This window comes from Acidobacteriota bacterium (assembly GCA_030949985.1).
GTDB lineage: Bacteria > Acidobacteriota > Polarisedimenticolia > J045 > J045 > JALTMS01.
The window spans coordinates 1-57,671 of record JAUZRX010000025.1 but is presented as its reverse complement, the minus strand read 5'-3'; the positions used below and the strand labels follow the sequence as shown (position 1 = coordinate 57,671).

Here is a 57,671-nt window from a genome sequence, read left to right as displayed (position 1 = left end):
TCCAGGCTCGAGGGGACGTGGTCGATGATGTACTCCGGGTCGATCAGTCCCTCCTCGTCGTTGCGGGCCACCAGCTCGGCCTGGGCGAAGATCGCCCGGGCCCCGGCGTGGTTGACGAGCGAGGCGACGAAGGGAAGCTGGCTGCCCGGGGACTGGCCGAGCTGGGCTCCGCTGACGCAGAAGGGAATCGCACCGAGGTAGAACAGGGCCAGGAAGCTGGCGAGCACGTCGGGGTCGTTGGTCGGGCAGACGATCACCCGGTCGCCGCGCTGGATGCCGGCGGCCGCCAGCCACGAGGCGTGGGCCAGGATCTTGCGGTGCAGATCCCGCCAGGTGAAGACCGTCGACCGGCCCCGCGCGTCGACCAGGGTCAGGCGGTGTTCCGGCGACGCCAGCTGCATGCGGTCGACCAGGTCGACCATCGTGCGACGCATGTGGCCTGTCCTCCCGTCAAGCTCCCGGCCCCGGTCCTATTCCAGGGGGGGGATATCCTGGGTCAGGCGACCCTCGACCCGAGAGAAGATCTCTTCCAGGCTGGGACCCGTGATGGTCAGCCCGTGGTTTTTCAGGCCCACCACCGCACGGCCCGGATCGGCTTCGGCGCGGACCAGTTCGAGCACGTCGTCGGCCAGTTGCTCGGTGCCGCAGGGCCAGCTCTGCAGCGTGGCGGCGACTCCGTCCATCCACGCGTGGACGTGCACGATGGCGCCGACCTGGGGCAGCGCGTCGTAGATCTTGAAGTGCTCGATCGCATCCACCGAGACGCGAGAGGTGGGGTCCGTCCCCGGAGGCACCGAAAGCAGGATCTCCTGGCTGGCCGGATCGTAGCCCTTGACCAGGAAGATGTCGCGGCCGATTTTTTCGAGCGCGCCCTTGTTCACACCGCGGCCCGTCATCCAGAAGCTGTGCGCGTCGCGACGCACGGAAAGGTTGCCGTAGGAGAGTTGCTTGAGGCCGAAGAGCTTCATCGCCAGGCGCAGATCGCGCTCGGAGAGCAGGCTCTTGATGTCGAAGGGGCTCGGCAGCAGGTTCAACTCGTCCATCGTGCGCCCGTAGGCGCGCAGGGCGTCGGTCTTGTCGTCGCCTTCCCAGAGCTCTTCGGGCAGATCCTCGTCCAGGCGGTTGTCGACCACCACCCGCGCCTCGCACAGCGGGGTGACGTAGTCGACGATGGAGCGGGCCACCTCGTCGTCGTCGTCTCGGCGGCGGAAGCCCAACTCGGGGGTCATGAAGTACACCGACCCGCCCAGGGGGCCGTTTTCGACCCGGTGGACCACCACGTTGGACATGGTCTTGACCAGGGCCGTGTAGGTGGCCCGCTTGAGTGCCTCGAGGCTTTCCCACCGCGTGCCGTTTTCGGAGTGCACCAGCGAGGCGACGAAAACCGACGGATTGGGCCGGATGTAGTTCACCCGGGCCTGCTCCACGGTAGTCAGGTTGAGGACGAGCCGCAGGTCCTCGACAGGCTCGGGGACGATCTCGTGGCCGCGTTGCGCCAGGAGGGCGGCGACCTCCTCTCCCAGCGCCGCCAGGTTGGAAGCGCCCTCTTCGCGCAGTACTGCGACCTTCATCCCACGCTCCCCGCTTCCCCCGACCCGGGCGTCGGTCGCCGCGCTGGGGGGAAATCGCCCCCTAAGTACGGTCAAGCCGGGGGGGCTGTCAAGCCGCCGCCCCTTTCTTCCCGCGTTCGGCAAGCATGGGCGGCCCCTTGCGGAAGAACGCCGACGGGGCAGGAAAAGGCGGGAAAGGGCCCCGGGGTCGCCCGGCCGGGTTTTACTCCCAAGCCGGTTCAACGGCATGTGGCGAAGGTCGGGCGCAACGACCCCGGCCCGCGCGGCGGTGGCCGGACATACTGAGGTCGCCACGCGAGCGCGGGCGGCGGCCGGGTGCGGAAAATCGCCGTCGAGCAAGATCGAAAGGCATGGAAAGCCCGCCACGGTCCCTGGTCTCGACGCCTGTTCTCCCGGATCCTCCCCGGTGGCAGGGTCGGGCGGGATCAGGACAGACCGTAGGTCTTGATCTTTTCGTAGAGGGTGCGCAGGCCGATTCCCAGGCGTTGGGCGGCCTTCCTGCGATGCCCCTGGCAGGCTGCCAGGGCCCGGCGAATCGCCTCCTTCTCGATGTCGCGCAGGGTGCCTTCCAGGGCCGGCGCGGTGGCGCCTCCCGCCGGCTCCAGGGCCAGGTGGCCGACCTCGATCGTGTCTCCCGGCGCAAGGATCGCCGCTCGCTCGAGCACGTTGCCCAGTTCCCGCACGTTACCCGGCCAGTCGTGCGCGCGCAGCCGCGCGAGCACTCCCGGGCCCAGGTTCAGCCGGGGCCGCCCGAGCTGGCGGGAAAGACGGGCCAACAGGTGCCGGGCCAGGGGCTCTAGATCTTCGCTCCGCTCCCGCAAGGGCGGCAGCGTGATGGGAAACGCCGCCAGGCGGTGGTAGAGGTCCTCGCGCATCCGGCCCGCGGCCCGCTCGACGTCCAGGTCTCGGTTGGTGGCGGCGAGAATCCGCACGTCCACCTGGATGCGGCGGTTGCCGCCCACCCGTTCGAAGACCCGTTCGTCGAGCACCCGCAGCAACTTGGCCTGCAGGGCGACGGGCATCTCGGCCACCTCGTCGAGGAAGAGGGTGCCCCCGTCGGCCAGCTCGAAGCGGCCGCGCCGTCGCTGGTCCGCCCCGGTGAAGGCGCCCTTTTCGTGGCCGAAGAGTTCGCTTTCCACCAGACCCGCGGAGACCGCCGCGCAGTTGACCGCCACGAAGGGATGGCCGGAGCGCGGGCTGAGACGGTGGATCTCCCGCGCGGCGACTTCCTTGCCCGTGCCGCTTTCGCCGAGCAGCAACACCGTGGTCGGCTCCGGGGCCACCTTGCGGATCAGCTCCATCACGCTCCGGGAACGGGGGTCGACGGCGATCATCGCCGACGTCGCCTCGTGGACCGCCGCGCCGCTCTGGGCCAGGCTGCGCAGTCGCCGGCGCTCGAGGGCGCGTCCGACCAGAAGCCGCAGTTCCTCGGGTCCGCTGAGGGGTTTGGTCAGGTAGTCGAAGGCGCCGAGCTTCATCGCCTGCACGGCGGATTCCACGCTGCCGTGGGCGGTGAGAACGATCACCTCCATCTCGGGCATTTGCCGGCGGGCGTAGGTCAACACATCCATGCCGCCGACCCCGGGCATCTTCAGGTCGGTGATCATCAGGTGGAAATCCTGCTGCTCGAGTCGTTCGAGGGCCTCGCCGCCGTCGGACGCCTCGCTGACCTGCCAGCCGGCGCGGAAATTTTCGAGGGCGCCGCGGAGGAAGGCGCGGATGCCCGGCTCGTCGTCCACCACCAGGATCGCGGGCATCTCAGCTTTCTCCCGGTGGCAGGCGCAAGGTCAGCACCGCTCCTCCCCGCGGGTGGTTGCGCGCGGTGAGGGTGCCGCCGTGCTCCTCGGCGATGCGGCGGGCGAGAGCCAGTCCGAGGCCGGTGCCCTGGACGCGCCGGGTATAGAAGGGCTCGAAGACGCGTTCGACTTCCCCGTCCTCGATACCCGGTCCGTGATCACGGACCTCGATCGACAGCGCGCCCCGATCGAGCCGGACGTGGACCTCCACGACGCCTCCCGGGGGGGAGGCGGCACGGGCGTTGGTCAGCAGGTTCTCGAGGAGCTGTTCGACGCGGTCGCGGTCCATGTACCAGGTGGGCAGGTTCGCGGGGATGTCGACCTGGACCGGATCGGCCGCGGAGCGGCGGACGGCGTTCTCCACCACCTGGGCCACCGGGACGGGGGCCCGCTCCAGCCGGCCGCTGCGGGCGAAGTCGAGCACCTGGCGGGTGAGGGTCTCGAGCCGCCGGGCCTCGCTGACGATCCGCTCCACCTGGGGTCTCGAGGGGTCGTCCCGGGGCGTCTTTTCGAGCAGGAGTTGAGCGTTGCCCTTGAGCGAGGCCAGGGGGTTGCGCACCTCGTGACCGAGCACCGCGGACATCTGCCCCAGGTCCTTCAGCCGCCGATCCCGAACGAGTTGCTCGCGGGCCCTGTCTGCGAGCCTCGAGAGCCTCCAGAAGAAGGCCGCCGCGGCGGCCAGGACCAGGGCCGCCGCCAGGTTCAGGGCCAGGGTGCGTCCCGCCCGCCGGCGCAGGGCGATCGAGCGCAGGGGCAGGTACTCCACCACGAGAAACGCATGGTGCCAGGGGGGAGCCATGGCGGGGGCCGAAAAACGAGGGCTCGGCCCGCGGTGATGTCGGCGCCGGCCGGAGGGCAAGGGGGGAGAGACCAGGCGCAGGCGACCGCCCGACACGGCGACGGGGGTCCGGATCCGCCGCGGTGCGGGGAATGCGACGGGATCCGCCGCCGGCTCGCCGGCCGCGGCGACCGGCCGCTGGTCTTCGTCGTAGAGACCCGCGTAGAGCAGGCCTTCGTCCCGGAGGCTTTCGACGATCCACTCCAGGGCCTGGGCGGGGTCCTCGTCGGCCCGGGTCAGGTCCCGCATCACGCTGCGCACGAGGGACATGCCGGACACCACCGAAAGCTCTCGGGCCGAGCGCACCGCTTCCCGGTGGCCCGCGACGGCGGAGGCCACCAGGGCGGCTGCCATGGCCAGCGCCACCACCAGCAGGCCCCACCGCGCCCAGGGGGAGGATCGGAAGGTCGTGGCGGCGTCGGCTCGAGAAGGTCGAGTCTCCATCGCCTCACCATAGCGCCCCCCGGAGCGGGGCGAAACGGCCGGGTTGGCGTCAACAGCGCTCGCGGGTACCTTTACCTGGACGCCGATGTTCGTCAGCGGCGGGAGGCGACGCTGTTCCCATGAGCACTTCATCCCACTGGGCGGAGTCCACCGTCGAGCTACGTCGCCGACTGTCCCGGGCGGTGCCGACGGACCTGCTTCGCGCTTTGCACGAGCCCCGTCCCTGGCGGCACTTCCTGGTGCTCGCCTGGCAGGTGCTGCTGCTGGTGGTGGGTGTGACCGGCGCGTTGAGCTTCGACCGCTGGTACTCGTGGCTGCCTTTTTCGGTGGTCATCGGCTGGACGATCTTCAACTTCACGGTGATGCTGCACGAGGTGGTGCACGATGCCGTCTTCCGTCGTCGGCGCTCGAAGGGGCTGGTCGTGCTGGGCTGGCTCTACGCGTTTCCCAGCGGGATCTCCCGCAGCCAGTTCACCCGCTGGCATCTCGATCACCATGCCGGGCTGGGATCGGTGGAGGCCGACCCCAAGCGGCACCATCTCTCGCCCCGGCGGAACGCGCGCTGGTTCAAGTTGCTCTACATGACTCCGGCGCTGATCCCGATCTACTTTCGCGCGGCGGCTCGGGAGGCGGCCACCTATCCCGAGGATCTGCGCCGTCGCATCGCTTTCGAGCGGCTGGTCACCGTGGTCGGCCAGCTCGCGATCCTCGGCGCGATCCTCGCGTTCGCCGGGCCGTGGATCGCCTTCAAGGTCTACCTGGTTCCCTACCTGCTGGTCTTTCCCGTGGCCTTCACCCTCAATCGCCTGGGCCAGCACTACGATATCGACCCCCGGGACCCCGCCAAGTGGGGTACCCGCATGGCCCGATCGCGGTTGTGGGACATCGCCTTTCTCTGGTCGAGCTACCACCTCGAGCACCACTACTTCCCCCGTGTCCCCTTCTACAACCTGCGGCGGCTGAACGTGGCGCTGGAGCCCTTCTACGAAGACATCGGCCACCCGGCGGTGACCTATCGCCAGCTCTTGTGGCAGTGGTTCGTGCGTAACCGCCGACCCCACACCGACTGGCGCGGCGACGCGTCGGCCGACGGCTCGTAAGGGCCGGCGCCGGGCGTGGCGGATCCCGCCCGGCGCTCCGGCTAGCCGGGCAGGTGTTCGGCCAGGTGGGCGTGGGCCTCGGTCAGCCGGCCCCGGTGGACGATGACCGCCCGGCGGATCTCGTCGGGCAGATCCTCGAGGGCGGCGGCTCCATTCTCGTGGGCCCGGGCGAGGCGGGCGATGAAAGGCAGCAGGGCCGAACCGAACTCTTCCGAGGCGTCTCGGGGCAACTCGCAGGGCAGGTTGTCCACCGCCAGCACCAGGGGGCCGGGGCCGTCGAAGGCCTCCACCGCCGTGTCGTCTTCCGGGCGGTAGACATAGACCGGGTGATCGGTGTCGGCGGGCCGGATCGTGCAGGCGAGCGAGCCCCGGATGTCGCAGGTCACATCACCGATCACCCGCAGTCGAGGGCGGGTCGGTGCCGACCAGCATCGGCGCAGAAAGTCCCGGCTCATCAACTCGGGGTAGCGCTCTTCCCAGTAGATGCCGTGGAGCAGCACGTCGATGTGGGGCAGGAGTTCTTCGAAGCGGGCTTCGTAGCGTTCCGGCGAGGCGACGAATTCACCGAAGTCGAAAGCTCCCCCATCCCGCCGCCGGTACATGTGCTCCTCGCGGAATACCGACTTGTAGAGGAAGTGGGGCGAGGCCTCGCCCCCGGCACGGAAAGCGGCAAGATCTTCCGGGTCGATGGATCGGACCGGCAGCAGGTCGTAGATCTCCTGGGCGCCGAGGGAGACCCGGCCGTAGCCGGCGAAGCCGCAGACCAGGGGTGTGATCTCCTCCGGCAGGCCGTCCTTGCTGATGGTGGCGCCCACCTGGTAGATCGCCTGGCGGGCCTCGTTCAGGTCGCTGTACTCCCACGCCCGCCGCACCGCGGCGAAGGGTGAGCGCAGCCCTTCCGCCTCGAGTCGTCGGCCCAGGGCCCAGAGGGTGTCGAGCATCCCCGCCAGCCCCGCATAGCGGCCGAAGAAAATCAGCCGCTGTCCCTTGTGGTCGGTGATCAGTTCGTAGTCGATGAGGGTCGCGCCCTGGTCGATGACCCGGCGCAGCATGGGCATGTTGTAGGGCTGCGCCTTGTGGGTGTGGGAGAAGAAGACATAGGTCCGGTCGGGCTGGAAGCTGTCCGCGGGCATTTCCTTGACGCCGAAGACGATCGGGCAGGCGTCGATCGCCTCGTGGACCTGGGCCCCGGCGTGCTGGTACTCGGCGTCGGTGAAGATCCGGACCGGTGAGGGCTGAACCACCACGTCGATGCCCTGGGCGACGATCTGCCGCACGTGGGCCGGCGTCAGGGGTGTCCGGCGCTCCCAGCGGCTCTTGTTTTCCCTGCGAATGGCGATGGCGACCATGCTGACTTCTCCCTCCATGCCCTCCCCGGGGCCGGGAAGCAAAGCGCGAGGGGGGGGACCCCTCGCGAGCGGGCCGATTCTATACCCCGTGGGGTTCGCCTGCCGTCAATCCTCCCGCACCGTGGGGCCACCGGCCGCGGTCCAGGCCACCATGCCGCCGGCCAGGTTCAGGGCCCGGTAGCCCGCGCGCTGGAGCAGGCGCACCGCCACGGCGCTGCGCTCGCCCACGTGGCAGATCGCCACGACCGGGCGCGTGGCGTCCACCTCGTCGAGTCGACGGGGCAACTCCGAGAGGGGGACCAGTCGGGCCCCCTCGATGTGGGCCGTCCGCCACTCCCATTCTTCCCGCACATCGACCAGCAGGGGAGGGGGAGACTGTGCCAGTCGTTCCATCAGCCCGCGAGGGTCGATCTCGTCGTCTGGCGCAGCGTCGTCGGTGGAGCAGGTCGGTGGGAAGGCCTCGACGACCTCCTCGGCGCTGTGGAAGCGTCGTCCACTGCCGCAGCTCCGGCAGGCCGGGTCCTTCGGCAGGTTGAACTCGGAGAAGTTCATGCCCAGGGCCTCGACGGTCAGCAGGCGGCCGATCAGGGGACGGCCGAGGCCGAGGATCAGCTTGATCGCCTCGGTGGCCTGCATCACCCCCACCAGGCCCGGGAGAATGCCCAGTACCCCCGCCTCGGCGCAACTGGGGGCGCGACCGGGAGCCGGGGGCTCGGGAAACAGGCAGCGGTAGCAGGGGCCCTTCGAGGCCCAGTAGACCGCCACCTGGCCGTCGAAGCGGTGCAGGCTGCCCGAAACCAGGGGGCGATCGAGTTGTACGCAGAGGTCGTTGAGCAAGTAGCGGGTGGTGAAGTTGTCGCTGCCGTCGAGGACGATGTCGTAGGCCCCTACCAGCCGGGCTCCGTTGGCGGAAGTCAGGCGCTCGTTGTGTGCCTCGATGGTGATCAGGGCATTGAGCCGGGCCAGCCGCCGGGCGGCCCGGGTGGTTTTCGGCAGGCCCACGTCGGCGTCGGTGTAGAGCACCTGCCGCTGGAGGTTGCTGGCATCCACCGTGTCGTCGTCGACGAGGCCCAGGCGGCCCACCCCGGCCGCCGCCAGGTAGAGGGCCGCGGGGGAGCCCAGGCCTCCCATCCCCACGATCAGCACGCTGCTCCGGGCCAGGGCGAGCTGGCCCGCCTCGCCCACCTCGGGAAGCAGCAGGTGGCGCTGGTAGCGGCGGAGAGCCTCGGCGTTGAGCCGCGGGCCCGGGTCGTCGGTCGGCCTGTCCTGGAAGTCGGTCATCTTCGGCCCTCATGGAAGAGGTCATGATGGCATGGTCCGGATCGTGGATCCCGGCCCGCTTCCCGCTCCGTTCGCTTCGGCAGCCCGCGGGGGCGGGGTTTGCGGGAGCCTGTTCTCCGCGCTCAGAAGGCGCCGAGCAGAACCACTCCCGCCACCGAGAGCAGGGTGCCCGCCACCGAGCGGGGGCCGATGCCCTCGGCGAGGAAGAAACGGGTGATGGGCAGGGCGAAGATCGGCGTGGTGGCCAGCAGGGCCGCGGCGATGCCCGCGGGCACGTCACGGATGCCCCGCATCATGAAGTAGATCGCGATCACCGTGCCGAGCAGGGTGGGCAGGGCCAGGCGCGGCCAGCTCGAGGGCCGCAGCCGGGCCAGGCGCTCCCGGCCCCGCCGGTGCAGCAGCATGAAGACCGCCAGGGCCACGGCCGCCGCCGCCAGGCGCAGGCCGCTGGCGGGCAGCAGGTCCACCCGCCGGAGGGGGCCATGGGCCAGGAGGATGCCCGCGGACTGGCCCGCCGCCGCTCCCAGGCCGGCCAGAACACCCCGGAAGGCCAGGCCGGACTGCCCCTCGAAGACCACCGCCTGCCGGTGGGGGTCGGTTTCGACCAGGGTGATGCCGGCCAGAATGACCCCGATGCCCGTCCACTTCAGCGCTGTCAGGTGTTCGCCGTAGAGCCAGGTGGCCGCCAGGCCCGTGATCACCGGTGCGGCGTTGAAGAGGATCAGCGCCCGCTGGACGCCGATTTCCCGCACCGCGACGAAGAGCAGCACATCCCCGATGGCCATGCCCACCACTCCGGAGAGCGCCAGCCAGGTGCTGTCGTGGGAGGCGGGCAGGCCGGTGCCCGGAAGCCGCCAAGCGGCCATGAGAAACGCGGCGCCGCCCACCGTGCACTTGAAGAGGTTGACCGTATCGGTGCCGATGCGGCGGATCGGATCACGGAACAGGCTCAAGGCCACGGCCCACAGGGCGGCGGCGATCAGGCAGGAGAGCATGGAGCGGCCCGTGGCAGAGCGGAGGCGGTGCCGGAAATCATGAATCCGGGGGCAAGGGATAGTCGGGGATGTCGAGGCCCAGGGTCGGGATCTCCTGCAGGCGCCGCCAGGCCCGGGTGACCCGTTCGGGGGGGCGGGCCCGGGTCGCCGCCGCCCACTGGCGGAACGGTTCGAAGCGCTGCTCGTCGATCAGGCCGGCCAGCTCGGGCACGCAGGTGATGTGGGCGTCGGCCTCGTAGAACAACTCCTCGAGGGCTACCTCCCCGAGGACGAAGCGCAGGTACAGCTCGCTGGTGGTGATGTCTTCGACGTACTCGCCGCAGACGCGGCAGAAGTAGCCGGTGTCGCACTTGGCCATGGGCCGGGCCTCCTTGGGGGAGTATACGGGTGATGATCGACCTGCCCCTCCCGGCCGGCACTCCCCGGAAAACTGTCGAGTGGCTCGTCGCCGCGCGCCCGGCCGCCGCCGCGCGTCGGAGCGGCGGGTCAGCCCATGGGGCGCCCTGCGCGCAGCCCAAGGCGCTGGATCTTGCTGCGCAGGGTGGAGACGGGCAGGCCCAGGAGCCGGGCGGCGCCGCCGGGTCCGGAGATGCGGGCGCTGCTCTCGTGGAGGGCGCGGAGGATTTCCACTGCCAATGCCCGCTGCCAGCGGGGGAGGTGGGGCGGGAGGCGGTAGCCGGGGACGGTGGGGACGACGCCTCTTCCGTCCGGGGGCGGGCCGGCCGTCGCGCCCGATCCTTCTTCCAGTTCCAGGTGACGGCGCCCGATGCGTCGGCCGCCGGCCAGGATCGCGGCCCGTTCGAGCCGGTTGCCCAACTCCCGCACGTTGCCGGGCCAGTGGTGGGCTTCGAGGGCCCGCAGGGCGGCGCCGCTGAGCTCGAGCCGGGGCATGGCGTTGCGCTCGGCGATGGAACGCAGCAGGTGGTGGGCCAGCAGGGGCACGTCCCCGGGCCGGTTCCGCAGCGGGGGGAGGGCGATGGGGAAGGTGGCCAGGCGGTAGTAGAGGTCTTCCCGGAAGCGTCCCTCCCGGGCCTCTCGCTCCAGGTCCCGGTGGGTCGCCGCCACCACGCGCACGTCGGCCTCCAGGGTCCGGCTTCCGCCCACCCGCTCGAAGCAGCGCTCCTGGAGGACCCGCAGGAGTTGGGCCTGGGCGCCGGGGGGCAGCTCGGCCACCTCGTCGAGGAAAAGGGTGCCGGAGTGGGCCAGCTCGAAGCGTCCGGGGCGCTGGCGGTCGGCCCCGGTGAACGCTCCCTTCTCGTGGCCGAAGAGTTCGCTCAGGGCCAGCTCCGGCTGGAGCGCCGAGCAGTTGAGGGCGATGAACGGGCCGGCGGCCCGGGCCGACCACTGGTGCAGGGCCCGGGCGGCCTGCTCCTTGCCGGTGCCCGTCTCGCCGGTGAGCAGCACGGTGGCGGGAGTCGGGGCCACCAGGCGGATCTTCTCCACTGCCTGGCGGAAGGCCGGCGATTGGCCCACCAGGCTGGCGCCGACAGGCCCCCGGGGGTCGAGGCTGGCGTGGGTCGCCGCGAGGCTGGCTTTCTGGCGGGCCAACTCCCGGCTGCGGGTCTCGGCGGCGATGGCCCGGGCGGCGACCACGGCCAGGGCCCCGATGGCCCGCACCTGCCCGGGAGAGAAGGCATCGCAGGCGGCGGCATCGAGGGTCATGGCCCCCACGGTACGGCCCCCGGTTCGCAGGGGCGCGACCAGGCAGGAGTGATCCCCCGGCAGGTCCAGGGCTTCGGAGAAGGTGTCGGGCTCGTCGTGGTGGTGGGTCTCGCCGAACAGGGTGGGCGTGTCCCGGGCCAGGGCGGCGGCCAGGCGCGGGCGTCGGACGAGGTCGATCTCGAGCCGCGCGATCCTCTCGGTGGCCAGCGGACCCCGGGCCGCGGCGACCCGCAGGCGGCTGTCGCCCACCAGGGCCAGGGCCGTCACCAGGTCCGCCCGGGCGATCTGGTCCACCGCTTCGAGCACCGCGGCCAGGGTTTCTTCCGGGAGAAAGGTCATGGCGATATCTCGCGAGTAGCGAAATAGAGTACACAACAGGGCGATATATCGCGACACCGACTTTTCCGGAGAAGTTTCGGCTGTGACCGTAAAGCGCTTTAATTCAAATACTTCGATGTGATTCAGGCGTTCCTGGAGACGCTGGCACGCCTCGTGCATATCCCCGGGCAGCGGGATCGGGATCCCCCCGGTTCCGGAAGTGACGGAGAACGCCGACCATGACCCACGCCATGAACGAGCCCCTCGAAGATTCCACCGTCGTCCCCGCTCTCTCCCGCCACGTGGCCGACGCCGCGGTGCTCTACCAGCGCCTGCGGGCCTTCCACTGGATGATCCGGGGCAACGCCTTCTTCCAGCTGCACGCCTTCTTCGAAGAGCAGTACGACTTCTGGGCCCAGGCCACCGACGATCTGGCCGAACGGATGCTGGCTCTCGGCGGCCGGCCGCCCCTGACCCTGCGGGAGATCCTCGCCACCGCGAGCCTCGGCGAGCGCAGCCCTCGCGCCGCGGCCGGGGAGATGATCCGGCAGTACCGGGACGATCTGCGGCATCTGCGCGACGCCCTGGCTGCGACGATCACCGCCGCGGAGGCGGAAGGGGACCGGGCCACGGTCAATCTGCTCGACGGTCTGCGCGACAACGCGGAAAAGACCCTCTGGATGCTTGGAGCCTTTCTCTCGGGCGACTAGCAGGCCGCCGGCCACGGCCCGCGTTCGCGTGGCTTACCGCCGGCCCCGGGGTCGTGTGGCCGTGGCCGCCCGGGTTTGACAAAGCCGCCGCCGGCGGGTGTCATGGCAGGGACAACCTCCCGCGCAAGGCCGCGTTCCAGGGCGCGGAAACGTGGAGCAGGGCGATGCCGATTGACGAATCCACCGTCGAGAAGACCTACGACCGCATGGCCCGTTTGCTGGACGGGATCGTTCCCGACTTCGAGCTGAAGGTGAAGGCCGAGCTGGTGTTCGAGATCAACCGGCTCAAGCGGGAGCGGGGCGCGATCATCCTCGGTCACAACTACATGGAGCCGGCCCTCTACCACACCGTTCCCGACGTGGTGGGCGACTCCCTCGAACTGGCTCGGCGCGCCGCCGAGACCGACGCCGAGGTGATCGTTTTCTGCGGCGTGCGCTTCATGGCCGAGACGGCGAAGATCCTCAACCCCGGTCGGACCGTGCTGCTCCCTTCGGCCAAGGCCGGTTGTTCGCTGGCCGAGAGCATCACCGCCGAAGACGTGCGCGAGTTGCGTCGTCGCTTTCCCGGTGTGCCCGTGGTGACCTACATCAACACCTACGCCGATGTGAAGGCCGAGTGCGATGTTTGCTGCACCTCGTCCAACGCCGCCTGGGTGGTGGAATCGATGGGTACCGACCAGGTCATCATGATCCCCGACGAATACCTGGCTGGAAACGTGGCCCGGGAGACCGGCAAGCGGATCATCTTCCCGACCGATGATCCCACCAGCGTGCAGGATCCCGACCTGCAAGTGGAAGTGATCGGCTGGCGTGGTCGCTGCGAGGTTCACGAGGCCTTCACCGTCGATGACGTGCGGCGGGTGCGGCAACAGTTCCCGGACGTGGTCGTCCTGGCCCACCCCGAATGCAGTCCCGAGGTGGTGCAAGCTTCCGACTACTCGGGCAGCACCTCTCAAATGGTGGACTTCGTCCGCACCAGTCGGGGCGGCCGTTACCTGCTGCTCACCGAGTGCGCCATGGGCGACAACATCGCCGCCGAAAACCCGGGCAAGGAAATGGTTCGCCTGTGCTCGATTCGCTGTCCCCACATGAACGAGATCACCCTCGAGGAGACCCGCGACGCCCTGCTGCACGGCCAGTACGCCATCGAGGTGGACGAGGCGGTGCGCTTGCGGGCCAAGCGCTCTCTCGATCGGATGCTCGAAATCGGCCGGCCGCCCCGGGCGGCCATGCGCCCGGCCTCCTGAACCGTGACCTCGGCCTGGGAGACGGCCCGCGACGGCGGCCTGCTGAGTGCCGACCTCTCCCACTGGGGGTTGCTCGCCGTCAGCGGTGCCGACGCCACCACCTTTCTCCACAACCAGCTCACCTGCCAGGTGAAAGAACTCGGCGCCGCTCGCTCGACCCTGGGTGCCTACTGCAACCCCAAGGGGCGGGTGGTCTCGGTCTTTCGGCTCTTCCGTAAAGGTGACGCCTGGATCCTGCGCCTGCCCGGGGACGTGGCGGGCCGGACCCGTCAGCGGCTCGAACTCTACCGCCTGCGGGCCCGGGTGGAGATCGAAGACGCGCGGCCCCTGGTGGCGGTGATCGGGGTCGGCGGCGGGCAGGCCCCAGCCCGGCTGAAAGAGCTGGGCCTGCCTGTTCCCGGGGACGTGGATGGTCGCGTCGAGGTGGACGACCTGGTGGTGTTGCGGGTGCCGGGTCTGTTCCCCCGCTTCGAACTCTACTGCTGTCCCTCCCGCCGCGAATCCCTGTGGGAGGCCCTGGGCGCCGGCAGTTTACAGACGGGGCCGGAGATCTGGCAGGCTCTCGACCTGCACCTGGGGTTGGCTCCGATTCACGAGAGCACCTCCGAGCGCTTCGTGCCCCAGGCCCTGCGGCTCGACGAAGTGGGTGCCGTGAGTTTCAGCAAGGGTTGCTTTCCCGGGCAGGAGGTCGTCTCCCGCCTGCATCACCTGGGTTCTTCCCCCCGTATCGCCTGCCTGTTGCTCGGCCCCCGGGGCAGTACGGTGGAGCCGGGTACCGAGGTCTTCGCCGAGGGGCGGGTCGCCGGGACCCTTCTCGAAGGCTGGCCCGACGCCGACGGCCACTTGCGGGCCATGGCCGTGGTCGGCCGCGAGGCTCTGGGGCGTGGCGAACTGCGCTGGTCGGCGGCGGACGGCGCAGTCTGCCGGGTTCTCGACTTCGACGCCGTGTAGGGCGTGCCCGGGGGGCCATGCCGCCCGGTTCAGCCCGGGGGCTGCCCGGTCCCGCTTGTCGGACGGAGACGACTCGAGCCGGGCAAGCTGCTGTCGTGGCCTCTGCCCCGCGCCCTTGGGCGGTTGGGTGCGGCTCGATGTCGAAGCGCGGGAGGTCCTGGGAGGCGGTCGGGGTGAAACGCCGGGCGCGGGTTGATGCGCATGGCGTGTCGGTGCCCGGGTTGGGAGGGCATCCGGCACCGGCCAAGGTCCTCGTCGATCGTCGAAAGCGTGTCCTGTTCCGCCGGGCATGTCCCCGGATGCGGGAGACCGAGGCCCGGCGCGGCTTGTGGAAGGATTTCGTGAGGGCGGGAGGTTGCCCGGAGTCCTACGTCGACCCGGCACGAGTGGAAGGGCCAACGGGCGCGGGTTCGAGCCTGGTCGGGGACGCACGGGCGAATGATGGCCGGATCTTCCGGGTCGTTGCAGCAGGGGAGCCGACACCGCGACAGGTTGATGCGTCGTCTCCGAAAAGCCCCTTCCACGGCCGCGGCGCCGGGTGGCTGCAGAGGGCAACCACTCGCGTTCGGGGATACGTCACCCCGTCGCGGGACGGGTGCCGGCGTCAGCCGTTTCCCGCGGGCGCAACACAGTATTTTTTGTGTTTCTTCCTGCCGAGACCGCTGTGTTAATATGCCGGCAAGTCGGCTCCATGGGGCACAATTCCGCAGGTCGGACGCAGGTCGGAGTGCCCGGGCGGGTGTCACCGGAGCCTCGAAAGCAAAGGGAGGTGCTCATGGCTCTGATCGGTCCCCTGGGAATCAGTGAGATGATGGTCGTTCTCCTCGCCCTTCTTGGCTGGAGTCTGCTCCTGGTCTGGCCCGCCTGGAAACTCTGCACGCGGTTGGGTTTTCCCGGATGGTTCGGTCTGGCGATCCTGGTGCCCCTGCTCAATGTCATCGCGCTTTACTACGTCGCGTTTTCCGCCTGGCGTTCCGAACCGCCGCAGTGACCCGCGTCGTCTTGGTGGCACGTCGCGGAGGCGGGAGGCTCATCGGTCGTCGAGCGCGCTGCGAATGACGCGGCAAAGGTCGGGCATGCCCACGGGCTTCTGGATGAAGCGCACCTCCCCCTCCTCGACCAGCCGGCGGCTTTCTTCGCCGAGGGGATAGCCGCTCATCAGAACCAGGCGCAGGAGCGGCTGCCTGCTCCGGAGTCGGCCGAGAAGGGCGAGGCCGTCCATGTCGGGCATCACCATGTCCGTCAGCACCAGGGCGAATTCTTCCCGTGCGACACGGTCGAGAGCCTCGCGCCCGCTCGCCGCCGTCTGGACCGCATAGCCCTGGCTTTCGAGCATGGTTCCGGTGACCTTCCGCACGATCGGGTCGTCTTCCACCACGAGGAGGCTTTCTCCCCGGCCTTCCGTCGTGATGGGAGCGCCGGGTTCCGGTCGCGATTCCGGGGCGTCGTTGCGCAGGGGCGGGAAGTAGATGGAAAAGGTCGTTCCGCGTCCCGGTTCACTCGAAACCGCGAGGTGTCCTCCATGCTGTCCCACGATGCCGGCCACCTGGGCCAGGCCCAGCCCTGCGCCTTCCCCGGCTTGCTTGGTCGAGAAAAACGGCTCGAAGATGCGTCCGATGTTGTGGCGGGGAATGCCTGTGCCGCTGTCGCGGCAGAGCAGGCGGACCCACTCTCCGCGTACCGGGCTGCCGCAGATGGTGCAGGTCACACCTTCTACGGATGGCTCCAGTTCGACGCCCAGTTCGATCTTGCCGCCCATGGGCATCGCGTCCCGGGCATTGACTGCCAGGTTGGTCAGCACTTCCTGGATCTGGACCCGGTCGCCCTCCACGAGCACCTCGTCGTTGGAGGGGCGGAACTCCACGTCGATGGTTTCGGGCAGGGTGCGCTCGAGGAACGTCACGGTTTCACCGCAGAGTTCCCGGAGATCGAGGGCGCGGGTCCGGCGCACGGTTCGGCGGGAGAAGTCGAGGAGCTGGCGAACGAGTCGGGCGGCACGCCTTCCTGACGTGCTGACCAGGCGGAGATGCTCACCGACGTCTCGAGGGAGGTCTTCGCGCTGCTCGAGCAGTTCGGTGACGCCCAGAATCGCGGTGAGAATGTTGTTGAAATCGTGGGCGATGCCTGCCGAGAGCTGCCCCACCGCAGCGAGACGTTCTCGTCGTACCAGCCGGCTCTGAGCCTGCTGGAGTTCGTCGAGCAGGGCGAGTTTCTGGAGCGCCAGATTGACCTGTCGGGTGACGGCGTCGAGGAAGACGAATTCTTCCGGCTTCCACTCCCGCCGCCGATGGACCTGGTTGAGGGCCAGCAGGTAGTACCCGTCGTCCCGGAAGAAGAAGGGATACCACAGCAAGCTGCGGATATGCATCTCGCCGTGGAGCAGAGCCACCGATCCCTCTTTCACCAGGCTGCTGTGAGGGTTGTCGTCGTGACTTTCAATCCAGTTCCTGGTTTTCTGCAGGTACGCGACGCTGCGGCGGAAGAGACGCAGGGGGTAGGCGGCCCGGGTCGCGGGGACCTGGTCGCCGCCGCGGGGAATCCACTCGCAAAGCCCCTCGGCCACGTCGTCGTTCAGACGGATGTCGTAGATCAGCGTGCGGTCGGTTTCGAGAATGGTGCCGAGGAGGCGGGCGATGGTATCGAGCAGGGCGTCGGTTTTCTCCTCCGCCAGGATGGCGTCGGTGATTCGGTTCAGGGCTCGCGAGAAGCGTAGCTGCTGTTCGAGCTGATGGGCGACACGGCGCTGCTCGGTGATGTCGACGATATAACCGAGGAACCGGGTGGGTTCCCCGGTCGCGTCGCGGCGAATGGTGGTGTAGTCCAGAACCGTGAGTGTCCGGCCGTCGCGGTGAAGCAGGCGGTAGGGACGGTGGACGAAGTGCCCGGCCCCCGATCGCCCATGCTCGTCGACTTCGCGGGTGACACGCTCGAGGTCGCCGGGGTGGATCAGGTCGGCGTAGGCCGGGTTTCCGTGGAGAAACGCCTCCGCCGAGTATCCGAGCACTTGGTCCACGTTGGGCGAGACGAAACGGACCGGCCAGGAAGGAAGGTTTTCCCATTCGAAAAGAACGACCGGACCCCGCGCGAACAACTCTTCTTCCCACCGGGAAAAGGTGAACGGCTCACGGCTCCCCGTTGTGGGGTGATGGGTTGTGGGGTGATGGGATTGCACAAACCCTCCCGGCTTGCCCTTGGGCTCCATCATAGCAAACCGGCGAGAGGGTCGACGCTTCAGCGCGGAGACACGGCGATCGTCCGCTGGGGCCAGCCTCGCAGGCGTGCCGTCCGCTCCACGAGCAGGGGCAGAGCGCTGGCGTCGCGACCGATGAGCAGGAGCACGGCGGCCCCGCTCTTTCGGGTGGCGGGGACGATCCAGCCCGCGCTCCGCGCGCTTGGGGGGACCGCGAAGTGCGCCGCGGGGATCAGGTCGCCGTCAGGCAGTCGAGCAGTGGTCATTTCCTCCGCGGTGAGCAGCCAGATCAGGGGTTGGCACGGGTGACGCGCGAGGAACGTCCTGCCGTCGGGATGATCGGTGGCCACCCCGAACTGGGCCCGACCGGCTGCCGAGCGCATCAACGGGCGCAGCACGTCGAGGCGGTTTCCGCGCGCGAGGAACGCAGCGTGAGACACGAAAAAGGCGATGGGTGTCGACCCGGTGGTCGGCGACCCGGCGACGGCATCTCCGACCAGGTCGGGGAGCCGGCTGGAGTAGCTGCGCGGACTGTGGATTTCCTGGCGCACCGCGGTGTAGATGCGGTGGGCAAAACGGTCGATCGCGTCGACGTGATACCAGCGATCGCGGAAGGCGAAGTGGTTCGGAGTCAGGGTGGCGCGGGCGACACCCTGGCCGAGCGCCGTGGGCAGTCCTTCGTGCAGCAGCGTCTGGGCCAGGGCGCCGACCGCGCCGCGGGCCATCAGGCGGCGGGCGAAGGCATCGCGGACCCTGGCCGGTTGGCGTCGGAGCAGATCGTGGGCCAGCTCGTGAAAGATCACCTGGGTCTGATCCGCGGGGCCGTCGGCCGGGCGGATCTCCACCAGCAGGAAGCGTCCGCTGGCCTCGGCGTGGGTCGAGCCCTGTTCGAGCAGGCCGACGAGATGAACCACCGTCGGTCGCGACGGGTCGGCTTGCACCTCGAGGAAGTGCGCGAAGCGCAGCATCAGGTCCTGTACCGGCCGCGCCCGCAGCCAGCGCTCGAATCGCTCGTGGAAGGGGCCGAGAAAGGCCATCCGTGGCCAGAGCCTCCGAAATCGCGGTTCGAAGTGGGCCAGGACCCGGCGCACGGTCGCTGCGTCGGCGGGGCCCACGACGGGGGCCAGGGCGCGCTCGAGCTGCGGCAAGGTGTCACTGCGCAGTACGGCGGTGTTGAAGCGCTGCCGCGCGGAGAGGCGGGGAAAGCTCGTCGGAAGGCAGCTCTGCGCGTCTGGCAGCCGGTCGGGGCGGACGACGGGCTCGGGCCGGGTGCGCACCTGCCGGTAGGCTTCGAGCTGCGCGGCATCCGCCGGGGAGGGCGGGCCAAAGGTCTTTTCCCATTGCCGCTGGTAGACCGCCCGGGTCTTGCCGATCGAGGTACCCGCCAGGTTGTCGACCCAGTGGAAGAGGTTGACCAGGTAGGAGACCCGGGCCTCGATCGGCCAGGTCTCGGCGGCGGGCGGCGTGTCCGCCGCGGCCGGTCGGGATGCGGCCGACAACCTGGACGTGCAGGCCGCCGCCAGCGCGGCGGCGGCGAGAAGACCGACGATGGGAAGCCAGGGGCGCACGGCGGGGGAAGATACGGGGGAAAGGCGGTCGGGGCATCCGGGAAAGAGATCCGCGGGCTCTTGTATCGCTCCGGCGGGTGTTCGATACTGCCCCCGACCCGTGACGGATCGGGCCGGAATGTCAGTGGAGGAATCGATCATGCGCGCCGTGTCGTCTCGCACCGCTCTCGTCGTGGCCCTGGCCCTGCTGCCGGCGGTCGGTCCCGCGCTCGCCGAGGAGTGCATCGAGTGCCATACCCAGGTGACGCCCCGGATCGTGCAGGACTGGAAGCTCTCGGCCCACGCGGAGATGTCCATCTCGTGCTCGATCTGCCACGGTGCCGACCACACCAGCGCCGAGGATGTGGCCGAGGTCGATCTGCCCACCCCTGACACCTGCGCCGGCTGCCACAGCGTCCAGGTCGACCAGTTCCGGGCGGGCAAGCACAACTTCGCCTGGGCCGCGGCCAAGGCCATGCCGACCACCCACCAGCTTCCCCTTGCCATGCGGGAGAAGGGGCTCAAGGGCTGCGCGGGTTGCCACAAGATCGGCTCGAAGAGCGAGGCGGAGATCCTCGAACTCAAGAAGCAGGGAGCCGGCTTCGGTGTCGCTTCCTGTGATGCCTGCCATACCCGCCATACCTTCTCGGTCAAGGAGGCCCGGCAACCCCAGGCCTGCCAGACCTGCCACATGGGTTTCGACCATCCCCAGTGGGAGATGTACTCCAGCTCCAAGCACGGCGTTCGATTCCTGCTCAAGCAGAATGGCGTGCTGGACGAGCAGACCGCGGCGCCGACCTGCCAGACCTGCCACATGCCCGACGGCAACCACGAAGTGCGCACCGCCTGGGGCTTTCTCGCCGTCCGGCTCCCGTTGCCCGAGGACCCGCAGTGGAAGGCCGATCAGGTGACGATCCTGAAGGCCCTGGGCGTGCTCGACCCGGAGGGCAAGCCCACCGCCCGCCTCGACGTGGTCAAGGCGGCCGATGTGGCCCGTCTCGACCAGGCCTCCTTCGACAAGGAGCGCAACAAGATGATCGCCGTCTGCAGCGACTGCCACTCGGAGAACTTTGCCCGGGAGCAACTCGCCGCGGGCGACGAGATGATTCGCGAGGCCGATCACCTGCTGGCCCAGGCGATTCGCATCGTCGCCGATCTCTACAAGGACGGGGTGCTGGCCAAGCCGGAGAGCTACGCTTATCCCTTCCCCGACCTGCTGGCCTTTCATGACGCTCCGAGCACCATCGAGCACCGGCTGTTCGAGATGCACCTCAAGCACCGCATGCGCACCTTCCAGGGGGCCTTCCACATGAATCCGGACTACACCAACTGGTACGGCTGGAGCGAGATGGTCCGCGATTTACAGGCCATCAAGGAGATGGCCGCCGACCTCCGCAGCGGGTCCTAGCGGAGGGAAGGCTCTGGCAACGAAGCGCCCGATTCAGGGGGCGAGGGTGTAGAGGGATCGTGTTTTCAGGCAAACCCTCACCTGCTGCCCGGGGCTGAGGCCCATGTCCTGGGCCGCGCAGATCGGTAGCCGCGAGACCGCCCGCAGTCCCTCACCGGTGTGCACGTGTACCTGCACCCGGCCGTCGAGGCGCAGGATCTCCTCGATCACGCCTCCGAAGACGTTCTCTTGCACCTGGGGCCGCAGGGGGCGGTCCGGGTGCAGGATCATCACCTCCTCGGGGCGGATGCCCACCAGGCAGGGCTCGCCCACCGGGGCGGGAGGCCGGTGGTCGACCCGCAGCCGGTAACCGAAGGCCTCGACTCGCAGGAGCGTGCTTGCAGCACCGGCCTCGACGACCCGGGCGGGCCAGAGGTTTTCCGGTGCCAGGAAGCGGGCCACGGCCAGGTCCGCCGGGCGGGCGTAGAGCTGATCGGGGGGGGCCACCTGGCAGAGCCGGCCGCCGAGGATCACCGCGATTCTCTCGCCGAGGAGAAAGGCTTCCTCCCGGTCGTGGGTCACGTGCACCACACTCTGGCCCAGTCGCCGGTGCAGGTCCCGCAGCAGGAGCTGGAATTCTCGCCGCAGGTGTGGATCCAGGGCCGCACAGGGTTCGTCGAGGAAGAGCTTTTTCGGTCGGGTCAGCAGCGCTCGTCCGAGGGCCACCCGCTGGCGCTCACCCTGGGAGAGCGAGCGCGGATCGCGGCGATCGAGCAGGGGCCCGAGGTTCAGGGTCGCCGTCAGGGTTTCGAGCAGCGCCGGGTCCGGTTCGACACCCCGGCAGTCGAGGGGAAAGAGCAGGTTCTCCCGCACGCTGAGGTGGGGCAGCAGGCCGATGTCCTGCGGCACGTAGGAAAAGCCCCGTTTGCCGGCGCGGATGCTCCGCACCTCGGTCCGGCCCAGCAGCGCACGGCCCCGGGTGGGCTGGTGCCAGCCGATCATCGTCTCGAGCAGCACGCTCTTGCCCGCTCCGGAGGGGCCGACGATCACCAGGTACTCCCCCTGGGCGACGGAGAGGTCGATGGGGCCGAGAGTGAACCCGCCGAGGCGCACCTCGAGGGCTTCGAGTCGCAGCACCGTGCTCACCGGCGCCACCCCACCACCTTGCGCAGCACCAGCAGCATCACGCCGGCCACCGCCACCAGGATCAGCGACAGTCGCGCGGCTCCCGCCAGCTCTCCCGACTCCAGGGCGAGAAAGATCCCCGTGGAGAGGGTTTCCGTCCGGCCGGGAATGGTCCCCGCCACCGTCACCGTGGCGCCGAACTCACCGAGGGCCCGCGCGAAGGCCAGCACGGCGGCGGCCAGCAGCCCCGGGCGGGCCAGGGGGAGGGTCACCCGGGTCAGCACCTGGCGGCGGCTGGCGCCATGGAGTTCGGCCAGGCGCTCGAGACGGGTATCGACGTCGGTGAACGCGGCTTCCGCGGAGCGGACCACCAGGGCCACGATCACCGTGAACTGGGCCAGCACCACCCCCGGGAAGCCGAAGAGGAAGCCTCCCGCTCCTTCGAGCCAGGCCCCGGGGGGATCGCGCAGGAAGAGCACCAGGGCGGTGCCCACCGCCACCGGTGAGAGCATGGTGGGCAGGTCGAGAAGGGTGGTCAGCAGGGTACGCCCCGGAAAACGGTGCCGCGCCAGCCAGAGCGCTGCGGGAACGCCCAGGGCCAGGGCCAGCCCGGTGGCCGCCAGGGCCGCGGCCAGGGATGTCAGCAGCAGGGACGCAAGGGAAAAGGTCGCCGGCCGGCCCGCGTCGGCGGCTGCCAGGCGCACCAGGGCGACGATCAGCGAGAGCAGGAAGAGCGACAGAACGACCAGGGTCGTCAGCGCCAGCTTTCCGGCCATGCCTTCGGGCGCGGCGTGGGGGGCGCGGGGGCTGGATCGTGCCCCGCTCACCGGGTCCGGGGCTCCTGGCGTGACTGCTCGAGCCAGGCCTGCGCCTGTTCCCGGCTGGTCAGGTAGCCGTGGCGGCGCCAGATCTCCCGTCCGGCGTCACCGGCCAGCCAGGCCAGAACACGGCGGGCCAGGGCGGGCCGGGCACTGAAGCGGGTCACCGCGCCCGGCACCGTGGCCAGTCGCGGCCGGAGTCCGGGGGGCAGGGGGTGGGCCTCGACCCGATCGGGAAACCAGGCTTCGAAGACCCGCCAGCCGATGATGCCGTCCACCGAGCCCATGGCCAGGAGGTTGGCCAGCGCGGCGCAGGAGCGGGCCCGGCCCAGGCGCGGCAGCAGGCTCCGCTCGAGCCCCGCGCGCTGCACCAGTTCCCGGGCGTAGAGACCCACGCAGACGGTGCGAGGCTCGCCGATGGCGGCGCGGATCTCCGGGCGGGCGAGGTCCGCGATGGACGTGATCCCGCGGGGATTGCCCCGCCGGACGAGCAGTGCCGGGGCGAGCCAGGCCAGCTCTGTGCGGGTTGCGGGGTCCACCAGGTCCCGCGCGATGGCTCGCTCGAGAAAGTCGTGGCTGCCCGGGAGGTAGATGTCACCCCGGTGGGTCAGTTCCAGGCGAGAGAGCAGGCTCCCCGAGCCGCCCAGGTCCAGGTCGATTTCCACCCCGAGAGCCGTGCGCAGTGCCGGCAGGGCATCGGTGAGGACCGGTTTGGAAGCCGATCCGGCCAGGATCAGCAGGCGGGGCGCCTGTTCCGCGCTGCCGGCGGTGAGGCTCGCCGCCAGCAGCAGGGTGGCCGCGATCCACCGGGTGGAACGGTCCAAGAGGTCACCTCTCATCCCGCGGCGGTGGAACCGCCGCGGTGGCGGTCGGCTTCCGGGTGGGCGGTCTCGCCCCGCAACAGGCGCACGGCGTGGGGCAGGGCGGAGCGGATCGCTTCCAGGTTCTCGGTGGCGGCCTTGAGGCTGCCAGGCAGGTTGACGATCAGGCTGTTGCCGCGGATCCCGCAGACGGCACGGGAGAGCAGGGCATGGGGCGTGACCTCGCGGGATGCCGCGCGCATGGCTTCCGCCAGTCCCGGCACCTCTCGCTCGATCACGGTGAGGGTCGCTTCGGGGGTGATGTCCCGCGCCGCACAGCCGGTGCCGCCCACCGTGAGCACCAGCTCGCAGCCGGCGTCCACGGCCTGGACCAGGGCTTCGGCGACCTGCTCCCGCTCATCGGGAACGATGCCCGCCCGGATCACCTCCGCGTCGAGACCGAGCTCGAGCAGGGCGGAAACGGCAGGCCCCGCCGTGTCCTGGGCGTCCCCCCGGTGACAGCGGTCCGAGATGGTCAGTACCGCCGCCCGAATCTTGTGCCCTGCGCTCATGGTGCCTCCTCGGCGCGGTACTCTCCGCTACGTCCTCCGGACTTGGAAAGCAGCCGCAGGCCGTCGAGGGTCATGGTTTTCGAAAGAGCCTTGAGCATGTCGTAGAGGGTCAGTCCCGCCACCGCCGCCGCGGTCAGGGCTTCCATCTCGACGCCGGTGGACCAGCGGGTGGCGGCGCTGGCCCGCACGCGGATTCGCGTGCCCACGCGCTCGAAGTCCACGGCCACGTGATCGAGGGGCAGGTCATGGCAGAGGGGGATCAGGTCGGCGGTTTTCTTGGCCGCCATGATGCCTGCCAGGCGGGCGGTTTCGAAGACGTTGCCTTTCGGTGTGGCGCCATCGGCCAGGGCCGCCATGACTTTTTCGCCGACTTCGAGCCAGGCCTCGGCTTCGGCCCGGCGCGGGGAAGGGGGCTTGTCTCCCACGTCCACCATGCGGGCGGCGCCGGAGCCGTCGATGTGAGAAAGGTCGTTCATCACCAGCACTCCAGGGGGTAGCAGGGAACCATGGTACCGGCGGACGTCTCGCCATCCGGCTCGATGCGCACCAGGGTCTCGGCCCGTGCGGAAGCGGTCAGGTCGTGGGAGCCCTTCCAGGGCAGGACTTCCACTTCCGGGCCCCGTGCTCCGCGCACCAGGCGTCCGGTGCGCAGTTCCGTACGTCGGCGGGCCCGGGGGGTGTCGGCGGCCAGAGGCAGGTGCAGAGGTGGACCGAAGGGAGCTTCCACGCCGCCCAGTCGGCGGGCCAGGGGCAGACCGAAAAGGCGCCACCCCACCAGGCTGGCCAGGGGATTGCCGGGCAGGCCGAGCACCCAGCTCGCGCCGACTCGAGCGGCGAGCACCGGTTTGCCGGGCTTGAGCGCCACACCGTGGAAGAGGATCTCACCTCCCAGTTCCGCCAGCACCTGGGGCACCAGGTCGTAATCGCCCACCGAAACGCCTCCCGAGGTGAGCACCAGGTCGGCGGCGGCCAGGCAGCGCTCGAGGGCGGCGCGCAGGGCGTCCGACTCGTCACCGACGGTCGCCTGGGTGACCACGGAGCAGCCCGCCGCGGCGGCCAGGGCGGCGAACATGGGGCCGTTGGTATTGCGGATCTGACCCGGCCCCGGTCGTACGGAGGGATCCACCACTTCCCGGCCGGTGCTCAGCAGCGCCACGGTGGGGGAGGAGAAGACCTGTACCCGGGCCGCTCCCCCGGCGGCCAGCAGGGCGGTGAGCTGGGGGGTGATCCGCTCGCCCTTCGCGGCCAGCACGCTTCCGGCGGAAAAGAGTTCGCCGAGCCGCCGCACGTGAGCACCCGGCTCGAGGGGCTCGAGCCGGACCCGTCCGTCTTCGAGACATGCGGCCATTTCCTGGGGCACGACCGTGTCGGCTCCCGCGGGCAGCGCCGCGCCGGTGAAGATGCGCGCGGCGCTGCCCTCCGGCAGGGGAGCGGGAGCGGCCCCCGCCGGCACCTCCTGGACCACCGGCAGGGGAGTGCCCGCTGCCAGGTCCTGGTGGCGCAGGGCGTAGCCATCCATCGCGGAGATGTCCGCCGCGGGAAGGTCGCCGTCGGCCCGCACGTCCGCAGCCAGGGTACGGTCCCGGGCCTGTTCGAGGGACCGCCATTCCGGCTCGAGGGGGGAGACCGCGACGTCGAGAGCCTGCACGGCCGCGTCGAGATCCAGCATGACCGCATCATACTCCGCGGCCTGCCCTTTGCACTGCGAAAGGCCGTGGTTTGCATCGTTTCATGCCGGGAAAAGCGGCTGACGGGAGTTCATGTCGAGGTAAGTTCAGGGCTGACGCCGGCCAGGCGTCAAACGCGTGCTTTCCGGTGTTCATCCCGGTGAGTCGATCCTTCCGGGGCCGTGGGCGCAGGTAGAGGAGGCCCTGGCGGCCGCCCTGCGGCGTCTCGAGATCTTGGTGGAAGAGGCCCGCGACGACGACTTGCGTCCCGGACGACGAAGACTAAGTTGACCGTTGGGAGTGTTAGCGGCTTTCCCGTCGCCTCTTCGAAAGCCGCCGTTGGAGTGGGAGGGCTGCTCGTGGCGAGGCGTCTGCGAGTTCGTATCGGCCGGAGCCGGGATCCCCGGGCCAGGGGGGCGGCTGCCGAGATCCGGGAGCAGACGGCACAGGACGGGTTGAGCCTGGCGTTTCTCTTCTGTTCCCCGCGGTACGACCTCGACGCGTTGGGCGCGGCCATCGACGAGCTTTTCGACTGCCCGGTGCTGGCCTGCACCACGGCGGGCGAGTTCTCCTCCGCCGGCTATACCGACGGCGGCATCGTCGCGGCGACCCTGGCTTCCGGGGAACTCGAAGTCCAGACCCTTTTCATCGATGACCTGGAGGACTTTTGCGGAGATCCGGTCCGTGATCGGACGCGAGAGGCGCTGGCCGACCGTTTCGGATGGAAGGGCCCTTCGTCCAGGGGCGCTTTCGGCCTGTTGCTGGTCGATGGCCTGGCGATGGTCGAAGAGCGCCTGGTCGCCGCGCTCGATGCCGGTTTCGGCGGGCTCCCCATCGTCGGCGGTTCGGCGGGGGACGATCTGGCCTTCGAGAGGACCTTCGTCTATCACGCCGGGGGCTTTCATTCCAGCAGCGCGGTCTTCGCTCTGGTGGAAACCACTTTGCCCTTCAAGGTCTTCAAGAGCCAGCACCTGTCGCCCACCGGGCAGCGGATCGTCATCACCGCCTCGGACCCGGATAAGCGTACGGTCCGCGAAATCGACGGACTGCCCGCCGCCGAGGCCTTCGCGGCGGCCATCGGCCTGAGCGCGGAGGAACTGACCCCGGAGGTGTTCTCGACTCACCCGGTCATGCTGCGGGTCGGTGGAGAGTACTACGTGCGCTCGATCCAGAAGGTCAACGAGGATGGCAGTCTGACTTTCTACTGCGCCATCGACGACGGCCTCGTGTTGACCGTGGCTCGGGGAGAGGACTTGCTGTCCAGCATGGCCGCGGTCTTGGATGATCTGGAGCAGAGCGTGCCGAACCTGGCCCTCGTACTCGCCTACGATTGCATTCTGCGTCGCCTCGAGGCTCAGCGGCGGGAACTCGGCGAGAAGATCCGGAGTCTCGTCGGCTCGCGTCCCCTGGTGGGTTTCAGCACCTATGGCGAGCAGTACGGTTCGCTGCACGTCAACCAGACTCTGACCGGAGTGGCGATTGGGCGATGAGCGGGCGGCCGGGCGACCCCCTCCCGGGGGCCAACGAGCGGAAGATCGAGGAACTCGAGCGCCGCGTCGCGGCCCTGGAGAAGGTCAAGCAGGCGTTGATGGCCCGGGTCGAACGGAGCGTGGACTCCGCCGCCGGCGCGTACTCGGTCTTCGAACGCAACATTCTGCTCCGCAAGCAGGTTGAGGAGCGTACCCGGCAGCTCGAGGAGTTGAATCGGGAGTTGGTGCGGGCCAAGGAAGCGGCGGAAGCCGCCAGCCGGGCCAAGTCGGAGTTCCTCGCCTCGATGAGCCACGAACTGCGGACGCCCCTCAATGGAATCATCGGCATCGGGCAGGTTCTGGAGGGAACGCGGCTCGATGCCGAGCAGCGGGAACTGGTGAGAATGCTCAACAGTTCCTGCCTCCACCTGCTCTCGTTGATCGGGGACATCCTGGATTTTTCCCGCATCGAGGCCGGACAACTCGAACTCGAGAAGGTGCCTTTCGATCTCGAAGGACTGGTGCAGAGTGTGCTGGAGACCGTGTCCTCCGTGGCCCACGCCAAGGGTCTCGAACTATGGTCTCAATGGCCCGATGGACTTTCTCCGCATTTCCTCGGCGATCCCGGCCGCCTCCGACAGATGCTGGTCAACCTGGTGGGCAACGCCATCAAGTTCACCGGGCAAGGCGGCGTGGGTGTTCGGGTGGAAGTGTGCCGCCGCGGGGAAGGGCGCTCGACGTTACGCCTGAGCGTAGAAGATACCGGGATCGGCATTCCGCCCGAGCGCCACGATCGGATCTTCGCCGCGTTTTCCCAGGTTGATGCGTCCACCACGCGCAAGTACGGAGGCACCGGCCTGGGCCTGGCGATTTCCAGGCGGCTGGTCGAAGCCATGGGCGGTAGCCTGGACTTCGAGAGCAAGCCGGGGAAAGGGACCACATTCCACGCGCTGCTCCCCCTCGACGAGGCGGAAGTCGAGGGAGGCGATACGGCGCCTGCGCCATGGCGTGACCTGGCGGTGACTCTCGACTCCGGACCGACCCCGGCGGGCAGGATGCTGCGGCGCAAACTCGAGCAGTTGGGTGTCGTGTTGACGAGTGGTTCCGGCAGGCCGCAGGCGCTTGTGGTCGATCTGCCCCTCGCGCAAGAGGCGGCCATCGATCGACTGGAATCGATCGAGGAGGAACCGGGGCCGGTGATCGTGGTGGCCGCCGCGGGAGCCAAGGAGTGGATCGAACGGATCCTGGCCCCAAGGCCCCACCTGGTGGTGTTCAAACCGGCGGGAAGGGCGTCGCTGGCCTATGCCCTGGAATGGGCCTGCTCGCAGACCGGCCGGCACGGCGGGTCGCCGCAGGAGGCCCCCGTCATCCCCCGCCCGTCGCAACGCTTACGTCGCCTGCCCCTGCTGCTGGTCGAAGACAACCCCGTCAATCAGGTCGTAGCTCAGCGGCTGCTCGCCAGGCACGGCTTTCACGTGGACCTGGCGACGAACGGCCGGCAGGCCATCGAAGCCGTGCAGCGCAAGGCGTACGGCGCCGTGCTGATGGACTGCCAGATGCCGGTGATGGATGGCCTCGAGGCGACGCGCCGGATTCGCAGCCTGGGGGCGCCATACCGGAGTCTGCCGATCATCGCCATGACCGCCAACGTGACCGAACGGGACAGGCGGCGGTGCGTACAGGCCGGCATGGATGCCTTTCTCGCCAAGCCGATTCAGGTCGAAGCGGTGATTGGCGCCATCGAGCAGTTGCTCGATGAACGCAACGGGGGCGCGGCACCGGAGGAGTAGCGCGAGGGGTCGGCCCTGTTCGCGGTTCTCCGGTCCAAGTGATCGGCCGGTTCCGCCAGGGTGGTTTCGTCGAAGGCCTGTCCGGCGATCATCGCGCGCCCGATTTCCGGCAGGCGACCCGGGCGGCGGGTCAGCGCGGCCAGGCGCTCCTGCCGAACGACACCGGCGTCGGGTCGGTCTTCGCTGCCGGCCTGGAGAGTTCCCGCCATCGCTTCGCTGCTTTCGGCGGCCACCTCCGGGTTGCCGATACGGCGGCGGGAGAAGCTCAGGGTCAACGGCCCGTCACGCTCGCAGAGGGTCATCACGACTTCTTCCCGCCGCCGTCCGTTTTTCATGGGTCCTCCTCGGGGCTGCAGCGTAACGACGGATCGAATGGACTCACCGTCCGTAGGAACCCGGCGACCCTTTTCACGGGAAGAGCGGGGCAATCCGTCCCGCAGCTCGAGTTCCCGCCTGGCTCGCAAGCCCGGGCCGGTTCGGGATACCATGATGAGCTTCTTTCCGGCTCGGGATCGGCGCCGAGCCCACCCATGGAGAACCCGGCATGGCCCAGGGGAAGCATCCGCGAGGTCTTTACGTTCTCTTCTTCACCGAGATGTGGGAGCGTTTCAGCTTCTACACCATGTTCGCCGTCTTCGTGCTCTACATGGACGAGGCGATGGGTCTGCCTTCCGGTCAGCTGCACAATACTTACGCCTTCTACAGCGGTTTCGTCTACTTCACGCCCCTGCTCGGCGGCTTTCTGGCCGACCGCTGGCTGGGCTGCCGCAAGGCCGTGCTGATCGGCGCTGGACTGATGGCGCTCGGCCACTTCGGTCTCTTTCTCGGTGCCTACGCCCTGTTCTACCCGGCCCTGGTGCTCTTGGTGCTGGGCAACGGCTTCTTCAAGCCCAATATCTCCACCATGGTGGGCAACCTCTATTCGCAAAACAGTCCTCTCCGCGACTCGGCGTTCAACATCTTCTACATGGGCATCAACGTGGGCGCCTTCATCGCCCCGCTCTCCGCCGGTTGGCTGCATCACCACGTGGGCTTCCGCTGGGCGTTCTTCTCGGCGGCGGTGGGCATGGTCCTCTCCACGATCATCCTGGTGGCCTTCAACCGCTACGTCTCCCATGCCGACGGCACCCGGGCGACAGAGGAGGGTGAGCAGGAGGTGGAACTCGAGCCCGCCGAGGAGAAGCGGCGAATCTGGGCTCTGCTGGTGGTTTTCGGCATCGTGATCATCTTCTGGACCGCCTACATGCAGTACGGCGACGTGCTGATGTTCTGGGCCCGGGACTACACCGCGCCTTTCCTCGGGCGCTGGGAAGTGCCCGCGGAGTGGTACCAGGCGGTCAACCCGGTCTTCATCATTCTCTTCACGCCCCTGGTGGTCTGGATGTGGGGCGCGCTCAACCGTCGCGGAAGAGAGCCCTCCACGGGCGCCAAGATGCTCTACGGGATGATTCTCACCGCCGTCGCCTTCCTGGTCATGGTCCAGGCCGCCAGGCTCAACGCTGCCACCGGCGAGCCGGTCGGCGCGTCCTGGCTGATCTCCTTCTACGCCGTGATCACCCTCTCCGAACTCTTCCTCAGCCCCATGGGCCTGTCCTACGTCACCCGTGTCTCCCCGCCTCGCATGCGCTCGACGATGATGGGCCTGTGGTTCGTCGCCTCCGGCGTGGGCGGTTACCTCTCCGGGTTTCTGGGACACTGGTGGGACTCGCTGCCCCACGCCACCTACTTCCTCGTCACCGTCGCCGCCAGCCTGGTGGCGGTGGTGCTGATGGCGATCAGTATCAAGACCATCAATCACGCCGAGGCGGCGTCGGAAAAGTCGACGTCGTAGGAGAGGGGCCGGGCGGTGTCCGGTTCCGGTTCCGGTTGCGGAAGGGTGCGCCGGGCGCTTGCGGGAGCGTTTTTCCGCCGGTCGTCTGCCGCGCCGAGCCGCCGACGCAACGCTCCACGGTGGAACTCTCGTGAGCAGCCCGGTTCAGCGGGGCAGGGCGTCGAGGTCGCCGGGGGTGTTGACGTTGCGCCAGGCGTCGCGCAGGGGTTCGGGCGGCGTGGGGGCGGCGATCTTGGGGTGGGTCGCCAGCCGGCGGGGGGCCAGGGGGCCGGTGGCGGCCAGTGCGGCGAGCAGGCCGGCGGTCTGGGGCTCGTAGAGGGCGAAAAGGGGTTCGACCTTCTCCGGCACCGCGGGGTCCAGGCGCGGCAGCACGCCCCAGGTTCCCGGGCGGCGCTGGTGGAGCAGCCAGCCGGCGGCCTCGGAGTGGACCAGGGGCAGGTCGCAGGCGGCGATCAGCCAGGCCGCTCCAGGGGCCCAGCGGACGGCGGCGAGCAGGCCGGCGAGAGGCCCCTCGATGCCGGGGGGGTCGGGCAGGGAGGGGAAATGCCCCGCACCGCTGCGGCCGGCTCCCAGCAGGAAGGTCTGTTCCACATGCGGGGCCAGGGCCGCGGCCACCCGGTCGACGAAGCGTTCGCCCCGATACTCGAGCCCTGCCTTGTCCTGCCCCATGCGGCGACTTCGCCCGCCCACGAGAATGCCGCCGTAGAGGGGCGGGCGGTTCCAGGCCCGGGGCAAGAAGTCGTCGAGCAGCTCGATCAGCTGCGCGGGCCGGTCGCTGTCCCAGGCCAGTGTGGCCAACACCTGCTCGAGGCCCCCGGGTCGGGGCGCGCCGCTTCCTTCGAGCCAGACCTTGGGAAGAGGCGTGGACTTGTGCCCCTCCACCAGGACCAGGTCGTGGTCCAGCAGCAGGTCCGCCAGCAGTACCGGCAGCGGTCGTCGTCGCTCGCCGTGGGTGCGGGCGAAGAGCTCTTCCGGCGAGCCCAGCAGCACGTCGGCGCCGGCCCTGAACAGGCGGTCGGAGTCCTTGCCCGGGTGATCGACCCGGAACTTGTGGCTGTCGTGCTTGACCAGCGCCACGGCCAGGCCCCGTCGGCGGAGGCGGGGAATCGTCGCTTCGAGCAGGGTGGTCTTGCCCGAGCCGCTCCAGCCGCAGATGGCCAGTACGGGGCCGGCAGGGGGCGCGTTCCAGGGAGGTTGGGGACTGGAGCCGGAAGTCACGGTAGAGATTCTCCTCGGATCTCCGGGCACGCTATCATGGAATGGATTCCTGTCGAAAAAGGAGAACGTCTTGGGCCATTCGGTGTGCGTCACCCGGGGCATTCGGGTCGAAGTGGGCAGCCGCTACCTGGCGGAACGGTCCCAGCCCACCCAGAACTTTTACTTCTTCACCTACCGCATCACCATCGGCAACGAGAGTGCCGGCAGCGTCCAGCTCATCTCGCGGCACTGGATCATCACTGACGGGGAGGGTCGGGTCGAGCACGTCCGCGGGCCCGGGGTTGTGGGCAAGAAGCCCCGCCTCGAACCGGGAGAGAGCTTCGAGTATTCCAGCTTTTGCCCGCTGACCACGCCCCGGGGATCGATGCGGGGCAGCTACCAGATGCACGATGAAGAGGGGCGCCCCTTCGAAGTGGAGATTGCTCCCTTCACGCTGGAAATGCCCCTGGCCCTGAACTGAAGGATCGGAGGGGCGGTCTCAGGGAGTCTCGGCTCCCCGAGGCGTAGCCCGCGCGATTGGCGGGTTCCCGATGCGGTGGCCGAGGGCCGCTCGGGCGGGGAGTGTCATTCCCACTCCACGTGGCCGAAGAGTTCCGGGGTCTTGCGGCGGTCTGCGCGGCTACCCCAGGCCGGGAGTACGGTGCTTTTCCGAATACGACGCATCGTCGGCTCGAAGAAGAATTCCCTTTCTCCGAAGGCGGGCTCGAGATCGTCGAGCCAGACGGCCTGCTCGTTGAAACGGGCGAAAAAAGGACGGCCTACCCAGGCCGGCTCCCGGGCCTGGATGAAGCGCAGCACGAAGACCTTCTCGCCGGCGTACTCGGCCACGCCGTCGATCACCACCTTGCCCGGGGTGGTCGACATGGAGGGGCCGCGTACGGTGCGGGCCAGGCCCGAAACCCGCGGATAGGCCTGCTGGAAGATTTCCCAGGCCCGGGCCAGGGGCACTTCGAAGTGGTGCTTGGGACCGGTGTCCCGCTCGACGAACATGTAGTAGGGCACCGCCCCGAGGCGTACTTCCAGGCGCCAGAGTTCTTCCCACACGCCGGCGCTGTCGTTGACGTGTCGCACCAGCGGCGCCTGGCAGCGCACCACGGCGCCGGTGCTGATCACGCGGCGCAGGGCCGCCTGGGCGGCGGGCGTGGACAGTTCCCGGGGATGGCAGTAGTGGGCCATCAGGGCCAGGTGCTTGCCCGCCCGGCGCACGCGATCGAACAGGCGCATCAGGTCGTCGGCATCACTGTCGGTGAGAAAGCGGTGCGGCCAGAACGAGGGAGCCTTGGTGCCGATGCGGATGCAGGCCAGGTGTTCGATGGCGAGCAGGGGCTCGATGTAGCGTTCGAGTACCGTGGTGCGCATCACCATGGGATCGCCGCCGGTGATCAGCACGTCATGCACCTCTTCGTGCTCCCGCACGTAGCGGGCCAGGGTGGCGGCTTCCCGGTTGGCGAACTTCAGCTCGTCGATCCCGATGAACTGGGCCCAGCGAAAACAGTAAGTGCAGTAGGCGTGGCAGGTCTGTCCCTGGCTGGGGAAGAAGAGCACGGTCTCCCGGTACTTGTGCTGGAGTCCCGGTACGGCGCGGCCGCGCAGGGTGGGTACATTGAGTTCCATCTGCCCCGCCGGGTGGGGATTGAGCCGCGCCTGGATCGTTCGGGCCGCCGCGAGCAGGTCGGCATCGTCGGCCCCGGCCTCGATCAGACCGGTCATCAACTCCCGGTCGGCATCGCTCAGCATGCCGGGCTGGGGAAAGGTGAGATGGAAGATCGGATCCTCTCGCAGGTGCTCCCAGTCGATCAGCTCTTCGATGACGTAGTTGTTGGTGCGGAAAGGAAAGACCCAGCTCAGGGCCTTGATGGCTGTCAATTCGCCGGGCCCCAGGCGGCGTAGCTGGGGCAGGCGGTCGAGGTCCTTGCGGGTGACGGGTTTGTATCGGCGGGCGGAAACCTTGGGGGGATGGCTCATGGTCTGCCGTTACTTTCCTTGTCGGTGCGCCGGTCAGTCGTTGCGGAAACGAATTTCCGGAATTTCCGCGGGTTCGTCGCGAACCTCCGCCACGGGTCTTTCCACCGGAGTCTGCTCGAGAAACGAGCGCAGCACAAACTTGAGTTCCGGCGAGAGCACGGTGATTTCGAGGCCTTCGGTGATTTTCTTGAAACAGCAGGCCCGGCCCTTGCGATCGTGGGTCTCACCAGGGCGACGGTAGTAGAACTTGCTGTTGCCGCACTCGTTGTTCCAGCAGAACTTGCCGTAGGGCACGGTGTCGGGACAGAGATACTGCAGGCAGCGCAGCAAAGTGTTGTTCGCGGGCACTTCGGCCCGGCGACCGAGAATCCAGATCGGGATCAGGCGGTCATACTCGTTGAGGTAGTCGTGCACGAAAGGGCTCCCTTGCCGGTCGGCTGCGGGGAAAAATATAGACGCGGGCGACCGGAATCCGCCACTGCCGGGACTCTCAGCCCTCCAGCCAGACGGCAATCTCGTCCAGGCTCTTGCGTTGAATGTCCGGCACCCGGCAATCCGGAGCCGGGTAGCCCACCGGAAAGAGGATGATCGCCCGCTCGTTTTCCGGTCGGCCCAGAATCGTTCGCAGAAAGCCCATGGGGGATGGGGTGTGAGTCAAAGTGGCCAGGCCCATGCGGTGAATCGCCGCGATGAACAGGCCGCAGGCCAGCCCCACGCTCTCCCGAACGTAGTAGTTCTTCAGACGGCGGCCGTCCTCGCCTTCCCGCCAGACCTGCTCGAAGGCCACCACCAGCCAAGGGACGGTTTCGAGGTAGGGCTTGTGGGCATCGGTTCCCAGGGGGCGCAGGGCCTCCTTCCATGCGGGAGGCATGCGACCGCCTTCGTAGCTGCGCCGCTCTTCTTCCTCGGCGGCCAGGCGAATCCGGCGCTTGAGCGCCGGGTCACTGACCGCGACAAAGGTCCAGGGCTGCATGTGAGCCCCCGACGGGGCCGTACCGGCGGTGGCGATGGCCAGTTCGATCAGCCGCCGGGGCACCGGATCAGGCGCGAAGGCGCGTACGCTGCGGCGCCGCCGGCAGTGCTCATAGTACTCGCGGGCCCGCCGCTCCATTTCGTCGGGGGGAAAGTGCGGTGGGCGGTAGTCCACCATCGGAGGGCCGTCGTTCATCAGCCGATCGCGGAAATCAGGCCTTGAACATCATCAGCAGCATCTTGAAACGCTGCTTGGCATGGACCGCGTGGGGAATATCCGCCGGCATGAGCACCATCTCGCCGGTGGAAACCTCGATGGGTCGGCCGCCGATGACCACCTCGACACTGCCTTCGAGCACCTGCACGTAGGCGTCGAAGGGAGCGGAGTGTTCGCTGAGCGCCTGCCCCTTGTCGAAGGCGAAGACGGTCATTGTGCCGGCCTTGGTCTTGCGCAGGGTGCGGCTGACGATCGCGCCTTCTCCGTAATCCACCAGGCTCGCCAGGGCCACGGCTTGGGACGGGGGAAAGGCGTTGTCGGACTGGGACTTGTCGCTCATGGTCGGGTCGTCCTCCGGCTTGCGACGGCGGCTCAGCTCGCCGCGGCCGCCCGGCGCCGGGCATCGTGCCGGCGCAGCGTGGCGTAGAAACGATGGGCGAAGATCTTGCGCATGGCGGCCATCTTGGCTTCCTTCAGCGCAAAACGCCGGCGTACCGAACGGGGCGCCAGCCAGCGCGACTCCCACGGTAGCATGACCAGGGAGACATTGACGTTGGGAGCCACAGCGATGGGCAGGCCCTGCTCCATGCAGGCTTCGTATTGGCGGCGGAAGACCGGCACCATCTCTTCGAGTTTCGGTGGCGGCAGATGTTCGTAGTCGGTGCCCTTGAGAGGCCTGAAGACGCAAACCGTGGGGATCGCCCCCACCGAGGTGATCCAGTCGATGGCCTTGATCGACCACTCCGGCGGCTCGAGCCCGGCGATGATCTCTCCGTTGCTGACCCACGGGTCGAAATCCAGCTTGCCGCCTCGACCGAGGCGGGCGTTGTATTCCACGGCCTGGAGATAGCGCTCGAGGCCGTACTTTTCGGCCTTTCCCGGGCAGACCTTCGAGAAGTGCTCGGGGTGGAAGAGTTCGAAGCAGAAGGAGACCCGGTTGACTCCCAACTGCTTGAGCCGGTCGTAGCGGCTGAGGTCCGAGTGGGGCGGAGTCTGTACGCCGATCAGGCAGCCGGTGGCCTTCTTCACGGCCTCGATGTAGGGCTCGAGGATGTCCAGGTAGGTCTCCCCCGTGTAGTGGCCGGTGTTGAAGTCGATGTAGGTGATGTCCGACTCGTCCCGCGCGGCGGCCACGACCTCCAGCACCTCCTGCACCCGCTTTTCTTCCGCGTCGTCCGAACCGAGGTTCAGGCCCACCGAACAGAACTTGCAGTTGCTCGGCGAGTCCTCCGTCCAGTACTCGCAGACCTTGGAGGGATAGACCCCCAGGTAGGTGCCCTGGAGGGTGCCCACCTGGGGCATGGGCTTGCCGGTGCTGGTCTTGCGGTCGTACCAGGAGGGCCGGGGGGCGAGAGTGATCCGGCAGATGGGCTCTTGCCCCTTGTCGATCCAGATCTCGCCGTTCTCCCGGCGGCGCACCACGTAGGGTGAGTGGCGCACGAAGCGCTCGGTGACCGGAATGTTGGTCCACAGGTTGTCCGGCAGGATCGCCTCGAGGCCGGACCCCAGGCCGGCGCGGGTGCGGAGAATGGGGCGTCCGCCCTCGTCGGTCACCTGCAGGGAGTCGTCGATGTGGGCTCCCTTGCAGTAGAGGTCGAGCTTGAGCAGGCCGGGGTTCTTGCGCAGGTCGGTTTCCATCGCTGAAAGGTCCTCGCGGATCGTTCCCGGGGGCGAAGATCCCCCGGGCCGAAACTAATCTACTGCGCACCAGGCTTTCCCGAAAACAGGAAACCATGCTCCAGATTGATTCCGGCCCGGATCGGCAGCTTGCGGTCAGGGACAACCGCCCGCGATCCGGCCTACGCCGGGGTGTCCATCGTCGCTTTCCTCCCCCTCGGGACTCAGGGCCGTGACCAGGTAGGCGAAGGCCTGGCTCACCGGGGGAGTCTCGGGGTCGCCGCCGGTCCACACCGGCGTGTCATTCGCGGTACGGTGGACGCAGGTGAAATCGCCGGTCCCGGGGCGCAGCGCCCGGTAGATCCGGTAGCGGGTCACGGGGTGGCCGGTCTCGAAGGCCAGATCCTCCCAGGTCCAGTCGTCGCCCAGCAGGAAGGGGGTCCCCGCCCCGGGAGCGGAGACCACCAGGTCCGTGAAAAGGGGGAGGATCTTGAGCACTTTTCCCGCCTGGTGCACCAGGTACACCTCGCCTCGACCGTCCCGGCCGAAGCTGGAGAGGTTGCCCGGCAACTGGGAGCCGGGGTCGAGAGCGGCGGAATGATCCTGGGGATCGGTGGCGGTCCCATCGGCGTAGAGGAACGAGCGCACCCACCCGCTGCAGTAGTCGCCGTAGAAGTAGCGCCCCTCGAGGCCCGGCAGGCGGCAACCCCGGTAGACCACTCCCCCGGTGACCGAGCACCCCTCGGAGTGGGGGTACTCCAGTGCCGGCAAGACCAGCGACGGGTCGCCGCAATCGGGAGAGCCGCCGCAGGAGATCCCGGCCGGATCGCAGTCGCCCGAGCCGTCGACGAAACAGTGGCTGCCTTCCATCGACCGCCAGCCGTAGTTGCCGCCTGCCGCCTGGGCGGCGGGTGTCACATTGACCTCTTCCCAGCAGCTCTGGCCCACGTCCGCGATGTAGAAGTCGCCGGTCAGGGGATCCAGATCGTTGCGCCACGGGTTGCGCAACCCCCAGGCGAAGATTTCGTCGCAGGCGCCGCCGCCCCCGTCGGCCAGGGGGTTGTCGGAGGGCACGCCATAGTCGGCCGCATCCAGGGGGCAGTCCGGCGCCAGTGGCGCGGGATCCACGTTCTTCACATCGATGCGCAGGATCTTGCCCAGCAGGTTCGTGGTGTCCTGCCCGTTGCCGCACAGGCCGTGGTTGTCGCCGCCGCCGCCGCCGTCACCGGTGGCGATGTAGAGCATGCCGTCGGCGCCGAACAGGAGCTGCCCGCCGTTGTGGTTCGACTCGGGCTGCCGGAAGCGCAGCACCCGCTGCTCGCTTGCGGGGTCCGCCACGTCCGGGTCGAGATCCGAGACGCTGAAACGGGCGACCACGGTGTAGAACGGGCCGAAGAACGGCGATTCGCTCTCGGTGTAGTTGACCCAGAAAAAGCCCGTGGCGGCGAAGTCGGGGTCAAAAGCCAGGCCCAGCAGACCCTGCTCGTTGCCCAGGCTGAAGACCCGGTCGCGGATGTCGAGAAACGTCGCCACCTGCTGGGGCCCGTCACCCCGGTGGTGGATCCAGATCCGTCCATCCTGGCCGACGATGAAGAGCCGGTCGGTGTCCGCCGCGGGCGCGGTCACGAGAAGCAGGCGGCTGAGCCGGGTGGTGTCGTCCACCAGGGCGACGGTTTTCAGGCCGCTGTGCTGGACCGGGGCGACGCCGTCACAGGCACCCTGGGCCTCGGTCCTGGGAGCGTCGAAGGCCAGCAGCAGGCCTGCGAGAAGGGGCAGGGCGGACAGGCGGGGTCGGTGCATTTGGGCGCTCCGGGAAAAGACAGGCTAAATTACACTACCTTGGCGGTCCATTATTACCGTCCCCCGCCAGGAAGTACGGGGGTGGCCCGGAGTTGTCCACGAGGATCCAGGAGTTTTACATCCCGCGAGCCTGCGGGTGGGCCCGCCACCCGGCTCGAAACCAAGGATGAGCGAATACATGACGAATATCCCGCGGCCGAGTTCGGCGGACACCAGCCAGGGCGGCGTCCGTCTCCTGCTCCAAGGCATCGATTTCGTCGGCAACATGTGGTTCGGCGTGACAGTGATGACGCTGATCCTGGTTTACTGCTGGGTCGGTTCCGCCGGCACCTATCCCTTCGAATGGTTCCCGCGGCAGACTTTCGAGAAGACCGAGATGGAGTGGTTCACCTGGTGGCCTTTTCTCACCCTGGTGGGCCTGCTCTGCCTGTCGTTGAGCTGCGCGACCCTGCGCAAGATTCCCTTCAACCTGCCCAACCTCGGCACCTGGTCCGCCCACCTCGGTATCCTGGTGCTGGTCCTGGGCTGCGGCATCTACTACTCCCAGAAGCTGGAGGGAGACATCGCTGTCTACCGGCGCCAGGCCATCGTGCAGGTGGAGGACGGCGAACCGGCGAGCCTGGTGCTGCGGCCCGGCGAGCAGGTGGTGGTCCGGGGATCGAGCCGGGCTTACCGGGTGCGGGTGGCGACCCTCAATCCCGCCTACGAACTGCTCACCGGCGATGACAAGGGCAAGAAGACTTACGCCGCCCAGCTCGATTTCGCGCCCCTGGGGGGGGACGGTGAGCGCTTCATTCGCCAGCTTCTGGTGGGCTATCCCCAGTACACCGAGGACGTGGTTCCGGGCCGGGGGCGGGCGATCAAGACACTGGGCAGGAAACTGGTGGACGAGTCCGTCCAGGCACGACTCGAATATGCCCCCACCGATTTGCTCACCCTGCACGATCGACCCGCGATTTACGCCCGCCTGGCCGGTGGGCAGGAGTGGATCCAGTACCCGGTCAAGGGCTTGCCTCGCTACCACGAGTTCATGGCCGCCCCCGGCGACGCGGTGGTTGCGGACGGGGAGCCCCTGCCGCGAACCGGCCGCCTCGCCATCGACCTGCGGGCCGAGAACGATAGCGCCCCGGGAGTGAGCCTGAGGGTCCTCGGTTTCCTGCCCTTCGCCCACATGCAGCAGCGCTGGACGGCCGGCGGAGACCGTTTCGACCCCTACCTGCGCTTCACGCTCCGCGCCGGGAGCGCCGAGATGTCCGACTTCATGCTGGCCAACGATCCCCAGCGGAGCCGGCTCTCCATCGACGAGGGACTGCTGGCGGTGAGTTTCAAGTGGATCAGCGACCCGGACGCCCTGGCGGCGCTGATCGACCCCACCGGCGTGCCTCGACTGCGGGTCACCGTCAAGGGGCGGGGAGTCTCCCAGGACGTGCCCCTCGACGAGGCCGCGGCGGGCCCCGTGGAAATCGCCGGCACCCCGTACCGGGTGCAACTGGCCCAGCTCTACAGCAATTGGAGCCTGGCCAACTCCCGCGAGCCGGCCCAGATGGCGGTGGTGCAAGTCGAGCGCGGAGAACAGCGCTTTCTCCGGGCGGTGGTCGCTCCCAAGGTCGAGCTGTCCCAGGATCTGACCGACAACGGTCACATGCGGGGCGGGCTGGTCGATGACCGGATCCACATCGAATTGCTCGATTTGATCGAGACGGGAATCGTGATCGTCGGCGGCCCCCTGGGCCTGCACGTGGTGGTTGTCGGTGAAGACGGCCGGGTGGAGCATCACGAGGCCGCTGTCGGTCAGGCCGTGGATCTCGCCGGTGGCCAGATGCAGCTCGTCGTGCACGAGTTGAGCGCTCATTCCCGCCCGGTGCGCGTGCCGGTGGTGATTCCTCGAGACGCGCGGGATCTCAAGGCCGGCTCCTACTACTCCATGGTCCAGCTCGAAATCGGTGAAGGGCAGAGCACGCGCCGCGTCTGGCTCGACTACAGCCACTATCCTCACCCGAGTCGGGCCGGCTACTATCCGCGCCTGGTGCAACTGGGGGATGGCCGTCGGATGGAGTTTCTCTTCTCCCGGGAGAGTCTCCACCTGGGTACGCCGATCGCGCTCGAAGATTTTCGGCTGGAGGTGTATCCGGGCGGCACACGGGAGCGCGATTACATCTCCCGTATCCGTTTTCTCGAAGACGGAAAGTGGTCCGAGATCCATGAAGTGCGATCCAATCAACCCACCGAGCACGACGGCTGGTGGCTCTTCCAGGCCACGTGGGATCCGCCGGCTCCCGAGAGGAATTACGCGGGCATGAATTACACGGGTCTGGGGGTTGGGAATCGCCACGGGGTGGGCGTGATGCTTTTCGGCAGCCTGATGACGGTCTTCGGTGTCCTCTGGGCCTTCTATTTCAAGCCCGTGCTGTTGCTGCGGCGGCGGGAAGAAAGCCGCGCCGTGCGCAAGGGGATGTCCGGCGTGGCTGCGGCGCTGGCCCTGGTGGCGTTGCTCGGTGGGCTTTCGACGGCCAGGGCGGGGGAGCTTTCCGTCAGTCGTGATTTCCAGGAGGCTCTCGATCTCGAGGCCTTCCGGGCCGCCGCGGCCCAGGAGGGGGGACGGGTCAAGACCATCGACTCGCTGGCCCGGGAAAAGCTGAAGTACGTCAACCCGCGCCTGACGGCTCGGGTCGATCCGCTGATCTGGTACCTGGACCTGGTGCTGGTGCCCGAACACTATGTCGACGCCACGGTGATCCGGATCAAGAACAAGGCCTTGCGCCAGCGCCTGGCGCAGGGGATTCGCTCGGTGGTGCCCGCGTCGCGTCGCGAGGGTCTGATCGCCGACGAGGCCCTTTCCAAGTTGATCGACGACGGTCTGGTCTCGCCACGCTTCCTCGACCACCAGGCGGTGCGTTCGGTGATGGAGCAGCTCGAGGCCGACCTGCGCCAGACCGGCAAGGCCGTCTCCCAGGTGCGCAATGCGCGGGCGCTGGCCGACTCACGGGTGTTGCGTTCCCTGCTGCGGGTCGTGCCACCGCCCGGGGGTGGCGAACTCGATCCCTGGTTCACCCTCGACAGTGCCATCAGCGGAGGAGCCCCCGCGGACTCGATTCACGCCGGTATGGGCGTCGGCGGAGTTCCGGGCCTCGATCCGGAACTCGCCAGGAAACTGCGCGACGCCTGGACCCGGCTGGAGAAAAGCTGGCGCTTTCAGGACGCGGAGCAGGCCAACGAGGCCCTGAGCGATCTGGCCGCCACGTTCCGGGCCGTCAATCCCACTCTCTATCCCGACGATGCGCGCCTGGGCTGGGAGCTGTGGTACTACAAGCACAACAAGCTCACCGCCGGCTGGCTGATCTACTTCTTCGCGATTCCCCTGTTGCTGATGGCCTTTCTCTACGGCTTCCGCTGGGCGCGCCTGGCGGGGATGGGCTTGTTTCTCCTCGGCTTTGCCGTGCACACCTTCTCGATCTTTCTCCGATGGTGGCTGGCGGGGAGAATCCCCAACGCCAACATGTTCGAGGCGGTGATCGCGTCGGCATGGTTCGGCGGGGTGGTGGCGCTGGTCCTCGAATGGGTGCTCAGGCGGCAGCGGCTGCGCCTGCTGCCCGCATTGTGCGCGTCGGCCTATGCCATGGTGGCGATGATGTTCGGCAACTTCATGACGGTGACCTTGAGCAGTGATATCACCACCGTGATGCCGGTCCTCGATCGCACGATCTGGCTCTACATCCATACCAACGTGGTCATCGCCTCCTACGCGCTGATCTTCTTCGCCTCGGTCACCGCGGTGCTCTACCTGGTTTTCCGTGGACTCCATCGTTTCGCGCCGGGTTTGCTCGGCAGTCAATGGGGTCCCACCATCTTCGCCCGCGGCGGTGCTTCTTCGGTGATTCTCGGGCGCCAGCGCCTGGAGGAAAACGCCGGTCTGGCGCGCACCCTCGACGGGGCGACGATGGTCTTCCTCGAGGTGGCCTTCATCGCCTTGTGGGTCGGCACCGTGCTGGGTGCCGTCTGGGCCGACGTTTCCTGGGGCCGGCCCTGGGGCTGGGATCCGAAGGAGGTCTTCGCCCTCAATACCTGGCTGGTCTTCCTGGTTTTGCTGCACGTGCGGATCAAGGTGCAGGACAAGGCCCTGTGGACGGCGATCCTGGCCGTGGTCGGTTGCGCGGTGATGATTTTCAACTGGGTCGCGGTGAACTTCGTGATCGTCGGTTTGCACAGCTACGCTTGAACTTCGCTGCACGTGAAAGGGACGCCGGAAACCCGGCGTCCCTGTTCGCGTTTGCCGTTCTAGAAGCGTTTGCCGACCAGGGCCATGAAGCGCGAGTACCGACCGGTCTCGTCCTCGAGGATCGGATCGTCGTCCTGGTAGTCGGTCCACAGCAGCGAGAGTTCGACGCCCCAGCCGCCGGCCCCGCGGTAACGGGTTCCGAGCGTCAGATCGAGGCGATTGACATCCACGTTGGAGTAGCCGGCCACCGGTGTCCAGTCTCGGAGAAGGGCTTCGTAGTCGGCGAGGTCGAAGATCACCGCTCCGGAGCCATCGGTCAGCGGATCGGGAATCACGCCCTGCATCGACCATGTCTCCATTTCGGCCTGGAGGTCGATGTAGGTCGCTCCGGCGAAGAACTCGGTGCGCTCGCCGAGGGGTGTTCCGATCTCGAGGGAGAGGTTCGTGGTGGTCGTTTCAAACGTCGTGCTGTTTTGATCCCTGCCAAACTGGCGGGAAGAAAGGCCGGCGGCTCACCCGCCCATCAGGGGAATGCAGATATGCGTCTCCTGATCCTCCTTGAGGTATTGGGCCGAGGCGACAGTGTAGATCCGCGGGCTTGGAGCCCACCACAGCAGCGCGCCGAGGTCGGTCGACGAGGACTCCCAGTCGCTGACCTGCGTCTGGTCGTTGGTCCGTTTCTGCCGTTTGGCCTGCAAGGTCAGCGAGCTGTTCTCCAGGGGTGAGAGCGTCACGCTGGCCCGCAGGGTGAGGCGATCGGTGGGCTGATTGGTCAGGTTGGCGAAGCGCAGCGCATAGAGCTGGTAGTACTGGTAGGAATTCCAGGGGAACACGAAGGGATCGGCGGGGTCCGTTCCCGCCGTCCGGCAACCGCCGTCGACGTTGGTGAAGGGGTCGTCGGCGCTGTACCACTCCACGGCGGCCTGGTAGCGGTTTTTCTTCTCGCCCAGGGTGCCGCGCAGGCGTAGGGCGAGGGTGTTTTCAGTGGTCCTGGTGGAGCCCCCGTCGTTGACCGCATAGTTCTCACGATCGGTGGTGCGGCTCTTGAGGCTGACCTGGAGCCGATGCCGGCGGTCCTTGCCGAGGCGGTAGATCAGGTCGGCACCCGCGGTGAGGACTTTGCGGTCCACCGCGCTGCGGCGGATGCGGTAGTCGTCCGGATTCCAGCGCAACTCGTCGGGGCCCAGGTTGCCGTCCACGTTGTCGGCACCGTAGACGTCGGCGTAGGTGTCCCCGGCCTGGGGGCCGGCCAGGGCGACGTTCTCGGTCAGGGTTATGGCGGCATCGTCGGAGTCGATCTTTTCGTAGCGGCCCCGGATCCGGACCTTCGTTCGTTCCCCGGACCGGTGGACCCAGCGCGCCATGGCGGAGGTGTAGTCCAGGTCGTAGCCCGTGCCTACGCCTCCGCGGTTCAGGTTCGCCTTGCTGCTGACCGTGTACTTCGCAACGGCTCCGTCCAGGTGATCCCGGTTGCCGTTCCAGAAAGCGGTGAGCACGTGGGAGTCCCGCTCGAACTCGGTGCTCACCGCCACCGCGCCCTCGTACCAGGCCGGCGTTCCGTCGGGCAGGACGCCGAACTGCACCCGGTTGCCGAAGACCGGAAGCGGCGCGCCGGACGGGGTGACTTTCGAAGGATGGTGAGCCGGGTCGAACCAGCGGGTGTCGTCGGCGGAGTCATCGCTGTATTCCCTCTGGGTGTACGAGTATTTCACTCCCCAGTTGCTCCGCAGGTACCCGGCTTCCAGGGTCAGGTCGTCGAGTTGCTCGTCGATGCCGACCCCCTGGCCGACGATATGGCAGCTGTAACAGTGATCCGTGGAACGGTGCTGGCGGGTCCCTTCGCGCCAGACGCTGCGGGTTTTGAGGGCGAGTTCCCAGGCGGGAGAGTTTTTGGGCCGCCAGATCAGGGCGGCGTGAGCCTGGTTGAATTCTTCGCGATAGAGGTTGCCCGCATCGAGATCGGTGTGCTGAACGATCTTGCCTTCACCATCCCAGCCTTCCAGGTTGGCCAGCGGATCGTGAGGCAGATGGTGCTCGAAGACGGTGTGGTCGGCCTCGAGGCGCAGCGAAGGGGAGAAGTCGAGGACCAACCCGTAGTCCTGTTCCCCGGAGTCGAGGTAGAGCAGGTCGAGGGCCATGTTCGACGTCTCTCCGAAGGCGGTGCTCCACCAACCGGCGACCACGGCGCTGCTGGAGGTGCTCTCGAACTCGGCGGCCCGGTTGAGCGAGTCGTCGGTGTTCACGGACCGGACACCGACGGCGACCTCGCCGACGCCGCTCTCGCCGGCCGCGCAAGGCAGCACGCCGATTCCAGCGAGCGTCGCGAGGAGGATCAGGGAGATTCTCTTCGACATCATCGGTCCTCCTCTACCGGGTCATGGCTCGGCCGCCACCGGAGATACCGGCGGAGGGAGTATCGGAGCCATGAACGGCGGAATGGCACTGGGTGCACTTGGTCAGGAACGAGCGTTGCATGCCGTAGGCACCGTAGATGTTGGAGACGGTGATCTGGCGCAGCCCCGAGGTCGGGTCGCTGACCGTCCCGAAGGTCATCCCGGCCACCGGTTCGGTGTCCGCGGAGCCTTCCGTTCCACCGAGTCCGGCGTGGAAATGGGCTTCGTGGCATTGGAGGCAGAGGAAGGGTTCGGTCTGGACGAGCAGGTTGTCCGCCGGTCCGCCATGAGGGTCGTGGCAGATCATGCAGTCTTCCTCGACCGGTTCGTGCTGGAAGACATGGGGCCCCTGCATGGCGGCATGGCAGTCCAGGCAGAGGTCGTTCTTGCGGAAGCGTGTCCTGAGCAATCCCTCGGTCATGCCGTGGGGATCATGGCAGGACCCGCAGGTCAGGCGACCTTCGCCGAGAGGGTGATGGGAGGGCATCCGCGTCCTGACCAGTACCTCGCCGTGGCAGTGGGCACAGCTCGCGTAAGGATCGCCTCCGTGGCGCCGGCCCAGCCCCGGAGAGGGCTCGTCGCCGAGGTCATGGATGCTGTGGCAGTCGAGGCAGCTCACCCCGGCGATGGCGTGTTCGCCCGCCTGCCAGGCGCCCATGCCGTTGCGGGAGGCGTGGCAGCCGAGACAGAGTTCGGCGTCCGCCTCACGCTCCTTGCCCGGGAAGGATCGGATCCGCGTCGGGTCGGCCTCCTCCATGTGCTGCTCGGCGGGGCCATGGCAGGCCGAGCAGGCGCCGGCCGGGTCGAGACCCGGCTCGGTCGCCAGTTTCCCATGGGGGGAGCTTTCAAACGAGGCGACGATCTGGTCGTGGCAGGCTGTGCACGGAGTTGCGGCTGGATCACCGGCACGGCTCGGGGGCGCCAACGACCACAAGGCCAGGCACAGCGCCAGGCTCGCGGTGGTGGACAGGTGGCGTTTCATGGACTCCTCCTCCCTGCGCACGTTCGCCGTGCGCCAAGGCCCCCGCGGGGGGGGACTTTTGCCGAATGATGGGGACAGGACGGCGCGAGACTTTCCCGATTCGCGAGACCGGCAGGCGGTCACCGGAAGCCGAGAGTCACGGGGAAGGGGGGGATCCCGCCGGGAGCCCGCCGCGCTCTCGGCTCAGCCGGGGGAGACCCGGAAGCAAGAGGCTGGAAGCATCGCCGTCCTCCATGGCTGACCAGTAAGTCAAATGGGGCGGAGGGAACATAACGGACCGCGGCGGTCTGGTCAATGGCTAACTTGACAGAAAGTTTGTTGAGTTTATGCTCACTAAAGTGGCTGCCAAGGCTGGGATCGGGCCGTGGCAAGTGCTAGCATTCCCTCCCCCGCGCCGTGGGGACGACAGTTCAAGGAGGAGTGACGCCGTGAAGAAGATCGTTGTTCTGCTGCTGCTGGCCGGTCTGGCCGGGTTCTGGGCGTTGGCCGCGGATGTTCCGGCGGGCAAGGAAGTTCTCAAGTTGCAGGCCAAGATGGGAACCGTCACCTTCAAGCACAAGGAGCATGCGGCGAGGGCCGGCAACTGCAAGGTCTGCCATCACAAGCTCGAGGAAGGGGCTACCCCCAGGGCCTGCAGCGAGTGCCACGACAGGAAGGTCGTCAAGGACGAGGCTCCCAAGCTGAAGAACGCCTTGCACAAGACTTGTGGCGACTGCCACGCCAGCCGCCAGGAGGCGGGTGAGAAGGCCGGCCCGTTGACGGCGATGAAGGCCAAGCAGTGTAAAAAGTGCCATGTCAGGTAGCCGCTGAGACAACCGTTGCCAGAGGCTTTGGGGACGCCCGTGGGCGTCCCCTCTTGATGCCTGCGTCCCGTTTTGCGGTATAACTCAACTTCATCGGCCTGTTTTGTTCGTTTGACGCCTTACGCGGGGGGGCCTAATATGACCCCCTTACTGACGGGTTAGTGTTCGTGCGGGCAAAGCTGCCTGAGAGCGAGGTCAAGGTGAGCTGGTTGGTCGAGGCGATCAAGGCCTTCATTCGTCTGCTCTCCAAGAGCAGGGTCTCCCAGGGCGGCGCCATCCTGGTGACGGTGCTCTTTCCTGCCCTGCTGCTCGGGTGCCTGCTCGATCTGTCCGGTGTTCTGGGCAATCCCTACTTCGGCTTCATGGTCTACCTGGTCATGGGGCCGCTCTTCATTCTGGGCCTGCTGGCGATCGCCGTCGGGCTGCTTTTCTTCCGGCGCAAGGACACGGGGCCCACCGACACTTACTTCTTCTTCCGCAAGCAACTCGAATCCCCCCAGAGCTTCCGGAGGATGCAGTGGGTGGTGATGATCATCGGGGCGTTGACGGTGATCAACGTGGTGGTGGTGGCTCTCTTCTCCTACACGGGCTTCCACTACACCGAGTCCGTCGCCTTTTGCGGCGAGTTTTGCCACAGTGTGATGCAGCCGGAGTACAGTGCCTACAGCCGTTCGCCCCATTCCCGGGTCAAGTGCGTCGAGTGTCACATCGGTGAAGGCGCCAAGTGGTTCGCCAAGTCCAAGCTTTCCGGTGCGCGCCAGTTCCTGGCCGTGGCCCTGAATACCTATTCGCGCCCGATCGAAACGCCGATCCGAGGGCTGCGGCCGGCGCGGGACACCTGCGAGGAATGTCACCGGCCCGAGTTTTTCTTTGGTGAGAAACTCTACGTCAAGCACAAGTTCCTGCCCGATCAAGAGAACACCGCCGTCAAGACTGTGCTCCTGATGAAGATCGGGTCGGGAGGCGGTGAAGGACACCACCCCCACGGTATCCACTGGCATGTCTCGGAGGAAGCCAAGATCGACTACCGGCATGCCGACTGGAAACGGGAGCAGATCTTTGAAGTCACGATGACCGACGAACAGGGTCAGACGACTGTCTTCCGCTCCGGGGAGGATCCCGAGATCACCGAGGACGGGGCGCCCTGGAGCCGGACCATGGATTGCGTCGACTGTCACAACCGGCCGACGCACATCTACCTCAGCGCCGAGGAAGCTCTCGATCAGAAGCTCTTCTCCGGGCACATCCCCAAAGAGCTGCCCTTCATCAAGCGCCAGGGCCTCGAGGCCCTGGCCGGCGACTTCGGCTCTACCGAGGAGGCTCTCGCCGGGATCGAAAAGACCCTGCGGGAGTGGTACAGCGAGAACTACGCCGGCTTGGTGGAGGAAAGGCCCGATCTGCTGGACAAGGCGATCGCCGGGGTGCAGGAAGCTTTTGCCGAGAATGTCTTTCCCGAGATGGGTATCACCTGGGGGACCTACAAGAGCCACCTGGGCCACCCCGATTTCATGGGGGGGTGCTTCCGCTGTCACGACGACGAACACAGCGCCGAAGATGGACGAACGATTTCGGGCGATTGTGATCTTTGTCATGTCATCCTGGCAGAGGACGAGCCGGATCCGGAGATTCTCGGCCTGCTCCAGAACGCCGAATAGCCGGAGAGCCAACCAGGAGGAGGGGAGGCGACGTGTCGCTGGGATGCTTACTGGCTAATTACTTATTCTTCATTCCGGGGAACTGCTCCCTCCCGTACCCGTTTTGCGCATCCGGCGCTTGAAGAGGAAAGCTACGATGCCTGCGAGCCGCGTCCGTCCTTCGCGTCGTCTTCCCGGGCTGCCGGTGTGGGCCGTCGCCGTCCTGGCGATGTTCACCTGTCTGCCGGCAAGCCTTCCCGTCACGGCCCAGGAGAACGACGAGTGCCTGATTTGCCACGAGGATTCCGACCTGACCGGTGAGCGCAACGGCAGGGAGATCAGCGTCTGGGTCGACCAGGAGGCCTTCGCCGCCTCGGTCCATGGCGACCTGCAATGCATTGACTGTCACGGGGACCTCGAAGGCATCGACATGGAGCATGACGAGGATGTCGAAGCCGTCGATTGCTCCATCTGTCATGACGAGCAGGCCTCCGACCACGCGATATCGCTCCATGGCCGCGCCATCACCAGGGGAGACCGCCTGGCTCCCGGCTGCACCACCTGCCACGGGCACCATGACATTCTGCCGCATACCGACCCCGGCTCCCCCACCGCGACGATGAACATCCCGCTGCTTTGCGGTCGCTGCCACCACGAGGGGTCACCGGTATCGCTGACCCACGACATTCCCCAGGAAAGGATCCTCGAAAACTACTCGCTCTCGATTCATGGGGAGGGGTTGTTCAAGAAGGGGCTGACCGTTACTGCTGTCTGCACTTCCTGCCATACCTCCCACAAGATCCTTGAGCATTCCGATCCCCGTTCGAGTATCAATCGCAAGAACGTGGCGGCGACCTGTACCCGTTGCCACAGCCGGATCGAGGAGGTGCATGTCAAGGTGATCGAGGGCCGGTTGTGGGAGGAGCAGCCCCACGTGATCCCATCGTGCGTGGAATGCCACAGCCCCCACAAGATCCGGCGTGTCCGAGACACCCCCGGGGGTGCGGCCAACGTGGATTGTCTGCAATGCCACTCTGACCCCTCCCTGACGATGGAGCGGGATGGAAAAACGGTCTCTCTCTATGTCGACGAGCAGGCCTACAATGCTTCGACGCATTCTGGGGTCGGCTGCGCCCAATGCCACACCGGGGTTCGCACATCCCTGCGCCGTCCATGCTCGGCGCTGCAGCCCGATGCCAGGGTCGACTGCGCGATCTGCCACGCCCAGACCGTTCGAGACTACGCTTCGAGCACGCACGGGCGGCTCCAGGCCAAGGGAGACCCTGACGCGCCCGGTTGCCTCGACTGCCACGAGAAGCACAGCACCCAGAGCCACCAGCTCCCCTCTTCACGGACCTATCCGCGGAACATTCCCCAGCTCTGCGCGGGCTGTCACCGGGAAGGAGAAAAGGCCGCTCGGCGGATCGACGCCGACGTGGACGATATCGTCGGCAGCTACGTGATGAGCATTCACGGCAAGGGGCTGGTGGAAAGCGGGTTGGTGGTTTCGGCGACCTGCACCGACTGTCACACGGCGCACCATTCCCTGCCTCCGGAAGATGAGAATTCCACTGTCAACCACGAGAACATTGCCGACACCTGCGGCCATTGCCACAACGGCATCGAGGAAATCTTCCTGGCGAGTATCCATTCGCCGCTGGTTTCCGACCGGCCGAGTGAAGAGCTGCCGACCTGCGAGGACTGCCACACCTCTCACTCGATCTCGCGGACCGACCTGGACGACTTCCGCACGCGGATGATCGTGCAGTGCGGCCGTTGCCACGAGGACGAATCGGAGACCTTCTTCGAAACCATCCACGGCAAGGTCTCGCGCCTCGGTGATGTCGCCGCGGCCAAGTGCTATGACTGCCACGGGACCCACAACATCCTGCCGATCGACGATCCCGACTCGACTCTCAGCCACAAGAACATCGTCGAGACCTGCGGGCAATGTCACACGGGCGCCCATCGGCAGTTTGCCGGCTACCTGACCCACGCGACCCACCATGACAAGAAGAAGTATCCCTACTTGTTCTACTCCTTCTGGTTCATGACGACGCTCCTGGTGGGAACACTGAGCTTCTTCGTGGTGCACACCCTGGCCTGGCTCTACCGCCTGTGGCGAACCCGGGAAGTCTGGCGGCCTCACAAGAGCGCGACCGGGCAGCAGAAGCTTTACCGGCGCTTTACCCGGACCCAGCGCACGATGCACCTGATCATGTTGCTGACTTTCTTCACCCTCGCGCTGACAGGCATGACACTGAAGTTCTCCTACATGGAATGGGCGCAGTTCGTCTCTCGTGTGCTGGGAGGCTTCGAGATCATGTCGGCCTTGCACCGGGTCGCCGCCGTTACGCTGCTGATTCTCTTCGCGGTGCACTTGCTGCACGTGCGCAGGATGAAGAAGGAATCGGGCAAGAGCTGGCTGCGTTTCATCTTCTCGCCCGATGGCATGATGATCATGCCCAAGGACATCGTGCAGTTCTGGGGCTCCATCAAGTGGTTCCTCGGGCTGGGGCCGCGGCCGCGTTTCGGTCGCTGGACCTACTGGGAGAAGTTCGACTACTTCGCCGTTTTCTGGGGCGTGTTCATCATCGGTTCGACGGGGTTGATATTGTGGTTTCCTGAAGTCTTCACCTGGATTCTGCCGGGCTGGTCGGTCAACGTCGCGACGATCATCCACAGCGACGAGGCCCTGCTGGCGGTGGCGTTCATCTTCACGATTCACTTTTTCAATACCCACTTCCGCCCGGATAAATTTCCGATGGACATGGTGATTTTCACGGGGCGCGTGACCCTCGAAGAACTCAAGCACGACAAGCCCGAAGAGTACGAGGCCCTGGTCAGGGGGAAGACCCCCGAGGAGATCGAAGCGATGCTTGTCGATCCCTTCCCGGCGCCGGCCGAGCGGGGCTTCAGGGCTTTTGGTTTCGTGGCCCTGACAATCGGCCTGACCCTGATTCTGCTGATCGCCTACACCATGCTCTTCGGCTACCGCTAGCCGAACGGCCGGTGGGCGGCGCGGGGTGCACGCCCCGGCAGGGAAATCCGGGGCGGGCGAAATGACGGGACCTTGACCCTTGCCGGACTCCGGTCTAGGCTCCGGCGGTAGGCATGGTATTACCGACAGGTAAATAAGGAGAAGGCGATGTTTTCTTCCTCGTCAAACAGGTTCCTGGGGCTGAGCGCCGGCTTGGCGCTGGTGCTTGGCGCGGTGGGTTGCGGCGGCACCGAGCAGGCTCCCGCGCCGCCCCCGAGCCCACAGCACGTTGCGATGTTTCAACCCCTGCCGGAAGTGATGGAGTCGGCGACGAACCCGATCACCGATGAGAAGATCAACCTGGGCCGGAAGCTCTACTACGACACCAGGCTTTCGAAAAACCAGGACATTTCGTGCAACACCTGCCACTTGCTCGATCAGTGGGGTGTGGACGGCAAGCCCACCTCCGCCGGGCATGGCGGCCAGCTCGGCCCTCGCAACAGTCCCACGGTGTACAACGCCGCGGGGCACATCGCCCAGTTCTGGGACGGCCGCGAGCCCGACGTGGAGGCCCAGGCCAAGGGGCCGATTCTCAACCCGGTAGAGATGGCCATGCCTTCGGAGGAGGCGGTGGTGCGTGTGCTCAAGAGCATCCCCGGCTACGTCGAGGAATTCGCCGCCGCCTTTCCGGGCGAGGACGACCCGGTCACCTACGACAACCTGGCCAAGGCCATCGGCGCCTTCGAGCGCAAGCTGGTGACTCCCAGTCGCTTCGACGCCTACCTCAAGGGAGACGGCGGGGCCCTGACGGCCACCGAGCGCCGCGGTCTGGACAAGTTCATCGAGGTCGGTTGTACGACCTGTCACATGGGCCCCTACCTGGGCGGCAACCTCTTCCAGAAGATGGGACTGGTCGAGCCCTACCCCACCGAAGACGAGGGTCGCTTCGCGGTGACGGGTAACGAGGCGGAGAAGTTCTTCTTCAAGGTTCCCAGCCTGCGGAACGTGGAGAAGACGGGGCCCTACATGCACGATGGATCCCTCGAGTCTCTCGATGAAGTCGTGGCCATCATGGGCCGTTACCAGCTGGGCAAGACGATCAAGCCCGACGAGGTGATGGATATCGTCGCCTTTCTCAAGAGCCTGACCGGTGATCTGCCGATGGAGTACATCGCGCAGCCGGAGTTGCCGGCTTCAGGGCCCGACACCCCCGGGCCGGATCCCAGCTGATCCGGACGATTCGAGTCTTCCGGCGCCGGCGGGCGGCCTTCGCGGGTCGCCCGCCGGTTTTTCCCTGCCCGGCCGGCTTGCTCCGGGTGGGCGGGGATGCGCTACCCTTTCCGGCATGACCTCGCGCCGCTTCAGAACCGGCAGCGTCCTGGCCGACTGGCGTCGGCGATTTCGAGACGCCGACGACGAGCAGGCCGTCGGGCGGGCCACGAAGGAGATGCTCGCCCTGCTGGTGGCCGGCCGGCTCGATCCCGCGGCGGGCCTCGAGCTGCTCGTCGACCTGCTTCAGCATCCCAGGCAGGCTCCGGCGGTGGCCGCCGGGCTGGACCTCGAGCTGGTGCTCGAGCTGGGGCGTGGGCTTGCCCGCGGCACGCGGGACGACCCTACGGCCGCCGCCCTGCGTCAGGGCGCGTGGCATTGGCTCGACCTGCTGCGCCGGCCGGCCCTGCTGCGCCGCATCGAACCGGAGCAACGCGAGCGCTGGATGCGGAGCATCCTCGAGGTCGTCGAAGCCTCGGGGTTCACTCTCGCCCGGATGTTGCAGCAGCGGGCGGCCTGCCTGGGGGCGCGGACCTGGCTGCAGGATCCCGCCCGGGGTGCCCGGGGAAGAGTTTCCTGGATCGAGGCGGCCGGCCGTGTCGACCATCTCGCTCGCGGCCTGCTGGCTCTGCGCCGGGATCTGCCCGACGGTCCGGTGGCGATCTTCGCCGACAACTGTATGGAAATGGCGCTGGTCGACCTGGCCTGTCTGACCACCGGCGTGGTGGACGTGATGATCCCGTCTCACACCACCGGCGAGGATCTGGCCTATCTCCTCGAAACCTTCGCCATCACGACCGTCTTCGTCTCGACTCCCGATCAACTGCAGCGTGTGCGTGGTGCGGCCTCCAACCTGCCGAAGGGGGGCCGGATCGTCACCTTCTTCGACGTGGATGCGACGCCCCGGTCCGCGGTGCTCTCCCTGGCGGAGTTGTCGGCCCGCGCCGGCGAGGTCGGCAGCGAACGACTCGAACAGTGCCGCGAGGCGATGGAGCTATCGGCGCTGGCGACCATCATGGTGACCTCCGGGACCACGGGCCGGCCCAAGGGGATCCGCTTTTCCCAGCTCAACCTGGTGAGCAAGCGCTTCGCCCGGGCCCTGGCCTTGCCCGAGATCGGCGACCACGATTCCTTTCTTTGCTACCTGCCTCTCTTTCACACCTTCGGCCGCTTTCTGGAACTGCTCGGCACCCTGTTCTGGGGCGCCGGCTATACCTTCCTCAGGGATCCTTCCCGGGAGAGCCTCCTCGAGGCGTTCAGTGCGACGAATCCCTCGGTCTTCATCAGCATTCCCAAGAAATGGTTGCAGTTGCACGAGGAGATCTCCCGCCGCGTCGATCTGGAGAAAGCCACCGATGGCGAGATACTCGCCGCCACGCGCGCGGTGGTGGGATCGCGTCTGCGCTGGGGGCTGTCGGCAGCGGGTTACCTGCCTCCGGAAGTCTTTCGCTTCTTCCAGCGCCAGGGGATCGAGCTGATGAGCGGCTTCGGCATGACCGAGGCCACAGGCGGCATCACCATGACTCCTCCGGGAGGCTACCGGGACGAGAGTCTCGGCCTGCCCCTGCCGGGGATCGAGTTGCGCCTGGATGACGATGGCGAGCTGTTGATGCGTGGGCCCTACGTGATGCAGGGCTACGTGGAGACCGACGAGACCGACAGTGGCGTGGACCCCGATGGCTGGGTCCGCACCGGTGACCTGATGGAGCGGGACGCTGACGGCTTCTATCGCATCATCGATCGCAAGAAGGAGATCTACAAGAACATCAAGGGCGAAACCATCGCGCCCCAGAAGATTGAGAACCTCTTCCGTGATTTCGACGCCGTTTCCCGAGTCTTCCTCGTCGGTGATCACCGGGAGTTCAACACCGTTCTCATCGTGCCCAACGAGAAGGTCGAAGACATCGATTTGCCGGCGATGAGTGAAGCCGAGCGGCTGGCCTACTTCCGCTCACTGGTGGTTTCGGTCAACCGCTTTCTTGCTCCCTTCGAACGCATCGTGGACTTTGCGCTCCTCGACCGGGATTTCAGCGCCGACCGGGGCGAACTGACCGCGAAGGGGACCTTCTGCCGGAAGGTGATCGCGGCCCACTTCGCCGAGGTGATCGAGGGGCTCTATCGCCGGGCCACCTTTCGCACCCAGGCCGACGGGCCGGTGGTGGATTTTCCGAACTGGCTCTACCAGGTGCTGGGGCTGACAGCCAGCGACATCCGGGTGGAGGACGGTGCCCTGGTTTGCATTCCCACCGGTCAGCGCCTGCCAGTGCAGGTCGTTGCCGAAGCCCCGGGGCGGCTGCGGGTCGGTTCGTGCATCTACCGCTTCAGCGGTCGCCATCTGGACTTGGGAGCGATGGTTTCCGCGCCGGCTCTCTGGCTTGGGAACGAGCAGCTCGTGGCCTTCGCGCGGGTCGATGCCGCAGGCGAGATTCGACGTCGCCGGCCCCCTCGGCAGATCGAGGTCTTTGCACGGGCCGAGCCTTACCATGTTTCCCGGGAGGAAGAACGGCGCATCCGCCACGCTCTCGAAGAGGACGACCTTTCCCTGGCGATGGTCGACCTGGCCGCACGGATGCTGGGGTCGGAGGACGAGCGCCATGCGATTCAGGGAATCCGCCTGCTGGAGAAAATCCTGTCCCGGGGGGAAGGTGCCCTGTTCGGCGAGGCCCTGACGATTCTGCGTACGGCGGCTCGCTCCAGCTCGGCCATCATCCGCCGCCGGGCCTTCCTCGCGCTGTTCGCCACCGAACAACCTTCCCGGGCCGTGGAGACGATCGACTCCTTTCTCGAGCACGAGGGCCTGCTGGACGACGCCACCATCGCCCGCCTGGCGGCCTGCACGACCTCGAAAGAGATGCTCGAGGCCCTGGTCGAGGCCTGCCGTCGGCTGATGGAAGCTCCCCGCGGCGACCGCCGAACATCCACCCGCCGCCTGGTGCCGATGCTCAACCTCCTGGCCGAGTACGGTGCGGCTCATCCCGGTTCCTACAAGCGCCTGCGCGCGGCCCTGGCTCGCATGCGCGCCTTTTGCCCCAGGGCCGAGGACCGGGAGATGGCCCGCCTGGCGGAGGAAAGGATGCAGGAGGGGTTTCGGCGCTGGCTCGGCCCGCCCACCCGCATCGCTGTCGATCCGGAAACCGGCGGTGAGTACCGCTGGGAGGACGTGATCACCTTCGAGGAAGAAATGAACGCCTCGGACCGCAGTCGACTGCTGGGCCTGATTTGCGGGACGAACTTCGTTCGCGAGGCGGTTTTCCTTTTCACGGGCCAGATCATCCGCCTTTCCGATATCCCCCTCGGCGGCATGTGGGTCAGCTTACTTGGAGAAAAATACGGCAAGGCGGTCTATCGGCTGACGATCCACACCCGGGTCCAGGGTGCCTACGACGTGGCGATCAATGTCAATCGCACCTTGCCGGCGGACAAGATCGCCGAGGAGATTCTCTGGCTGCTGGTGACCGGAGAGCGGGCCGGGGGACATCGTTTGGTGGAGGACTTCGGCGGCTACTGGAGGCAGTACGATTCCTGGAGCGAGGAGTTCATCTCCGGCGAGACGATGAACCGCTTCATCGGCCGACTCGGGCGCCAGCGCACGGAAGACGCCGAGGAGCGTCTGCGGGCGATCTGGCCCTTTCTCGTCTGGTCCGGAGCCGAGGCCTACTTCGATTTCTGGAATCGCACCCGGCGGCGCTTCGTGGTGGCCGATCCGGCGGACTACAACGTGATCGTGCCGACCCACGACTTCCAGGTGGGTCCGCGCATCGTCTCGGTGGCCTCCCGGGTGGCCTTCACGTCACTGGGGGACTATCTGGAGATTCTCTGGCGCCGCATCGTCGAGCCGACCGAGAAGAGCTACCCGGCCCTTGCAGCCGTGGCCCGGCGGGAGTTACTGCTTTCCGCCCTGCTCGAGGTGACCGGCGTGCGAGACGGTCTGGCGCTGCTCGAGGAGACCCGGGATCTACCCCAGCGCTGGAAGCAGGTCGTCGAGGCCTTCACCGGGCATGTCGCCCGGCGAGGTTTCCTGCCCAAGCGGCTCTACTTCGCCATTGCGCGCTATCACCGGTGGGCCGATCTGGCGCAGGGGGCCACGCCCCAGGCTCGGGCGCGCATGATCCAGGACCTCTTCGATACCTACAACATCGCCAGCTTGCTCGATCGCTACCCCGAGGCGAGGGTCCGCTTTTTCCGCGAGACGGTTTTCTCCCATGCTCCCGCGGCCCTGCGCGATGCTCTCGACGAGGTGATCGCGGACCTGGTTCGGGCCCCCCTCGAGGGAGACGAGGTGGTCGATCGGCTCAGCGCCCTGCGCGACACGGTGGAACAAGGATCGGAAGAAGAGTACTTTCTCACGCGCCTGAGCTATCCTCACCTGCGTCCCGGTGACACTGCCGAGCTGGTCTTCTCCGACGCCGCCGGCCGCCGCCATGCAGACGTGGTGGTGGTGATGGAAGACACGGAAGGGCGACCCTTCCGGGTCCGCCATCCGGTCAATCCGCGAGAGGTGGGCAAACTGCACAAGCTCTTCCTCGCCGCGCGGCTGGAGGTGACTTTCCGTCCCGAGCATCACTTCCTCGTCGCGCTCAATCATCGCAGCGACCTTGTGGGGGGGCTGTTCTACGAGATCGACGAAGGCGAACGCAGCGCCCACCTGGAGAAAATCGTTGTCATCGATCACTTGCGCAAGCACGGGATTTCCGATGGCCTGATGAACGAACTGTTCAACCGGCTGCGTGCCCAGGGTATCCGCACCGTGACAACGGGTTTCTTCCGGCCGAGCTACTTTTATCGCTTTGGTTTCCGTATCGAGAAGGGCTACGCCGGCCTGGTCAAGGACCTCCTCGCCGAGCGCAACGAGTCCGACGCCCTGCAGAATCTGTAGGGGCGTCGGCCCGCGCGTCCCGCCCGCTGCCGGGGACGATCCTGCAGGGGGCCTACTGCTGGATGCGTACGCGGACGGAAATCGGCGTTCTTTCCGGGCCCTTCGCGGTTACTGGATCCCCGCGGCCTGTTCGAGCATGTCGGTGGTGACCGACTTGGGACGCTCGATGGGATAGCCCAGGGCCCGGTCCCAGACGATGTTCGCCAGTACACCGATGGCCCGGCCCACGCCGAAGAGCACGGTGTAGAAGTCGTACTCCTTGACGCCGTAG

46 protein-coding genes (1 of these 46 running past the window's edge) are annotated in these 57,671 nt (G+C 67.4%); 17 read left to right on the top strand and 29 right to left on the bottom strand.

Translation table 11 applies throughout. From position 1 onward, the window contains the following. From Q9Q40_07720 to Q9Q40_07705, 4 genes are all read right to left on the bottom strand, one after another. A protein-coding gene (locus Q9Q40_07720) for an AMP-binding protein (protein ID MDQ7007105.1) crosses the window boundary here: on the bottom strand, positions 1-434 show its start. 1,297 nt of this gene lie to the left of the window's left edge; the window shows 434 of its 1,731 coding nt (coding positions 1-434); it begins with the start codon at positions 432-434; the stop codon falls past the left edge of the window. A 36-nt stretch (positions 435-470) separates the two neighbouring features. Further along, positions 471-1,571: a class II aldolase/adducin family protein gene (locus Q9Q40_07715; GenBank protein ID MDQ7007104.1), complete on the bottom strand. Its 1,101-nt coding sequence runs from the start codon at positions 1,569-1,571 to the stop codon at positions 471-473. A 425-nt stretch (positions 1,572-1,996) separates the two neighbouring features. Further along, positions 1,997-3,328, bottom strand: coding sequence for a sigma-54 dependent transcriptional regulator (locus tag Q9Q40_07710; GenBank protein MDQ7007103.1), 1,332 nt, complete (start codon positions 3,326-3,328; stop codon positions 1,997-1,999). A gap of 1 nt (position 3,329) precedes the next feature. Further along, positions 3,330-4,649, bottom strand: coding sequence for a HAMP domain-containing sensor histidine kinase (locus tag Q9Q40_07705; protein MDQ7007102.1), 1,320 nt, complete (start codon positions 4,647-4,649; stop codon positions 3,330-3,332). Positions 4,650-4,768: 119 nt separating this feature from the next. Here Q9Q40_07705 and Q9Q40_07700 point away from each other — a divergent pair, with 119 nt between their 5' ends. Continuing rightward, positions 4,769-5,749 (top strand): fatty acid desaturase, encoded by a 981-nt coding sequence (locus Q9Q40_07700; protein MDQ7007101.1) that lies wholly within the window; start codon positions 4,769-4,771, stop codon positions 5,747-5,749. Positions 5,750-5,790: 41 nt separating this feature from the next. Here Q9Q40_07700 and Q9Q40_07695 read toward each other — a convergent pair whose 3' ends face one another. From Q9Q40_07695 to Q9Q40_07675, 5 genes are all read right to left on the bottom strand, one after another. Beyond that, positions 5,791-7,098, bottom strand: a complete 1,308-nt coding sequence (locus Q9Q40_07695) for a bifunctional lysine ketoglutarate reductase /saccharopine dehydrogenase family protein (GenBank protein MDQ7007100.1) — start codon at positions 7,096-7,098, stop codon at positions 5,791-5,793. 105 nt (positions 7,099-7,203) lie between these two features. Beyond that, complete coding sequence (moeB, locus tag Q9Q40_07690; GenBank protein MDQ7007099.1) at positions 7,204-8,379, bottom strand: molybdopterin-synthase adenylyltransferase MoeB; 1,176 nt, start codon at positions 8,377-8,379, stop codon at positions 7,204-7,206. Positions 8,380-8,501: 122 nt separating this feature from the next. Then, positions 8,502-9,374, bottom strand: a complete 873-nt coding sequence (locus Q9Q40_07685; GenBank protein ID MDQ7007098.1) for a DMT family transporter — start codon at positions 9,372-9,374, stop codon at positions 8,502-8,504. Positions 9,375-9,411: 37 nt separating this feature from the next. Further along, positions 9,412-9,732 (bottom strand): hypothetical protein, encoded by a 321-nt coding sequence (locus Q9Q40_07680; GenBank protein ID MDQ7007097.1) that lies wholly within the window; start codon positions 9,730-9,732, stop codon positions 9,412-9,414. Between the two features lie 128 nt (positions 9,733-9,860). Then, entirely contained in the window at positions 9,861-11,375 is a 1,515-nt protein-coding gene (locus tag Q9Q40_07675; protein ID MDQ7007096.1) for a sigma 54-interacting transcriptional regulator, read from the bottom strand. 218 nt (positions 11,376-11,593) lie between these two features. Here Q9Q40_07675 and Q9Q40_07670 point away from each other — a divergent pair, with 218 nt between their 5' ends. The 4 genes from Q9Q40_07670 (at position 11,594) to Q9Q40_07655 (ending at position 15,253) form a co-directional block, all read left to right on the top strand. Beyond that, complete coding sequence (locus tag Q9Q40_07670; GenBank protein ID MDQ7007095.1) at positions 11,594-12,064, top strand: DNA starvation/stationary phase protection protein; 471 nt, start codon at positions 11,594-11,596, stop codon at positions 12,062-12,064. 164 nt (positions 12,065-12,228) lie between these two features. Then, a complete protein-coding gene (gene nadA / locus Q9Q40_07665) occupies positions 12,229-13,311 on the top strand; it encodes a quinolinate synthase NadA (protein ID MDQ7007094.1) in 1,083 nt (360 codons plus the stop codon). A 3-nt stretch (positions 13,312-13,314) separates the two neighbouring features. Further along, positions 13,315-14,262 carry a hypothetical protein gene (locus Q9Q40_07660; GenBank protein MDQ7007093.1) on the top strand — a complete coding sequence of 316 codons (948 nt, stop codon included), beginning with the start codon at positions 13,315-13,317 and terminating at the stop codon, positions 14,260-14,262. A 775-nt stretch (positions 14,263-15,037) separates the two neighbouring features. Next, a complete protein-coding gene (locus Q9Q40_07655) occupies positions 15,038-15,253 on the top strand; it encodes a hypothetical protein (protein MDQ7007092.1) in 216 nt (71 codons plus the stop codon). A gap of 39 nt (positions 15,254-15,292) precedes the next feature. On the opposite strand, the gene Q9Q40_07650 is transcribed toward Q9Q40_07655, so the two are convergent. Both Q9Q40_07650 and Q9Q40_07645 read right to left on the bottom strand, forming a co-directional pair. Continuing rightward, positions 15,293-17,353: a response regulator gene (locus Q9Q40_07650; GenBank protein MDQ7007091.1), complete on the bottom strand. Its 2,061-nt coding sequence runs from the start codon at positions 17,351-17,353 to the stop codon at positions 15,293-15,295. Positions 17,354-17,493: 140 nt separating this feature from the next. Continuing rightward, positions 17,494-19,020 (bottom strand): hypothetical protein, encoded by a 1,527-nt coding sequence (locus Q9Q40_07645; protein MDQ7007090.1) that lies wholly within the window; start codon positions 19,018-19,020, stop codon positions 17,494-17,496. Between the two features lie 139 nt (positions 19,021-19,159). Here Q9Q40_07645 and Q9Q40_07640 point away from each other — a divergent pair, with 139 nt between their 5' ends. After that, positions 19,160-20,407 carry a multiheme c-type cytochrome gene (locus Q9Q40_07640; protein ID MDQ7007089.1) on the top strand — a complete coding sequence of 416 codons (1,248 nt, stop codon included), beginning with the start codon at positions 19,160-19,162 and terminating at the stop codon, positions 20,405-20,407. Positions 20,408-20,440: 33 nt separating this feature from the next. Here Q9Q40_07640 and Q9Q40_07635 read toward each other — a convergent pair whose 3' ends face one another. From Q9Q40_07635 to Q9Q40_07610, 6 genes are read right to left on the bottom strand one after another with little or no spacing between them, the layout of a single operon-like run. After that, entirely contained in the window at positions 20,441-21,532 is a 1,092-nt protein-coding gene (locus tag Q9Q40_07635) for an ABC transporter ATP-binding protein (protein ID MDQ7007088.1), read from the bottom strand. Further along, a complete protein-coding gene (locus Q9Q40_07630; protein MDQ7007087.1) occupies positions 21,529-22,338 on the bottom strand; it encodes an ABC transporter permease subunit in 810 nt (269 codons plus the stop codon). Before Q9Q40_07630 ends, Q9Q40_07635 begins: the two co-directional genes overlap by 4 nt. Next, on the bottom strand, positions 22,335-23,153 hold the full coding sequence (locus tag Q9Q40_07625; protein MDQ7007086.1) for a substrate-binding domain-containing protein: 819 nt from the start codon (positions 23,151-23,153) through the stop codon (positions 22,335-22,337). The genes Q9Q40_07630 and Q9Q40_07625 overlap by 4 nt, the downstream gene beginning before the upstream one ends. An 11-nt stretch (positions 23,154-23,164) precedes the next feature. Beyond that, the gene (locus Q9Q40_07620; protein MDQ7007085.1) at positions 23,165-23,701 is read right to left on the bottom strand and encodes a MogA/MoaB family molybdenum cofactor biosynthesis protein; all 537 of its coding nucleotides are present in this window, start codon (positions 23,699-23,701) and stop codon (positions 23,165-23,167) included. Next, a complete protein-coding gene (moaC, locus tag Q9Q40_07615) occupies positions 23,698-24,177 on the bottom strand; it encodes a cyclic pyranopterin monophosphate synthase MoaC (GenBank protein MDQ7007084.1) in 480 nt (159 codons plus the stop codon). Before moaC ends, Q9Q40_07620 begins: the two co-directional genes overlap by 4 nt. Beyond that, the gene (locus Q9Q40_07610; GenBank protein ID MDQ7007083.1) at positions 24,177-25,370 is read right to left on the bottom strand and encodes a molybdopterin molybdotransferase MoeA; all 1,194 of its coding nucleotides are present in this window, start codon (positions 25,368-25,370) and stop codon (positions 24,177-24,179) included. Before Q9Q40_07610 ends, moaC begins: the two co-directional genes overlap by 1 nt. A gap of 136 nt (positions 25,371-25,506) precedes the next feature. On the opposite strand from Q9Q40_07610, the gene Q9Q40_07605 reads away from it, so the two are divergent. The 3 genes from Q9Q40_07605 (at position 25,507) to Q9Q40_07595 (ending at position 28,627) form a co-directional block, all read left to right on the top strand. Continuing rightward, a complete protein-coding gene (locus tag Q9Q40_07605; protein MDQ7007082.1) occupies positions 25,507-25,659 on the top strand; it encodes a hypothetical protein in 153 nt (50 codons plus the stop codon). 68 nt (positions 25,660-25,727) lie between these two features. Then, positions 25,728-26,858: an FIST N-terminal domain-containing protein gene (locus Q9Q40_07600; protein MDQ7007081.1), complete on the top strand. Its 1,131-nt coding sequence runs from the start codon at positions 25,728-25,730 to the stop codon at positions 26,856-26,858. Continuing rightward, positions 26,855-28,627, top strand: coding sequence for an ATP-binding protein (locus Q9Q40_07595; GenBank protein ID MDQ7007080.1), 1,773 nt, complete (start codon positions 26,855-26,857; stop codon positions 28,625-28,627). Before Q9Q40_07600 ends, Q9Q40_07595 begins: the two co-directional genes overlap by 4 nt. Here the strand turns inward: Q9Q40_07595 and Q9Q40_07590 are convergent. Beyond that, positions 28,552-28,962, bottom strand: a complete 411-nt coding sequence (locus Q9Q40_07590) for a hypothetical protein (GenBank protein ID MDQ7007079.1) — start codon at positions 28,960-28,962, stop codon at positions 28,552-28,554. The two genes, Q9Q40_07595 and Q9Q40_07590, sit on opposite strands and share 76 nt — an antisense overlap. A gap of 209 nt (positions 28,963-29,171) precedes the next feature. Here Q9Q40_07590 and Q9Q40_07585 point away from each other — a divergent pair, with 209 nt between their 5' ends. Continuing rightward, on the top strand, positions 29,172-30,458 hold the full coding sequence (locus Q9Q40_07585; protein ID MDQ7007078.1) for a peptide MFS transporter: 1,287 nt from the start codon (positions 29,172-29,174) through the stop codon (positions 30,456-30,458). 144 nt (positions 30,459-30,602) lie between these two features. On the opposite strand, the gene mobB is transcribed toward Q9Q40_07585, so the two are convergent. Beyond that, positions 30,603-31,676 carry a molybdopterin-guanine dinucleotide biosynthesis protein B gene (mobB, locus tag Q9Q40_07580; GenBank protein ID MDQ7007077.1) on the bottom strand — a complete coding sequence of 358 codons (1,074 nt, stop codon included), beginning with the start codon at positions 31,674-31,676 and terminating at the stop codon, positions 30,603-30,605. A gap of 70 nt (positions 31,677-31,746) precedes the next feature. On the opposite strand from mobB, the gene apaG reads away from it, so the two are divergent. Next, positions 31,747-32,136: a Co2+/Mg2+ efflux protein ApaG gene (gene apaG, locus Q9Q40_07575; GenBank protein MDQ7007076.1), complete on the top strand. Its 390-nt coding sequence runs from the start codon at positions 31,747-31,749 to the stop codon at positions 32,134-32,136. Positions 32,137-32,240: 104 nt separating this feature from the next. Here apaG and Q9Q40_07570 read toward each other — a convergent pair whose 3' ends face one another. From Q9Q40_07570 to Q9Q40_07545, 6 genes are all read right to left on the bottom strand, one after another. Further along, positions 32,241-33,641 (bottom strand): lysine 2,3-aminomutase, encoded by a 1,401-nt coding sequence (locus Q9Q40_07570; protein ID MDQ7007075.1) that lies wholly within the window; start codon positions 33,639-33,641, stop codon positions 32,241-32,243. Between the two features lie 33 nt (positions 33,642-33,674). After that, positions 33,675-34,055 (bottom strand): hypothetical protein, encoded by a 381-nt coding sequence (locus tag Q9Q40_07565; protein MDQ7007074.1) that lies wholly within the window; start codon positions 34,053-34,055, stop codon positions 33,675-33,677. 76 nt (positions 34,056-34,131) lie between these two features. After that, the gene (locus Q9Q40_07560) at positions 34,132-34,809 is read right to left on the bottom strand and encodes a nitroreductase family protein (protein ID MDQ7007073.1); all 678 of its coding nucleotides are present in this window, start codon (positions 34,807-34,809) and stop codon (positions 34,132-34,134) included. A 16-nt stretch (positions 34,810-34,825) separates the two neighbouring features. Beyond that, positions 34,826-35,170: a cupin domain-containing protein gene (locus Q9Q40_07555; protein MDQ7007072.1), complete on the bottom strand. Its 345-nt coding sequence runs from the start codon at positions 35,168-35,170 to the stop codon at positions 34,826-34,828. Positions 35,171-35,202: 32 nt separating this feature from the next. Next, complete coding sequence (locus Q9Q40_07550) at positions 35,203-36,468, bottom strand: hypothetical protein (protein MDQ7007071.1); 1,266 nt, start codon at positions 36,466-36,468, stop codon at positions 35,203-35,205. Positions 36,469-36,603: 135 nt separating this feature from the next. Beyond that, positions 36,604-38,247 carry a PQQ-dependent sugar dehydrogenase gene (locus tag Q9Q40_07545; protein MDQ7007070.1) on the bottom strand — a complete coding sequence of 548 codons (1,644 nt, stop codon included), beginning with the start codon at positions 38,245-38,247 and terminating at the stop codon, positions 36,604-36,606. A 178-nt stretch (positions 38,248-38,425) separates the two neighbouring features. Between Q9Q40_07545 and ccsA the strand changes: the two genes are divergently transcribed. Beyond that, a complete protein-coding gene (ccsA, locus tag Q9Q40_07540) occupies positions 38,426-42,463 on the top strand; it encodes a cytochrome c biogenesis protein CcsA (protein MDQ7007069.1) in 4,038 nt (1,345 codons plus the stop codon). Positions 42,464-42,522: 59 nt separating this feature from the next. Here ccsA and Q9Q40_07535 read toward each other — a convergent pair whose 3' ends face one another. The 3 genes from Q9Q40_07535 to Q9Q40_07525 form a co-directional block, all read right to left on the bottom strand. After that, positions 42,523-42,807, bottom strand: a complete 285-nt coding sequence (locus Q9Q40_07535; GenBank protein MDQ7007068.1) for a hypothetical protein — start codon at positions 42,805-42,807, stop codon at positions 42,523-42,525. Positions 42,808-42,975: 168 nt separating this feature from the next. Continuing rightward, the gene (locus Q9Q40_07530) at positions 42,976-44,820 is read right to left on the bottom strand and encodes a GSU2204 family CXXCH-containing (seleno)protein (protein MDQ7007067.1); all 1,845 of its coding nucleotides are present in this window, start codon (positions 44,818-44,820) and stop codon (positions 42,976-42,978) included. A gap of 10 nt (positions 44,821-44,830) precedes the next feature. Next, entirely contained in the window at positions 44,831-45,838 is a 1,008-nt protein-coding gene (locus Q9Q40_07525; GenBank protein ID MDQ7007066.1) for a DmsE family decaheme c-type cytochrome, read from the bottom strand. A 428-nt stretch (positions 45,839-46,266) separates the two neighbouring features. On the opposite strand from Q9Q40_07525, the gene Q9Q40_07520 reads away from it, so the two are divergent. The 5 genes from Q9Q40_07520 (at position 46,267) to Q9Q40_07500 (ending at position 57,400) form a co-directional block, all read left to right on the top strand. Next, positions 46,267-46,641 carry a cytochrome c3 family protein gene (locus Q9Q40_07520; protein ID MDQ7007065.1) on the top strand — a complete coding sequence of 125 codons (375 nt, stop codon included), beginning with the start codon at positions 46,267-46,269 and terminating at the stop codon, positions 46,639-46,641. Positions 46,642-46,841: 200 nt separating this feature from the next. Beyond that, positions 46,842-48,296: a NapC/NirT family cytochrome c gene (locus Q9Q40_07515; protein MDQ7007064.1), complete on the top strand. Its 1,455-nt coding sequence runs from the start codon at positions 46,842-46,844 to the stop codon at positions 48,294-48,296. Positions 48,297-48,432: 136 nt separating this feature from the next. Then, on the top strand, positions 48,433-51,276 hold the full coding sequence (locus Q9Q40_07510) for a cytochrome c3 family protein (protein ID MDQ7007063.1): 2,844 nt from the start codon (positions 48,433-48,435) through the stop codon (positions 51,274-51,276). A 147-nt stretch (positions 51,277-51,423) separates the two neighbouring features. Further along, positions 51,424-52,485 carry a cytochrome-c peroxidase gene (locus Q9Q40_07505; GenBank protein MDQ7007062.1) on the top strand — a complete coding sequence of 354 codons (1,062 nt, stop codon included), beginning with the start codon at positions 51,424-51,426 and terminating at the stop codon, positions 52,483-52,485. A 115-nt stretch (positions 52,486-52,600) separates the two neighbouring features. Next, a complete protein-coding gene (locus Q9Q40_07500; GenBank protein MDQ7007061.1) occupies positions 52,601-57,400 on the top strand; it encodes an AMP-binding protein in 4,800 nt (1,599 codons plus the stop codon). A 108-nt stretch (positions 57,401-57,508) separates the two neighbouring features. On the opposite strand, the gene Q9Q40_07495 is transcribed toward Q9Q40_07500, so the two are convergent. Then, positions 57,509-57,671, bottom strand: a 163-nt coding sequence (locus tag Q9Q40_07495; GenBank protein MDQ7007060.1) for a citrate/2-methylcitrate synthase, incomplete at its 5' end; no start/stop codon positions are given.

What these genes read in the sequence shown, in the direction of transcription:
- Q9Q40_07550 (MDQ7007071.1), bottom strand. Translation starts at nt 36,468, where the DNA reads ATGGAAACCGACCTGCGCAAGAACCCCGGCCTGCTCAAGCTCGACCTC.
- Q9Q40_07570 (MDQ7007075.1), bottom strand. Translation starts at nt 33,641, where the DNA reads ATGAGCCATCCCCCCAAGGTTTCCGCCCGCCGATACAAACCCGTCACC.
- Q9Q40_07505 (MDQ7007062.1), top strand. Translation starts at nt 51,424, where the DNA reads ATGTTTTCTTCCTCGTCAAACAGGTTCCTGGGGCTGAGCGCCGGCTTG.
- Q9Q40_07555 (MDQ7007072.1), bottom strand. Translation starts at nt 35,170, where the DNA reads ATGAGCGACAAGTCCCAGTCCGACAACGCCTTTCCCCCGTCCCAAGCC.
- Q9Q40_07700 (MDQ7007101.1), top strand. Translation starts at nt 4,769, where the DNA reads ATGAGCACTTCATCCCACTGGGCGGAGTCCACCGTCGAGCTACGTCGC.
- Q9Q40_07710 (MDQ7007103.1), bottom strand. Translation starts at nt 3,328, where the DNA reads ATGCCCGCGATCCTGGTGGTGGACGACGAGCCGGGCATCCGCGCCTTC.
- moaC (MDQ7007084.1), bottom strand. Translation starts at nt 24,177, where the DNA reads ATGAACGACCTTTCTCACATCGACGGCTCCGGCGCCGCCCGCATGGTG.
- Q9Q40_07535 (MDQ7007068.1), bottom strand. Translation starts at nt 42,807, where the DNA reads ATGCAGGGCGTGATTCCCGATCCGCTGACCGATGGCTCCGGAGCGGTG.
- Q9Q40_07545 (MDQ7007070.1), bottom strand. Translation starts at nt 38,247, where the DNA reads ATGCACCGACCCCGCCTGTCCGCCCTGCCCCTTCTCGCAGGCCTGCTG.
- Q9Q40_07655 (MDQ7007092.1), top strand. Translation starts at nt 15,038, where the DNA reads ATGGCTCTGATCGGTCCCCTGGGAATCAGTGAGATGATGGTCGTTCTC.
- Q9Q40_07695 (MDQ7007100.1), bottom strand. Translation starts at nt 7,098, where the DNA reads ATGGTCGCCATCGCCATTCGCAGGGAAAACAAGAGCCGCTGGGAGCGC.
- nadA (MDQ7007094.1), top strand. Translation starts at nt 12,229, where the DNA reads ATGCCGATTGACGAATCCACCGTCGAGAAGACCTACGACCGCATGGCC.
- Q9Q40_07685 (MDQ7007098.1), bottom strand. Translation starts at nt 9,374, where the DNA reads ATGCTCTCCTGCCTGATCGCCGCCGCCCTGTGGGCCGTGGCCTTGAGC.
- Q9Q40_07705 (MDQ7007102.1), bottom strand. Translation starts at nt 4,649, where the DNA reads ATGGAGACTCGACCTTCTCGAGCCGACGCCGCCACGACCTTCCGATCC.
- ccsA (MDQ7007069.1), top strand. Translation starts at nt 38,426, where the DNA reads ATGACGAATATCCCGCGGCCGAGTTCGGCGGACACCAGCCAGGGCGGC.
- Q9Q40_07585 (MDQ7007078.1), top strand. Translation starts at nt 29,172, where the DNA reads ATGGCCCAGGGGAAGCATCCGCGAGGTCTTTACGTTCTCTTCTTCACC.
- Q9Q40_07560 (MDQ7007073.1), bottom strand. Translation starts at nt 34,809, where the DNA reads ATGAACGACGGCCCTCCGATGGTGGACTACCGCCCACCGCACTTTCCC.
- Q9Q40_07620 (MDQ7007085.1), bottom strand. Translation starts at nt 23,701, where the DNA reads ATGAGCGCAGGGCACAAGATTCGGGCGGCGGTACTGACCATCTCGGAC.
- Q9Q40_07640 (MDQ7007089.1), top strand. Translation starts at nt 19,160, where the DNA reads ATGCGCGCCGTGTCGTCTCGCACCGCTCTCGTCGTGGCCCTGGCCCTG.
- Q9Q40_07680 (MDQ7007097.1), bottom strand. Translation starts at nt 9,732, where the DNA reads ATGGCCAAGTGCGACACCGGCTACTTCTGCCGCGTCTGCGGCGAGTAC.
- Q9Q40_07500 (MDQ7007061.1), top strand. Translation starts at nt 52,601, where the DNA reads ATGACCTCGCGCCGCTTCAGAACCGGCAGCGTCCTGGCCGACTGGCGT.
- Q9Q40_07595 (MDQ7007080.1), top strand. Translation starts at nt 26,855, where the DNA reads ATGAGCGGGCGGCCGGGCGACCCCCTCCCGGGGGCCAACGAGCGGAAG.
- Q9Q40_07675 (MDQ7007096.1), bottom strand. Translation starts at nt 11,375, where the DNA reads ATGACCTTTCTCCCGGAAGAAACCCTGGCCGCGGTGCTCGAAGCGGTG.
- Q9Q40_07715 (MDQ7007104.1), bottom strand. Translation starts at nt 1,571, where the DNA reads ATGAAGGTCGCAGTACTGCGCGAAGAGGGCGCTTCCAACCTGGCGGCG.
- Q9Q40_07525 (MDQ7007066.1), bottom strand. Translation starts at nt 45,838, where the DNA reads ATGAAACGCCACCTGTCCACCACCGCGAGCCTGGCGCTGTGCCTGGCC.
- Q9Q40_07510 (MDQ7007063.1), top strand. Translation starts at nt 48,433, where the DNA reads ATGCCTGCGAGCCGCGTCCGTCCTTCGCGTCGTCTTCCCGGGCTGCCG.
- Q9Q40_07590 (MDQ7007079.1), bottom strand. Translation starts at nt 28,962, where the DNA reads ATGAAAAACGGACGGCGGCGGGAAGAAGTCGTGATGACCCTCTGCGAG.
- Q9Q40_07530 (MDQ7007067.1), bottom strand. Translation starts at nt 44,820, where the DNA reads ATGATGTCGAAGAGAATCTCCCTGATCCTCCTCGCGACGCTCGCTGGA.
- Q9Q40_07610 (MDQ7007083.1), bottom strand. Translation starts at nt 25,370, where the DNA reads ATGCTGGATCTCGACGCGGCCGTGCAGGCTCTCGACGTCGCGGTCTCC.
- Q9Q40_07670 (MDQ7007095.1), top strand. Translation starts at nt 11,594, where the DNA reads ATGACCCACGCCATGAACGAGCCCCTCGAAGATTCCACCGTCGTCCCC.
- moeB (MDQ7007099.1), bottom strand. Translation starts at nt 8,379, where the DNA reads ATGACCGACTTCCAGGACAGGCCGACCGACGACCCGGGCCCGCGGCTC.